The sequence below is a fragment of the Fenollaria massiliensis genome (assembly GCF_000312505.2).
GTDB classification, from domain to species: Bacteria; Bacillota; Clostridia; order Tissierellales; family Peptoniphilaceae; genus Fenollaria; species Fenollaria massiliensis.
In genome coordinates this window covers 76249-133919 of the sequence record NZ_HG326225.1, presented here as the reverse complement: position 1 = coordinate 133919, position 57671 = coordinate 76249, and the positions used below count along the sequence as shown (strand labels likewise).

The 57671-nt window shown below is 34.9% G+C and carries 64 protein-coding genes and 1 other annotated feature (1 of these 65 running past the window's edge); of the genes, 57 read left to right on the top strand and 7 right to left on the bottom strand.

Features of this window, described 5'->3' with window-relative positions; genetic code table 11:
- The 20 genes from BN30_RS02460 to BN30_RS02365 form a co-directional block, all read left to right on the top strand.
- A protein-coding gene (locus BN30_RS02460) for a PEP/pyruvate-binding domain-containing protein (RefSeq protein WP_019213938.1) crosses the window boundary here: on the top strand, nt 1-1322 show its 3' portion. 1153 nt of this gene lie to the left of the window's left edge; 1322 of the gene's 2475 nt are visible here — the last part of the coding sequence; its start codon lies beyond the left edge, outside the window; the stop codon is at nt 1320-1322.
- Nucleotide 1323: 1 nt separating this feature from the next.
- Nucleotides 1324-1875, top strand: a complete 552-nt coding sequence (locus BN30_RS10480) for an MATE family efflux transporter (RefSeq protein WP_341348919.1) — start codon at nt 1324-1326, stop codon at nt 1873-1875.
- A 14-nt stretch (nt 1876-1889) separates the two neighbouring features.
- Nucleotides 1890-2702 (top strand): MATE family efflux transporter, encoded by an 813-nt coding sequence (locus BN30_RS10475; RefSeq protein WP_341348918.1) that lies wholly within the window; start codon nt 1890-1892, stop codon nt 2700-2702.
- Between the two features lie 609 nt (nt 2703-3311).
- Complete coding sequence (locus BN30_RS10470; protein WP_019213936.1) at nt 3312-3566, top strand: recombinase family protein; 255 nt, start codon at nt 3312-3314, stop codon at nt 3564-3566.
- A 35-nt stretch (nt 3567-3601) separates the two neighbouring features.
- A complete protein-coding gene (locus tag BN30_RS10465) occupies nt 3602-3814 on the top strand; it encodes a recombinase family protein (protein ID WP_341348917.1) in 213 nt (70 codons plus the stop codon).
- Between the two features lie 2 nt (nt 3815-3816).
- Entirely contained in the window at nt 3817-4080 is a 264-nt protein-coding gene (locus tag BN30_RS10460; protein ID WP_019213934.1) for a recombinase family protein, read from the top strand.
- A gap of 304 nt (nt 4081-4384) precedes the next feature.
- Nucleotides 4385-4630 carry a hypothetical protein gene (locus BN30_RS10455; protein WP_019213933.1) on the top strand — a complete coding sequence of 82 codons (246 nt, stop codon included), beginning with the start codon at nt 4385-4387 and terminating at the stop codon, nt 4628-4630.
- A gap of 14 nt (nt 4631-4644) precedes the next feature.
- The gene (locus tag BN30_RS02425; protein WP_019213932.1) at nt 4645-5415 is read left to right on the top strand and encodes an EFR1 family ferrodoxin; all 771 of its coding nucleotides are present in this window, start codon (nt 4645-4647) and stop codon (nt 5413-5415) included.
- 179 nt (nt 5416-5594) lie between these two features.
- Nucleotides 5595-7007 carry a cysteine--tRNA ligase gene (gene cysS / locus BN30_RS02420; RefSeq protein ID WP_019213931.1) on the top strand — a complete coding sequence of 471 codons (1413 nt, stop codon included), beginning with the start codon at nt 5595-5597 and terminating at the stop codon, nt 7005-7007.
- The gene (locus BN30_RS02415) at nt 6992-7408 is read left to right on the top strand and encodes a Mini-ribonuclease 3 (RefSeq protein ID WP_019213930.1); all 417 of its coding nucleotides are present in this window, start codon (nt 6992-6994) and stop codon (nt 7406-7408) included. Before cysS ends, BN30_RS02415 begins: the two co-directional genes overlap by 16 nt.
- Nucleotide 7409: 1 nt before the next feature.
- The gene (gene rlmB / locus BN30_RS02410) at nt 7410-8156 is read left to right on the top strand and encodes a 23S rRNA (guanosine(2251)-2'-O)-methyltransferase RlmB (RefSeq protein ID WP_019213929.1); all 747 of its coding nucleotides are present in this window, start codon (nt 7410-7412) and stop codon (nt 8154-8156) included.
- Nucleotides 8137-8655 carry an NYN domain-containing protein gene (locus BN30_RS02405; protein WP_019213928.1) on the top strand — a complete coding sequence of 173 codons (519 nt, stop codon included), beginning with the start codon at nt 8137-8139 and terminating at the stop codon, nt 8653-8655. The genes rlmB and BN30_RS02405 overlap by 20 nt, the downstream gene beginning before the upstream one ends.
- Before the next feature lie 225 nt (nt 8656-8880).
- A complete protein-coding gene (gene rpmG, locus BN30_RS02400; RefSeq protein ID WP_019213927.1) occupies nt 8881-9030 on the top strand; it encodes a 50S ribosomal protein L33 in 150 nt (49 codons plus the stop codon).
- A gap of 18 nt (nt 9031-9048) precedes the next feature.
- Nucleotides 9049-9240, top strand: a complete 192-nt coding sequence (secE, locus tag BN30_RS02395; protein WP_019213926.1) for a preprotein translocase subunit SecE — start codon at nt 9049-9051, stop codon at nt 9238-9240.
- Nucleotides 9241-9242: 2 nt separating this feature from the next.
- Entirely contained in the window at nt 9243-9839 is a 597-nt protein-coding gene (nusG, locus tag BN30_RS02390) for a transcription termination/antitermination protein NusG (protein ID WP_019213925.1), read from the top strand.
- A gap of 62 nt (nt 9840-9901) precedes the next feature.
- Entirely contained in the window at nt 9902-10327 is a 426-nt protein-coding gene (gene rplK, locus BN30_RS02385; protein ID WP_019213924.1) for a 50S ribosomal protein L11, read from the top strand.
- 53 nt (nt 10328-10380) lie between these two features.
- Entirely contained in the window at nt 10381-11079 is a 699-nt protein-coding gene (rplA, locus tag BN30_RS02380) for a 50S ribosomal protein L1 (protein ID WP_019213923.1), read from the top strand.
- Between the two features lie 67 nt (nt 11080-11146).
- Nucleotides 11147-11261: a sequence feature (ribosomal protein L10 leader region), on the top strand.
- A gap of 57 nt (nt 11262-11318) precedes the next feature.
- Entirely contained in the window at nt 11319-11852 is a 534-nt protein-coding gene (rplJ, locus tag BN30_RS02375) for a 50S ribosomal protein L10 (RefSeq protein WP_019213922.1), read from the top strand.
- Nucleotides 11853-11876: 24 nt separating this feature from the next.
- Nucleotides 11877-12257 carry a 50S ribosomal protein L7/L12 gene (rplL, locus tag BN30_RS02370; RefSeq protein WP_019213921.1) on the top strand — a complete coding sequence of 127 codons (381 nt, stop codon included), beginning with the start codon at nt 11877-11879 and terminating at the stop codon, nt 12255-12257.
- Nucleotides 12258-12321: 64 nt separating this feature from the next.
- Nucleotides 12322-12807, top strand: coding sequence for a GNAT family N-acetyltransferase (locus BN30_RS02365; RefSeq protein ID WP_019213920.1), 486 nt, complete (start codon nt 12322-12324; stop codon nt 12805-12807).
- A 38-nt stretch (nt 12808-12845) separates the two neighbouring features.
- Here the strand turns inward: BN30_RS02365 and BN30_RS02360 are convergent, their stop codons facing one another.
- The 5 genes from BN30_RS02360 to BN30_RS02340 all read right to left on the bottom strand — a co-directional run bounded on the left by BN30_RS02360 (nt 12846) and on the right by BN30_RS02340 (nt 18894).
- Nucleotides 12846-13652, bottom strand: a complete 807-nt coding sequence (locus tag BN30_RS02360) for a C39 family peptidase (RefSeq protein WP_019213919.1) — start codon at nt 13650-13652, stop codon at nt 12846-12848.
- Between the two features lie 132 nt (nt 13653-13784).
- Complete coding sequence (locus BN30_RS02355; protein ID WP_019213918.1) at nt 13785-14675, bottom strand: S-layer homology domain-containing protein; 891 nt, start codon at nt 14673-14675, stop codon at nt 13785-13787.
- Between the two features lie 78 nt (nt 14676-14753).
- Nucleotides 14754-16502, bottom strand: a complete 1749-nt coding sequence (locus tag BN30_RS02350) for an ABC transporter ATP-binding protein (RefSeq protein WP_019213917.1) — start codon at nt 16500-16502, stop codon at nt 14754-14756.
- Nucleotides 16495-18042, bottom strand: coding sequence for a murein biosynthesis integral membrane protein MurJ (gene murJ / locus BN30_RS02345; protein WP_019213916.1), 1548 nt, complete (start codon nt 18040-18042; stop codon nt 16495-16497). The genes BN30_RS02350 and murJ overlap by 8 nt, the downstream gene beginning before the upstream one ends.
- 63 nt (nt 18043-18105) lie before the next feature.
- On the bottom strand, nt 18106-18894 hold the full coding sequence (locus BN30_RS02340; protein WP_019213915.1) for a Cof-type HAD-IIB family hydrolase: 789 nt from the start codon (nt 18892-18894) through the stop codon (nt 18106-18108).
- A 200-nt stretch (nt 18895-19094) separates the two neighbouring features.
- Here BN30_RS02340 and BN30_RS02335 point away from each other — a divergent pair, with 200 nt between their 5' ends.
- From BN30_RS02335 to BN30_RS02275, 13 genes are all read left to right on the top strand, one after another.
- Complete coding sequence (locus BN30_RS02335; protein WP_019213914.1) at nt 19095-20546, top strand: YfcC family protein; 1452 nt, start codon at nt 19095-19097, stop codon at nt 20544-20546.
- A 159-nt stretch (nt 20547-20705) separates the two neighbouring features.
- Nucleotides 20706-21608: a UDP-N-acetylmuramate dehydrogenase gene (gene murB, locus BN30_RS02330; RefSeq protein ID WP_019213913.1), complete on the top strand. Its 903-nt coding sequence runs from the start codon at nt 20706-20708 to the stop codon at nt 21606-21608.
- On the top strand, nt 21601-22377 hold the full coding sequence (locus BN30_RS02325; protein ID WP_019213912.1) for a PHP domain-containing protein: 777 nt from the start codon (nt 21601-21603) through the stop codon (nt 22375-22377). The genes murB and BN30_RS02325 overlap by 8 nt, the downstream gene beginning before the upstream one ends.
- A gap of 9 nt (nt 22378-22386) precedes the next feature.
- Nucleotides 22387-23256 carry an RNase adapter RapZ gene (gene rapZ / locus BN30_RS02320; RefSeq protein WP_019213911.1) on the top strand — a complete coding sequence of 290 codons (870 nt, stop codon included), beginning with the start codon at nt 22387-22389 and terminating at the stop codon, nt 23254-23256.
- A complete protein-coding gene (locus BN30_RS02315) occupies nt 23249-24253 on the top strand; it encodes a gluconeogenesis factor YvcK family protein (RefSeq protein WP_019213910.1) in 1005 nt (334 codons plus the stop codon). Before rapZ ends, BN30_RS02315 begins: the two co-directional genes overlap by 8 nt.
- Nucleotides 24243-25025 (top strand): shikimate dehydrogenase family protein, encoded by a 783-nt coding sequence (locus BN30_RS02310; protein ID WP_019213909.1) that lies wholly within the window; start codon nt 24243-24245, stop codon nt 25023-25025. The genes BN30_RS02315 and BN30_RS02310 overlap by 11 nt, the downstream gene beginning before the upstream one ends.
- A complete protein-coding gene (gene aroF, locus BN30_RS08760) occupies nt 25015-25833 on the top strand; it encodes a 3-deoxy-7-phosphoheptulonate synthase (protein ID WP_019213908.1) in 819 nt (272 codons plus the stop codon). The genes BN30_RS02310 and aroF overlap by 11 nt, the downstream gene beginning before the upstream one ends.
- Entirely contained in the window at nt 25826-26833 is a 1008-nt protein-coding gene (locus tag BN30_RS02300) for a 3-dehydroquinate synthase (protein ID WP_019213907.1), read from the top strand. Before aroF ends, BN30_RS02300 begins: the two co-directional genes overlap by 8 nt.
- Nucleotides 26805-28040, top strand: a complete 1236-nt coding sequence (locus BN30_RS02295; RefSeq protein WP_019213906.1) for a 3-phosphoshikimate 1-carboxyvinyltransferase — start codon at nt 26805-26807, stop codon at nt 28038-28040. The genes BN30_RS02300 and BN30_RS02295 overlap by 29 nt, the downstream gene beginning before the upstream one ends.
- Nucleotides 28018-29064, top strand: a complete 1047-nt coding sequence (aroC, locus tag BN30_RS02290) for a chorismate synthase (RefSeq protein ID WP_019213905.1) — start codon at nt 28018-28020, stop codon at nt 29062-29064. The genes BN30_RS02295 and aroC overlap by 23 nt, the downstream gene beginning before the upstream one ends.
- Complete coding sequence (locus BN30_RS02285; protein ID WP_019213904.1) at nt 29061-29567, top strand: shikimate kinase; 507 nt, start codon at nt 29061-29063, stop codon at nt 29565-29567. Before aroC ends, BN30_RS02285 begins: the two co-directional genes overlap by 4 nt.
- Complete coding sequence (aroQ, locus tag BN30_RS02280) at nt 29564-29998, top strand: type II 3-dehydroquinate dehydratase (RefSeq protein WP_019213903.1); 435 nt, start codon at nt 29564-29566, stop codon at nt 29996-29998. Before BN30_RS02285 ends, aroQ begins: the two co-directional genes overlap by 4 nt.
- A 2-nt stretch (nt 29999-30000) precedes the next feature.
- A complete protein-coding gene (locus tag BN30_RS02275) occupies nt 30001-31047 on the top strand; it encodes a M42 family metallopeptidase (RefSeq protein ID WP_019213902.1) in 1047 nt (348 codons plus the stop codon).
- A 61-nt stretch (nt 31048-31108) separates the two neighbouring features.
- Here the strand turns inward: BN30_RS02275 and BN30_RS02270 are convergent, their stop codons facing one another.
- On the bottom strand, nt 31109-33166 hold the full coding sequence (locus BN30_RS02270) for a YcdB/YcdC domain-containing protein (RefSeq protein WP_019213901.1): 2058 nt from the start codon (nt 33164-33166) through the stop codon (nt 31109-31111).
- A 144-nt stretch (nt 33167-33310) separates the two neighbouring features.
- Between BN30_RS02270 and guaA the strand changes: the two genes are divergently transcribed.
- The 3 genes from guaA (at nt 33311) to BN30_RS02250 (ending at nt 35867) form a co-directional block, all read left to right on the top strand.
- Complete coding sequence (gene guaA / locus BN30_RS02265) at nt 33311-34846, top strand: glutamine-hydrolyzing GMP synthase (protein WP_019213900.1); 1536 nt, start codon at nt 33311-33313, stop codon at nt 34844-34846.
- A gap of 381 nt (nt 34847-35227) precedes the next feature.
- Nucleotides 35228-35434: a helix-turn-helix transcriptional regulator gene (locus BN30_RS02255; RefSeq protein WP_019213898.1), complete on the top strand. Its 207-nt coding sequence runs from the start codon at nt 35228-35230 to the stop codon at nt 35432-35434.
- On the top strand, nt 35427-35867 hold the full coding sequence (locus BN30_RS02250) for a hypothetical protein (protein ID WP_019213897.1): 441 nt from the start codon (nt 35427-35429) through the stop codon (nt 35865-35867). The genes BN30_RS02255 and BN30_RS02250 overlap by 8 nt, the downstream gene beginning before the upstream one ends.
- 48 nt (nt 35868-35915) lie before the next feature.
- Here the strand turns inward: BN30_RS02250 and BN30_RS02245 are convergent, their stop codons facing one another.
- Nucleotides 35916-36347, bottom strand: coding sequence for a helix-turn-helix domain-containing protein (locus BN30_RS02245; protein ID WP_019213896.1), 432 nt, complete (start codon nt 36345-36347; stop codon nt 35916-35918).
- A 269-nt stretch (nt 36348-36616) separates the two neighbouring features.
- Between BN30_RS02245 and BN30_RS02240 the strand changes: the two genes are divergently transcribed.
- The 21 genes from BN30_RS02240 (at nt 36617) to BN30_RS02140 (ending at nt 57301) form a co-directional block, all read left to right on the top strand.
- Nucleotides 36617-36811, top strand: a complete 195-nt coding sequence (locus tag BN30_RS02240) for a hypothetical protein (protein WP_019213895.1) — start codon at nt 36617-36619, stop codon at nt 36809-36811.
- 1 nt (nt 36812) lies between these two features.
- Nucleotides 36813-37934 (top strand): site-specific integrase, encoded by a 1122-nt coding sequence (locus BN30_RS02235; protein ID WP_019213894.1) that lies wholly within the window; start codon nt 36813-36815, stop codon nt 37932-37934.
- The gene (locus BN30_RS02230; RefSeq protein ID WP_019213893.1) at nt 37927-38295 is read left to right on the top strand and encodes a plasmid mobilization protein; all 369 of its coding nucleotides are present in this window, start codon (nt 37927-37929) and stop codon (nt 38293-38295) included. Before BN30_RS02235 ends, BN30_RS02230 begins: the two co-directional genes overlap by 8 nt.
- Before the next feature lie 269 nt (nt 38296-38564).
- The gene (locus BN30_RS02220) at nt 38565-39974 is read left to right on the top strand and encodes a VapE domain-containing protein (protein ID WP_019213891.1); all 1410 of its coding nucleotides are present in this window, start codon (nt 38565-38567) and stop codon (nt 39972-39974) included.
- 365 nt (nt 39975-40339) lie between these two features.
- A complete protein-coding gene (locus tag BN30_RS02215; protein ID WP_019213890.1) occupies nt 40340-40702 on the top strand; it encodes a plasmid mobilization protein in 363 nt (120 codons plus the stop codon).
- A 412-nt stretch (nt 40703-41114) separates the two neighbouring features.
- Nucleotides 41115-41246: a hypothetical protein gene (locus tag BN30_RS10375; protein WP_019213889.1), complete on the top strand. Its 132-nt coding sequence runs from the start codon at nt 41115-41117 to the stop codon at nt 41244-41246.
- A gap of 589 nt (nt 41247-41835) precedes the next feature.
- The gene (locus tag BN30_RS02205) at nt 41836-42249 is read left to right on the top strand and encodes a hypothetical protein (protein ID WP_019213888.1); all 414 of its coding nucleotides are present in this window, start codon (nt 41836-41838) and stop codon (nt 42247-42249) included.
- Nucleotides 42250-42627: 378 nt separating this feature from the next.
- Entirely contained in the window at nt 42628-43239 is a 612-nt protein-coding gene (locus BN30_RS02200; protein ID WP_019213887.1) for a hypothetical protein, read from the top strand.
- Between the two features lie 25 nt (nt 43240-43264).
- On the top strand, nt 43265-45304 hold the full coding sequence (locus BN30_RS02195; protein WP_019213886.1) for an HsdM family class I SAM-dependent methyltransferase: 2040 nt from the start codon (nt 43265-43267) through the stop codon (nt 45302-45304).
- The gene (locus BN30_RS10535) at nt 45289-45549 is read left to right on the top strand and encodes a restriction endonuclease subunit S (RefSeq protein WP_084691357.1); all 261 of its coding nucleotides are present in this window, start codon (nt 45289-45291) and stop codon (nt 45547-45549) included. The genes BN30_RS02195 and BN30_RS10535 overlap by 16 nt, the downstream gene beginning before the upstream one ends.
- A gap of 339 nt (nt 45550-45888) precedes the next feature.
- Nucleotides 45889-46203, top strand: a complete 315-nt coding sequence (locus tag BN30_RS02190) for a YdcP family protein (protein WP_000420682.1) — start codon at nt 45889-45891, stop codon at nt 46201-46203.
- An 18-nt stretch (nt 46204-46221) separates the two neighbouring features.
- Complete coding sequence (locus BN30_RS02185; protein WP_001234286.1) at nt 46222-46605, top strand: YdcP family protein; 384 nt, start codon at nt 46222-46224, stop codon at nt 46603-46605.
- 28 nt (nt 46606-46633) lie between these two features.
- Nucleotides 46634-48019: an FtsK/SpoIIIE domain-containing protein gene (locus tag BN30_RS02180; RefSeq protein ID WP_000813488.1), complete on the top strand. Its 1386-nt coding sequence runs from the start codon at nt 46634-46636 to the stop codon at nt 48017-48019.
- A gap of 192 nt (nt 48020-48211) precedes the next feature.
- Nucleotides 48212-49402, top strand: a complete 1191-nt coding sequence (gene mobT, locus BN30_RS02175) for a MobT family relaxase (RefSeq protein WP_191619837.1) — start codon at nt 48212-48214, stop codon at nt 49400-49402.
- 42 nt (nt 49403-49444) lie between these two features.
- Nucleotides 49445-49666: a hypothetical protein gene (locus BN30_RS02170; RefSeq protein ID WP_001009056.1), complete on the top strand. Its 222-nt coding sequence runs from the start codon at nt 49445-49447 to the stop codon at nt 49664-49666.
- 116 nt (nt 49667-49782) lie between these two features.
- Nucleotides 49783-50280, top strand: coding sequence for an antirestriction protein ArdA (locus BN30_RS02165; protein WP_000342539.1), 498 nt, complete (start codon nt 49783-49785; stop codon nt 50278-50280).
- A gap of 88 nt (nt 50281-50368) precedes the next feature.
- Nucleotides 50369-50689 (top strand): conjugal transfer protein, encoded by a 321-nt coding sequence (locus BN30_RS02160; protein ID WP_425604046.1) that lies wholly within the window; start codon nt 50369-50371, stop codon nt 50687-50689.
- Nucleotides 50690-50743: 54 nt separating this feature from the next.
- Entirely contained in the window at nt 50744-53191 is a 2448-nt protein-coding gene (tcpF, locus tag BN30_RS02155) for a conjugal transfer ATPase TcpF (RefSeq protein ID WP_000331160.1), read from the top strand.
- A 14-nt stretch (nt 53192-53205) separates the two neighbouring features.
- Nucleotides 53206-55371 carry a CD3337/EF1877 family mobilome membrane protein gene (locus tag BN30_RS02150; protein WP_430516984.1) on the top strand — a complete coding sequence of 722 codons (2166 nt, stop codon included), beginning with the start codon at nt 53206-53208 and terminating at the stop codon, nt 55369-55371.
- Complete coding sequence (locus tag BN30_RS02145; RefSeq protein ID WP_019213885.1) at nt 55368-56369, top strand: bifunctional lytic transglycosylase/C40 family peptidase; 1002 nt, start codon at nt 55368-55370, stop codon at nt 56367-56369. Before BN30_RS02150 ends, BN30_RS02145 begins: the two co-directional genes overlap by 4 nt.
- A complete protein-coding gene (locus BN30_RS02140) occupies nt 56366-57301 on the top strand; it encodes a conjugal transfer protein (protein ID WP_001224320.1) in 936 nt (311 codons plus the stop codon). Before BN30_RS02145 ends, BN30_RS02140 begins: the two co-directional genes overlap by 4 nt.
- The last annotated feature ends 370 nt before the right edge of the window (nt 57302-57671 follow it).

Genomic DNA, 57671 nt, shown 5'->3' with positions numbered 1-57671 from the left:
ATGATGGTATACAAACTTTTTCTGATGACGGAAAGCGAATTGGAAAGAATATTTTTAAATTTTTTAATATTTTAAAGAACATGAAGGATTTTGAGTTCTGTTATAAGAAGTGCAAAGATTTTATGAATATATATGAAGTTGAAATAGAAGAAATCAAGCACTTAAATTTTGAAAATATGACATTAACGGAGTGTGGAAATTTCTTAGAAGAAAGTTATGTTCTTTTGCAAAAGCTTGCTTATGATAGATTCAAATATGCATTATTTCCATCAGTTTTAAATAGCAAGAAATTTACCAAAATAATAAAAAAAGTAAATAGCAATTATTCATCATTTGATTTTTATTGGGACTTAGATAATAAAACATCAGTGGTTACAAATGATGTCTATAAAATGGCTCGTGAGATAAGAAAAAATGAAGCTTTAAAAAAAGCAATAATTTCCGGAGATAATTTTAAGGAATTATATAAAAAGTATAATGATTTTAAGAATATATCAGATGAGTTTATGAAAGATAATGGCTTTAAATCTGATTATAACTGTTATTGTTTATCTGCAAAAACATTTCTTGAGGATCCTGATAGGCTTATAAATATATTACGACCTATATTAAATGAAAATAGTAATGGAAGTAACGATGTAAAGGATTTTTCTAAGCTTATGGAGAGCGTAAAGGAAATCTATGGTAGAAAGTATCAGGATGTAGAAAAACAGATAAAATATTTTAGATATTTTCATGTGGTTCGTGAAGAAAGTCAATATTTGTGGGAAACACTATTTTATTATGTGAGGAAGTGTGTTAGAAGAATTAACTTTATACTCTTGGGTGATGAAAACATAGAAACTGGAGTGGCTAATCTTTTTCATAAAGAATTGTTGGAAGTAATTAACAGAGGTAATTTAAATGAATCAGATAAGGAAAAAATAAATAGGAGAAACGAAAAATTTCCTTTAGCAGTAAAAGTTTGGGAAGCTTCAAAGTTATTGATTTTTAAAACAGATGGTGATGTCTTAAAAGGAGTAAGCGGAAGCACTGGCATTGCAGTTGGAAAGGTGTGTCTAATAAATAGTCCCAAAGAATTTTATAAAATGAAAAAAGGAGATATATTAGTTTGTCATCTTACAGATCCTGAATGGACTCCATTATTTAAGCTGGCAAGTGCTGTTGTGGCAGATACAGGTTCTGCTTTGAGCCATGCTGCAATTGTTGCAAGAGAATATAATATACCGGCAGTTCTTGGAGTTGGTTTTGCAACTACCAAATTCAAGGATGGAGATACCATACAAGTAGATGGTAATACCGGCGAGGTCAAAGGTTGCTGATATGAAATCAAAAAATCAAATAGATCAAAAAGAATTGAGAAGGCAAAAGATTTTAAGTGAACCACTTTTACCTTTGATAGTAAAAATGTCTGTTCCAACAATTGTTGGTATGCTAATTATGGTTATTTATAATTTGACAGACACATTTTTTGTCGGACTTTTAAATGATAAATCGATGACAGCCGCTATTGGTGTTGTTTTTAGCTTCGTGAGTATTATTCAGGCTATTGGTTTTTGGTTTGGATATGGTAGCGGTAATATTATGTCTAAAAAACTTGGAGAACAAGATGAAGAAGAGGCGACAATTATTTCTTCCATAGGAATGGCATTTTCTATTATAAGTGGATTTTTGATAGCTATAATGTCATGGATTTTTATATCAGACTTGACAAAGTTCATTGGTGGGAATGCTTCTGTTAACTTATTTGAATTTACTACTCAGTATTTAAAGGTGATTATAATAAGCGTTCCATTTAGTCTGTATTCTATTACTATTTATAATCAATTGAGGCTTTGTGGAAATGTAAAAGATGGAATGATAGGTTTACTTTAGGAATGTTCAGCAATATGGTTCTTGATCCTGTATTTATGTTTATATTCAAGTTCGGGTTTGTTGGAGCTGGAATTGCAACTTTGACAGGGCAAATAATTGCTTGTATTTCACTTACTATGTTGGCGAAAAGAAATGGCAATATTCCTGTTTCTTTGAAAAATGTCAAATGTAGTAAAGAACGCATATACCATATTCTTGTAGGAGGAATGCCTAACTTTTCAAGGCAAGCAATTACAAGTGTTTCCCTCATTTTATTGAATAGAGTTGCAGCAAGCTTTGGGGACAGTATTATTGCAGCATTAACCGTAAGTTCAAGAACAGTTGCCATAGCTTATATGATTATGATTGGATGGGGGCAAGGGTTTCAACCTATTTGTGCAATGAATTATGGTGCAAAAAAATATGGCAGAGTTAGATCAGCATTTAATTTGACAGTTGTTGTTGGAACTATATTTTTGATTATATCAGCAGTGGTGCTATATATTTTTTCGGAACATTTTATTATTGCAATGTCTAAAGATAGTGAAGTTATTTCTATAGGAGTGCAAATACTTAGAATGCAATGTATAACAATTCCATTGTTAGCCTATTATGCGATAAGTAGTATGTTAATGCAAAACATAGGTAAATATTTTTGGTCGTTGATAATTTCGATTTCAAGGCAAGGTATTTTCTACATACCTTTATTATATTTACTTACTAATTTATATGGGAAATTTGGGATATATTTGCTCCAACCCGTTTCTGACATATTGTCTTTTTTCTTAGCAATTATCGTTGTTAGAGGTATGAATACAATTAGTAGAAAAGAGCAAAAATGTGCCTAAGAAAGCAAGAAATTAAATAGTGGAGGTAATTGCTATGTATTATTTAGGGTCTGTTATACATATAGAAAAAAACAATAGACCTTTTTGATACTGGTAATTATCATAAAAAATCAAATTTAAAATATAGATAAAGAACAAATTCATTTCATTTTAGAGGATTTATGTTTAATAGCATAAGTCCTTATTTTTTATATTCAATTAATCAATAAAACTCAAAAATACTATAAAAAATAAAAATTCAGGTTACCAAAGAGGGCAAATTTCCCTTTATAAAGTGAGGAGTATTTTGTCATCTTTCTATAAAAATCAAAATACTTTGAAGTGTAAATATTTTTGAAGTTGCTTATTTGAGATTTATATATTTCAAATTTAGTCCATTTACCAAGGTAAAAAATTCATCTTACATAGGAGGTTAAAATGCAAGCAATAAAGATTTTAGTATGAGAGTTGCTATGTTATGTAGACTTTATGATCTTAAATTAATTAATGATAAGGAATATACAAGAATAAAAAATAGAATAGAAAATGATTATAAGAAAATAGATATAAAGTAATTAATCTTGTGATATAATAACACTATAGAAAGATATAAAATGGGAAGGAGGTAAAATGAATACTAAAGTAAAATTAATAAAGTCTTCAAATACAGGAGCAAGAAATAGAAATGCACTAGATTTAGAATTAAAACATGTTGCAGCATATTGTCGAGTTAGCACTAATAGTAAAGCCCAACTTGAATCATATAAATCGAAAGTTGATTATTATACAAATCTAATAAAAAATAATAAGAACTGGACTTTGGCTGGTATATATGCAGATGAAGCAACAACAGGAACAACTGCAACCAAAAAGCAGATTTCATGAGACTAATTAGCGATTGCCAAAATGGAGATATAGACATGATAATTACTAAATATATATCAAAATTTGCTAGAAACACATTAGATACTTTAAAGTATGTAAGACTATTAAAGGAAAACAATGTTAGTGTAGTATTTGAAGAAGAAAATATAGATACTTTGACAATGGATGGAGAGCTATTACTAACAATATTAAGTTCAGTAGCTCAACAAAAAGTAGAAAATACCTCAGCCCATGTAAAAAAGGACTAAAAATGAAAATGGAAAAGGGGGAGCTTATTGGTTTTCAAGGTTGTCTTGGATACGATTATGACTCTACAACAAAAAGTATCTCTATAAATGAAGAAGAAGCCAAAATTGTCAGATACATCTTTAAAAGATATTTAGAGGGCAATGGTGGCTCAGTCATTGGTAGGGAACTAGAAGAGCAAGGATATATAACCCCGAGAGGTAAAACAAAATGGTCTGATACTACAGTGTTGGAAATAATTAAAAATTGTAGAAGAAGAAATAAATGATGAATCTTTAGTCAAAGATTTGAAAAAGATAGAAAATTAATTAAATAGAATCAATAGTCAAGAAAGAAAGTTAGTTGATCTTCATTTAGAAGATAGTATAGATGAAAAAGTTTATGCTAAAAAGTATAAAAAACTTACAAAACAAAAAGAAGAATTACTTGATGAAAAGAAAACACCAGAGCTAACTATCAAAGATGAAAACTCTATTAAAGAAAGACTAAAGCAATTTAAAAAGATCTTAGAAAATAGAGAAATTATAGAGGAATTTAATAGAACAGTATTTGAAAGCATAGTTGATAAAGTCGTGGTGGGTAGAATTGACAAAGACGGAACAGTCCATCCATATGACCTGACATTCTACTTCAAAACAGGAAATAAAGATAGTCAAAATTCTAATAATTTCAAAGATAAAAGAAAAAATGCCAAAGATAATGATATTGATAAATTGTGCTCTCGCAAGATTGACGAGGATAGAAAATTATGTTCCCAAGCAAAAGACAATGCATGTGGAAGCTATAGCGTTATTAGTAAGAGAGTAAATGTTTTATAAAGATAGGAGCAGATATGATACTATATTTTTCAGGAACAGGTAACAGTGAATACATAGCGAAGAAATTGGCTGAGGACCTAGTTGACGAAGTGCTTGATCTATTCACTTACATAAAGAATGGCAAGTCTGAGACTTTTCACTCAGAAAAGCCCTTCGTCTTAGTTGCGCCAACATATAGCTGGCGCGTACCAAGATTTTTGTCGGAGTATTTATTGGGTTGCTCTTTTACTGGATCGAAAGAGATCTATGTAATTTTAAACTATGGCGACTCCTGCGGCAATGCAGAGAAATACATTAGAGCAAACACGAAAAAGCTTGGATTAAATTTCAAAGGCCTTTATGGGATAAAGATGCCAGAAAATTATTTGATGCTATTCAATTTAGATTCAGATGAGCACAATAGAAAGCTTATCGATGAAGCAAATGATAAAATTACTAAAGCGGCTGCTATTATCAAAGATGGTAAGAATTTCCCAGAAGTAAATAGCGGCCTTGCTGGTAAACTAGAGTCAAGTCTTGTCAATAAAATTTTCTTTAAGTTTATAGTGAGCGACAAAAAATTTTATTATGCAGATAAGTGCATCAAGTGCGGTATATGCGCCAAGAATTGCGTTTTAAATAACATTACTTACAAGGACGGCTACCCAGTTTGGAACGGCAATTGTACGCACTGCGCATCATGCATCGCGAAGTGCCCGACAGGCGCGATTGAGTATGGCAAAAAGACTGTTGGCAAGGAGAGATATCTTTTATCTAGAGTATATAAAGAAAAAATTAATAATTAAATAAAATTAATTCGAGAGCTGTGATTTATTTCGCAGCTCTTTTTATATGCAAAAACAATTTCATATAAATAAAAAATTCATTAAAAGCACTTATCTTAAAGAACTTCGCACGCTTAAATCCATTGACTAAAAGGCATATATATGATAAAATAACTATATTAATATATAAGGAGGCAATTATGATTAAATTACACAACACATTATCAGGATTAGTAGAAGAATTCAAACCGATAAATGATACTAAGGTGAATTTTTATTGTTGTGGTCCTACTGTTTATAATGACATACATGTAGGCAATGCCAGACCTTTAGTTGTATTTGATACAGTTAGAAGATTTTTGATATTCATGGGCTACGACGTAAAGTATGTTTTTAACTTCACTGACGTAGACGATAAGATAATTAATAAAGCGAATGAAAGCGGTATCACTTCAAATGAAGTGGCTGAAAAATATATCGAGCGATTCAAAGATGTTGCTACTAAACTTGGCATTTATGATTATGACAATATCAATCCAAGAGCGACTGAACACATGGATGAGATTATAGATTTTATAAAAGGACTTATTGAGAAGGGCGCTGCTTATGAGTCGGATGGCGATGTTTATTTCGACACTACTAAGGCAAAAGACTACGGAAAACTTTCAAAGAAGAACATTGATGACCTTATCTCAGGTCTAAGAGTCGATATAAATGAAAAAAAGAAAAATCCACTAGATTTTGCTCTTTGGAAAAAGGCTAAACCAAATGAACCGCACTGGGCATCACCTTGGTCAGATGGTAGACCTGGCTGGCACATCGAGTGCTCGGCTATGAGTAGAGCAATCTTAGGAGATACGCTTGATATACACGCTGGCGGCAGCGACCTAGAGTTTCCTCATCATGAGAATGAAATTCAACAAAGTGAGGCTCTAACAGGAAAGCCATTCGCAAAATATTGGCTACACAATGGTATGGTCAATGTCGATGGCAAAAAGATGAGTAAATCATTAGGCAATTTCATTTTGCTTAAGGATTTGCTTGACGATTATGATAAGGATACAGTAAGATTCTTCATCTTGTCAACTCACTATAGAAAGCCTATGAACTTCACTAAAGAAGGCATGGATGGTGCAAAAAATTCTGTTAAGAGGATACACAATGCTCTTAAGAGGCTTGAAGCAATCAAAGATACAGGGAAAAAAGCTTCAGACGAGATCATCAAAGATGTTGATAAGGAAGTAGCTGGCTTTATCGCGGCTATGAGCGATGATTTCAACACAGCCGATGCACTAACATGCATTTTCAATATAGTTAAGGTAATTAATAAACTTGAAGATGATGATTATGAAAGCGCAAAATATATCGAAGATAAATTAAATGATTTATTAAAAGTTCTTGGACTTGATGATAGTGAAGCGGTGATGAAAGAAGATGAGTCAGATGCATCACTTGGAGAAGACGAAGACAAGATTAAAAAGATGATAGACGAGAGAAATGAAGCAAGAATGAATAAAGATTATGCCAAGGCTGATAAAATCAGAGATGATTTACTTGCTATGGGCATAAAGATTATAGATAGCAAAGACGGACAAAGATGGGAAAAGATTTAGATATAACTGAGCTTTTTGGCATTGAGTACAGCGACGCCGAAATAAATGAGATGAGCCCAATAAGGCTTGCCTACATCGGCGATGCTGTCTACGAGCTCTTTGTGCGCTACTACATCGCGAAAGAACCGTTAAAGGCATACGAGCTGCAAAAGCTATCGACAAAATATGTCAGCGCTTATGCGCAAAGAGATGCCTTTGAGAAAATCAAGGAGCATCTCACAGAAGACGAGCTTTATGTATTTAAAAGAGCCAGAAACCACAAGTCACATAAGGCACCAAAGAACACAGACAACAGTGCATATAAGGTGTCAACAGGCTTTGAAGCTCTTATTGCATATCTATTTTTGAAAAAGGAATACACTAGACTTTTTGAGCTAGTTAAATTATGTTTGGAGGATTAAATTGGAAGAACAATATATATACGGAAGAAATCCGGTTATGGAACTTTTGAAGAATGGCAGAGCCATCGACAAATTATATGTGCAAAAAGGAGAGCTAAAGGGCTCAATCGGCAGAATTTTAAGCCTTGCAAGTCAAAATGGTGTCATCGTACAAAGAGTTGAGAGAGAAAAACTTGATTCATTATCAAAAGGTGAGGTGCATCAAGGCGTTGTCGCGTTCACAGCAGGTTTTGAATACAAAAGTATTGAAGACGGATTTAAGCTAGCCGAAGAAAAAGGCGAAGATCCATTCTTTGTAATTTTAGATGGTATTGAAGATACTCACAACTTAGGCGCAATCATCAGAACAGCAGAGTGCGCTGGTGTTCACGCGGTTATCATACCAAAGAGAAGATCAGCTATGGTTAACGAAACAGTTTATAAAGCTTCAGCAGGAGCCGTTGATAACATGATAGTTGTGAGCGTTACTAACCTTAATCAAGAGATAAAAGAGCTTAAAGAAAGAAACGTATGGATATACGGACTTGACATGGATGGCCAAAAATACACAAAGGCAAACCTATTAGGACCAGTAGCTCTAGTAGTTGGCTCAGAAGGCAAGGGCTTATCAGAACTAGTTAAGAAAAACTGTGATGCTATAATTAGTCTACCAATGTTTGGCAAGACAAACTCATTAAACGCATCAAATGCAGCAGCCATTGCCATGTATGAAATTTTAAGACAAAAGGATGAAAAAGAAAAAGCTTAGGCATATACTCTTTGTTGATGGATACAACGTCATCAATTCATGGGAGCATTTGAGAGAAAGAAAGGAAGAGTCGCTAGAGGCCGCTCGTGATGAGCTAGAGAATATCTTAGAAGAGTACATGCGCTACAATAAAGAACGCATCGTACTTGTATACGATGGACACCTCATCAAAGGCAATCAAGGCGAAAAGAAAATAATAAAGGGTCTTGAGATAGTTTTCACCAAAGAAAATATCACAGCCGACTCATATATCGAAAGAGAAGTGGCCAATATGCCTTATGGCTATAAGATAAGAGTCGCTACAAGTGACCTTGCAGAGCAAAGCCTTATCTTTCAAAGAGGCGCCTCTAGACTTAGCTCAAGAGAGCTCGCTATAGAGATAGAAAATTCTAAACGAACACAAAAAAGAATTTCCAAAAAAAATAATATGATAAATAACATGAAATTATCTGGCATCGACGAAGCAGAACTTGAAAAATTAAAGGATTTAAATTTATAAAATAAATAAAAAATAATAATATATATAAAAAATATTTCAAAATATTATAAAAAACCTAAATTATAAATCATTATATATAATTTAGTATATATAATAGGAAAGAAAATAAATTTTATATAAAAATAATTTAAAAAACGACTTGACAAATTGGTAAAATTAAGATAATATATATAGGTAGTTGTATAATACTTTTTAGAGTATTATATGAGTAGGAGGTGTTTATAAATGAGAGAAAAGGTCGTATTAGCTTGTACAGAATGCAATCAAAGAAATTACACAACAAAGAAGAATAAGAAGAACACTACTGAAAGAATTGAGCTTCAAAAGTACTGCAAGTTCTGCAAGAAGCACACAGCACATAAGGAAACAAAATAATTTTTAGGAGTTGATAGCATGGAAAACAAAGGTAAAGCAGGCAATTTCTTCAAAGGCGTAAAAGCTGAAATGAGAAAAGTAATTTGGCCTAGCAAAAAAGACTTAGTTAATTACACATTAGTTGTAATTGGAATTAGTGTGGCTGTAGCTGCATTAGTATACCTTATCGACGTGGGAATCGGCGCTGTAGTTAAACAATTTATTAAATAGCAATGAGCGATTTAGATTTAAATGAAAACAAGGCTAATTCTATCGATTTATCAGATAGAGAAGCAGACGCCAAATGGTATGTAATCCATACGTATTCAGGATATGAAAATAAGGTAAAAGCTACAATTGAAAAGATGATAGTTAATCGTGGCACAGCTGACGGTATTTTTAAAGTAGAAGTGCCCACAGAAGAATACGTAGAAAAAAAGGATGGCGCCAAAAAAATCAAATCTAGAAAGATATTCCCAAGCTACGTGCTAGTCAAGATGATTATCAACGATAAATCATGGTATCTAGTAAGAAATACCAGAGGAGTAACAGGTTTTGTTGGACCACAATCAAAACCAATACCATTAACAGAAAAAGAACTTTATAACCTAGGCGTTCATACAAAATCCATTGTAGACGATACAAGAAAAGATGTAAACTACAAGCACGGAGACCACCTAGCCGTTACAGACGGACCATTCAAGGGATTCGAAGCTATAGTTGATTCAGTCAATGAAGACTCAGGAACAATAAAGTGTTCTGTTAATATGTTCGGTAGGGACACACTTGTAGAGTTTGAATACTATCAAGTAAGCCCTATCACAAAATAGCTATTATCATTAAAGATAATATATAAAAGTGCATTAAGCACAAAAATCGAGGAGGTGCGAATATGGCAAAAAAAGTTAGCGCAATTGTCAAACTTCAAATACCGGCTGGAAAAGCTACACCTGCACCACCGGTAGGAACTGCACTTGGACCACACGGCGTAAATATTATGCAATTTACAAAGGAGTTCAATGCTAAGACTCAAGATAAAGTAGGTCTAATCATACCAGTTGTTTTAACAGTATATCAAGACAGATCATTTACTTTTATCACAAAGACACCACCAGCTCCAGTATTGATCAAAAAAGCTCTTAACATTCAAAGCGGTTCAGGCGAACCAAACAAGAAGAAAGTAGCAAAACTTACAAAAGATCAAGTTAAGGAGATCGCAGAAATGAAGATGCCAGACTTAAATGCAGCAAGTGTAGAAGCAGCTATGAGCATGGTTGCTGGAACTGCAAGAAGTATGGGCGTTGAAGTAGAAGAGTAATTCTACTTATTAGGTGGGAGAAAATTTCGTTATTACCACAAGGAGGTTAGAAAATGGCAAAAAGAGGTAAAAAATACCAAGACAGTTTAAAAGAATTCGATAGACAAGAATACTTCGAGTCAAAAGATGCCATCGGCCTAGTAGTAAAACTAGCAAAGGCAAAATTTGACGAAACTGTTGAATTACACTGCAGATTAGGTGTTGACTCAAGATATGCAGACCAACAAGTTAGAGGCGCAGTAGTACTACCACACGGTACAGGTAAAACTAAAAAAGTTTTAGTTATCGCAAAAGCAGACAAACAAGAAGAAGCTAAACAAGCAGGCGCAGACTATGTTGGAGCAGAAGACATGGTAGAAAAGATTCAAAAAGAAAACTGGTTTGACTTCGACGTAATCGTTGCAACACCAGATACAATGGGACTTATCGGTAGATTAGGTAAGGTTCTAGGACCAAAAGGTTTAATGCCAAACCCTAAGTCAGGAACAGTTACATTTGAACTAGAAAAAGCAATCAAAGACATCAAAGCCGGTAAAGTTGAATATCGTTTAGACAAAGCAAACATCATTCACTGCCCAATCGGTAAAGTATCATTCGGCCAAGAAAAGCTAGAAGAAAACTTTAACGCAATCATGTCAGCTATAATCAAAGCAAAACCAGCTGCAGCAAAAGGAAAGTATTTAAGATCTGTTACACTTACATCGACTATGGGTCCTGGAGTAAGAGTAAATAGCTCAAAAATTACTGAATAAAATACTTAATAAAGTATTGACAACTCAGAAAGTTTTTGATATAATAAACTAGTTAACAGAATTTAATTTAATAGGAATATATAAACCGTAGACAGTAGGTGCGTTAAGCTTAATTTCCTACCGAGGATAGATAGCCAGTATCAACCCCCTTATGTCTATAAGAGGGTTTTTTATTGATATATATTAAACGGGATTAGCAAAAAAGCTAAAGTTCCTATTTTTCCAGCGGAGGTGAAATAGTGAAAGAACATGTTTTAGAACAAAAGAAACAAGTTGTTCAAGAAATTAAAGAAAAACTTGAAAAATCAGAATCCATAGTTCTTATGGACTATCAAGGATTAAACGTTGCAGACGTTACTGATCTTAGAAAACAATGCAGAGAAAACAATGTTGAGTACAAAGTTTACAAAAACACAATGCTTAGATTTGCCTTACACGAATTTGGTGTAGAAGGCTTAGATGAGTACTTAGAGGGAACAAATGCAGTAGCATTTGCATATGAAGACCCAAGCTCAGCAGCAAAAGTAGCATACAAGTTTGCTAAAGGAAACGACAAACTTGAAATCAAAGTTGGTTTAGTATCAAAAGATATATTCGACGTAAACCAATTAAAACAATTATCAGAACTACCATCGAAGGAAGTTCTTATCGCACAAGTACTTGGCGGCTTAAACGGACCTATCCAAGGCTTTGCAAATGTATTAAATGGAACTATGAAGGGCTTAGTTGTAGCTCTTAACCAAATTGCTGAACAAAAAGCAAAAGAAGCATAAATAAAAATTTTGGAGGTATTTATAATGTCAGAAAAAGTTACAAATTTAATTGAAGAAGTAAAATCACTTACAGTTTTAGAATTATCAGAACTAGTTAAAGCACTAGAAGAAGAATTTGGCGTATCAGCAGCAGCTCCAGTAGCAGTTGCAGCAGCTCCAGCAGCAGGCGGAGCAGCACCAGCAGCAGAAGAAAAATCAGAATTCGACGTAGTTCTTGAAGACGCTGGCGCAGAAAAGATCAAAGTTATCAAAGTAGTTAGAGAAATCACAGGCCTAGGCTTAAAGGATGCTAAAGACTTAGTAGACGGAGCTCCTAAGACAATCAAAGAAGCAGCACCAAAGGCAGAAGCTGACGAAATGAAGAAGAAACTAGAAGAAGTTGGAGCAAAGATTACATTAAAGTAATTTAATCAAAAACTTATATTAAAAGCAGCCATGAGGCTGCTTTTTTGTACATAGAGGTGTTTTAATGATTAGAAGAGCAAATAAGGAAGATATTAAATTTATCATGCGCATATATGAGGCGGCGAAGAAAAAGATGCGCGCCGATGGCAACTTGCATCAGTGGAGTGATAAGTACCCTGACGAAGAAACTCTTTTGAATGACATCACAAGGAATGAATTATATATAGCTTATGATTACGAAGGCATATATGGAGTTTTTATGCTAAGCTATTCGGGCGAAGGGACTTATAAGGAGATTCAAGGTGCGTGGCTCAATGACGAACCTTATGCTGTTATTCATAGAATTGCAAGTTTTGGAAAGGGGAAAAATTTACTCATGGACGCTATAGATTTTGCTTTTGAAAAAACGAATAACATTCGCATAGATACTCATGAAGATAACAATATTATGCGCACTCTTCTAAAAAAATTAGGCTTTATTTATACGGGTATCATTCATCTAAAGAATGGTGACGAGAGAAGGGCGTATCAATTAATAAAAAGTGAATAAAAATAAAATACCTTATCGTGCTTGATAAGGTATTTTTATTAATAAGATGTAATATACATTGCCTTGGCTAAGTAAGGAGAAATTTCATCAAAATAGTACCAACCGGAGCTTCTGTAATCGTTTTCTCCGCCGTTGGGGTTTGAGATATATATTTTGCCATCATCTGTTGCAGCTAAGAGAACCATGTAGTGAGACTTGCTTGTGAAGCGATTTTCTTCTGGTTTATTCCATAGGCAAATAATTATCGGCCTATTGGTCTTAAGATGATTTATTATGCTCTCTTCTGATAAAGATTTTGAATCAAAATAAAAGTCTGTGTTGTCTATGCCGTAGCTTTTTAGTTCTTTTGAAAGATTGGCGTAATCAAGGCGCGGGTAGTACTTTGTTCTTAGGTTTTCTGGATTTATTTCTGAGCCGTAGCCTGATAAAACTATGGACATGGCGGTGATGCCGCAGCCGTAGTCTTCCATGTTTCCGTTCCAATATTCGTTATCTTTCCATGGCTCTAAATTTTGTTTATACTCTATATATGTTTTTTTATTAGCATCGACTGTTGTGAACTTTGTGAAATATCCTTCGCCAGAAATTTTTTCTTGACCGATACCGTCATAATTTTCATTGGTATCCATCTTGATAGTTGTATATGGACTAGGAATTATAAGTCTAGCAATGGAGCTTCTCTCTACGAAAGAGTAAATTCTTCCATAGACTCTTCTAAATATATTCCTTCCAAAAAATATGCAAATTAGTAAAATTATTATAAGGAAGAATGTTTTTCTTCTTTTTCTTTTGTGTTTCCTTTTTTTATTTATATAAGAGCTATTTTTTATTCTTTCATTATACATAAGATCATCCTCACTTAAGACCATTATAATAGATAAATCTTAATTTTTTCTTAATTAAATCTTAAGAATTTCTTAAATTTACGTAAAGGGTATAAGAAAAGCACTTCACCAATGATGAAGTGCTTAATTTTATTATCTAGTATTAATTTCAAGATCGTTTGCTTCATTACCCACTACTTTGATATCGAATGGTCCATCGCCTGTTTCTTCTGCATTTAGTGCAAGTGTCACTGTTTTGTATGCAATGACTTGTAGTGTGATTGTTGTTGGCCCTGGCGCTACGACTTGTGGGTAGATGATTATGTCTTTATTGTTTTTAAGAAGTACTTTTTCTACTCCGACTGTGTATCCTGGATTAGGAAATGCCATGGTGAATGTGATTAAAATTTGATCGGCTACTTTTTTATAATAGATCGAATCGCCGTTATTACTTAGGCCTTCTGAAATGTTTTGCACATCAAAGGATAGGTTCTTGGCGTTCTTTTCGCCTTCATTATCTTTAAAAATTTCGTATATTCTTTGCACAACTAAAACTCCTTCAACTTGTGATAATTTCTTTTGTGGAGCATATTTTTTGTCTTTGTTGCCATAAACAATACCTTTATTAAGAAGATATTTTAGTTTTTCTTTTCTAATCTTGTCCATCTTTTCTATATCTGTGAAATCAAAGACTTTTTCTTCGTTGCGCGCAAATTTTATGTTTTTCACCCCGTCAAATATATAATCAATCATCGATTCTCTTGTTAGATAGTCGGAGTTAGCAAATATATTGACTTTGAAATCACCGTACTCGTTTGATAGCTTTTCAAGTGCTTTTGCAAAAACTTTTGCGGGTAGTGGTGCGTTTGGATTAAATTTTGCAAAATTATTTTCAGAAAGCTCTGTAAAATATTTCGTCATAAAATCTTCTTCAATCTTTTTTTCTGCCCAGTGACCTTTTAATTTATCTACACTCATCGCCATGACTGTGTTTGATAAGAGCATACAGATCATGAGTAGGGCGCTTATTATTCTTTTTTTCATATATTTTCCTCCTTTACTATGATTACTGTATTTATTATATCATAGAAAAGTCATAATATAGGTTACAAATGTATTAAATTACTTTAGATCAAGAAGCGAGCCGGTATAAAGCTTGTAGTAAAGACCTTCCTTTGACATAAGTTCGTCGTGTGTGCCGCTTTCTTTTATGCCGTCATCTGTAAGAACTATAATTTTCTTAGCATTTTTGATAGTTGTCAATCTATGGGCAATTGTTAGTGTTGTTCTGCCTTGTGAAAGTTTTTCAAGTGATTCTTGTATAAGTCTTTCACTTGTGTTGTCAAGGGCTGATGTTGCCTCATCAAGTATAAGAACTTTTGGATTTTTCAAAAATACTCTCGCTATGGCAATTCTTTGCTTTTGTCCGCCAGATAGTTTTACGCCACGCTCGCCAACATAAGTATTGAAGCCGTCTTTAAGCTCCATTATGAAATCATAAGCTCCAGCAAGTTTAGCGGCACTTATAACTTCTTCTTTACTTGCGTCAATCTTGCCGTACTTGATATTCTCAAGTATGGTACCGCTAAATAGATAAACCTCTTGTTGAACGGAGCCGATATTTTGTCTTAAAGACTTTAGTGTGAAATCTTTAATATTCTTGCCATCGATAAGTATCTCGCCTTTAGTAACATCGTAGAAACGAGGTATTAGGTTAACTAGAGTAGTTTTACCTGAACCCGATGGGCCAACTATAGCAACTGAGTCGCCTTCATTAACACTTAGATTAATATTAGAAAGAACTTTGTTTTTATCGTCAGGGTAGGCGAAGCTCACGTCTTTAAACTCGATATGGCCCTTAACATCTTTTAGCTCGATGGCATCTTCTTTGTCAAATATATCGACATCTGTATCCATAATCTCTATAAAACGCTCGATACCAGTCATGCCCGCATTGAAATTCTCCATAAAATCGACGATTCTTTTTATTGTTGTAAGTAAGCTTGAGGCGAATAAAACGTAGGCAATCATGTCACCGGCAGAAATTTTGCCTGCCTTTATCAAGAAGCCACCGATACCTATAATCATAGTATACATGATGGCATCGAAAATTCTGTTTACTGTGCCGAAACCTGCCATGTATGTGTATCTTTTCTTTTTGATCTCAAGGAATTTATCGTTATCTTTTTCAAATTTCTCTACTTCGACATCTTCATTCGCAAAGGATTTGACTACTTTTGAGCCAAGCAGCGAATCTTCAAGACCTGAGTTTAAATCACCTATGTGGTCTCTTTGCTCTTTAAAGGCGCGGCGCATCTTGCGATTGTATGAGCTTGATGCATATATCATTATAGGTATCATGGTAAACATCAAGACTGTTAGTAAAACATTGATCCTTACTAAAATTGCGAATGATACGACTATCTTAAATGCTGCGATTAAGAACTCTTCTGGGCAATGATGAGCAAATTCAGTTACATCGAAGAGGTCATTAGTGATTCTCGCCATAATCTGTCCGACTTTAGTATTATTATAAAAACTATCGGATAAGTGCTGCAAATGGCTGAAGGCATCGCTACGCATGTCTTTTTCAATGTAGGCGCCCATGATGTGACCAACTTTAGTCATATAAAATTGAGCAATTATTTCAACGATACGTAAAGTGAAATACACGCCGACTACTTTTAAGATGTATTGATTTGTTAAAAGTGCCATGTCCCTAGAAGCAGTATTAGTTATACTTCTTAATAATAAAGGAAAGACTAGTTCACACACTGTAGTTAATACAGCGCAGAACAAGTCTAGGAACAATACTTTTCTATATTTTTTAAAGTAGGGCAAAAATCTTTTTAGTAATTCTTTGTTATTCATTAGTCCTCCTTCTAAAATTTAGTACAGCGTCTAAGGCATGAACCTTTAGCGCCTTAAGTGATATAACATAGATGACTAGAGAGATTACTCCTGATATAGCCATCATTAAAAATTTGATTATTTTTTTCTCGCCTAAAATTTTTACACCAAGTGTAAATAGTAAATACATAGAAAGTGCCATGATGATGGAGGCTGCTAGTATTTTTATAAGTGAGATGAGATTGTCTTTGATCTCGATATCTGGATAAACTTTTTTTAAAGAAATATATAGTGTCACCGCAGAAACCAAGGATGAGATCGATGTAGCAAGGGCAAGGCCTTTGTGTTGCATGAATCTAACTAAGATGATGTCGAAGCCGACGTTGACAGCAACAGCTATAAGTCCATTGATCATCGGGATTTTAGTTTTTTGCATAGAATAAAATACTTTTTCAAATATCATTCTTAGAGATGCAAAGAAAAGTCCTAGGATATAGAACGTTAGTGCACCTGAAGTCATTAGTGTGGCTGTTTCGTTAAACATATTCCTTTGGAAAAGTATCTCAACTATTGGGTAGCTTAAAAAAACTATGGCGAAGGTAGCTGGAAGCGTGATAAGTGCGACTGTATCAACACTTTCGCTAATTATGCTTCTAATCTCTTGACTTTCGTTTCTAATCATGGATGAAGAAAGTTTTGGGAAAATTACAGTTGTTAGCGCCATTACAAAGACAGATATTATCATAAGATATATTTTTGATGAATAGTTTAGTACCGAGATCGATCCACTAACTAGCTCTGAAGCAAGCGTTTTATCTACAACTAAGTTGATTTGATATGCGCTTGAGCCTATAAGTATAGGAAGGATTAGTTTAAACATCTTTGTTACATATGGATCTTTAAAATCAAGATCGGGCGTAAATCTGTATCTTTTGTGCTTAACAGCAGGTAATTGAATTAAAAATTGCATTGACGCCGCTATAACGCTGATAAACATCAAAAGGTCAATGTTGCCTCTTCTTGCGAAAGACATCAAAAATATGATATAGATTAAATTATATGGTATACCCATGATGGCATAAGGGCCAAAAACATTTTCTGATTGCAAAAAGCTTGAGAAAATGTATGTAATTGATAAGAATAAAATTATTGGTATACCAATTTTCATTAGATAGGCTGTGTAGGCAAGTGTCTCGCCTGTAAAGCCTTTAGCGATAGCCTTTGTGATTAAAGGAGCGAAGATATAGGCTAAAACGCACAAAACGATGGCGATAAGGCCGATGATGTTCATGATTTTGTTCATGAATTTTATTTTACCGCGCTTGCCTTCTTTTTCTTCAACTTCTGAAAATATTGGCACAAGAGTAGTGTTTAAGCCACTACCAAGTGCTCCAATCAAAAATATAACTGCAGTTGTAGCAGCAGTATACATATCAGTCTCGAGATTGGCGCCATATTTCGACGCTATCATGGTTTCTCTGAAGAAGCCCATGATCTTGCTAATCAGCGTAAACACCGATATCATCGCGAGTGATTTAATAACAGTTTTTTTATTTGACATATATAAACCTCATTTTTTTAAATTCTTGTTAAATTTTATCACAAAGCATATAAAAAATCAAGTTTATAAGATGTAGTTTTCAATAAAATAAGCCGCTCCTGACTCATCGCAGTCCTTAGTAATATATGTCGCAGCATTTTTAATAACTGGCATTGCATTTGCCATGGCAACGGATACGCCAGTACCCTTAATCATCTCAAGATCATTTTCACTGTCACCAAAACTGATGGTATCTTTTATATCAATACCAAGTTTTTCTATTATTTTATTTATTCCTTTTAGCTTAGAAGTTTTTTTGCTATTGATATCTGCAAAATCATCGTTCCATCTCTTAAAGACAGAATTGTTCATGTATGGCACTAAATTTTCTTCGTCAAAAGCTCTAGTAGTATATGAGTTCATTTGAAAAACTTTAGATAAATCCAAATCATCGAGCGAAGCAATTTTAGGTATAGGCACTTCAACGTGGTCATGAACAGCGTGAACCTTGTCATCAGCCATGTTAAGCACAACACCTTCGCGAGTAAAAAGCGATAGGGCAAAGTTAAGCCTTTTTGATGCATCTACAATGAAGCGAACGTCATCTTCATCCATAAAATGCTCAGAAATAATTTCATCACCAATCACATTAAGATTACCGTTCATGCCTACAAAGCCATCGACCTTAAGAGTATTGTCTAAAACCTTCATTATATTATTCTTGTCACGGCCAGATGAGATAAAGACAAGTACGCCATTTTCTCTAAGTTTATTAATAGCTTTGATATCTCTATCACTAATCTTATGAGTAGTGAAGCTGACTATCGTTCCATCCATATCAAAGAAAGCCGCTTTTATATTATTTAATTTCATTTTGCACCTCCGAATAAATATTATACCCAAAAATATGAATTAATATATAAATAATATATCAATGGCTATGCTTAAAAAAGCGGGGACTTAGTTAGACAATGATAAATTTATCACTATAGGCAAAAAAAGTGTTGCATAAGTACTGGAGATGTAGTATAATTATTATAAGGATAGTAAACAATCATTAAGGAGGTAAAATGATGGAAAAAACAAAAAAGAAACGTTCATTAAGTGCTTATAGTATTCTTATCCTAATTATACTATTTGTTGCAATCTTATCATGGATTTTTAATGGAGCACAATTTGCCCCTGTAATTCCTAAGGGAGCTGAAGAAGCTGTTACTGAAGTATCAGCAGCAGGATTACCAGAAATAGCAATGAGTTTTTACAACGGCTTTGTTGACGCCATAGACATAGCAATCTTCGTATTAGTTATCGGCGGTTTCCTAGCAGTTGTTAACAAAACAGGAGCTCTTGAAGCTGGTATCCACAGATTAGTTAAGAACATGAAGGGTAGAGAAATGGCTCTTATCGCTGTACTAATGATCCTATTCTCAATCGGTGGATCAACTTACGGTATGGCAGAAGAAACTGTTGCCCTATATCCTTTAATCATCACTGCGATGGTAGCTGCAGGCTTTGATACACTAGTTGCTGTAGCAACTGTTCTTCTTGGAGCAGGTGCCGGCGTACTTGGTTCAACTGTTAACCCATTCGCTACAGGTGTAGCTATGGACGCACTTAACGGTGCAGGAGTTGAATGTAACAAAGGTACTGTTATATTACTAGGTGCTATTCTTTGGGCAGTAGCTTTAGGTACTGCAATGTACTTCGTATTAAAATACGCTAGCAAAGTACACAAAGACAAAGGATCAACAATACTATCACTTCAAGAAAGAGAAGTTATGGACAAAGAGTTCAAAACTACAAAGACTGATGATGAGTTAGTATTCACAGGAAGACACAAATTTATCCTTGTTGTATTCGCAATTACTTTTATTATTATGATTATTTCTTTAATACCTTGGCCAGATTTTGGCGTAACAGCATTTGAAGGCTGGTCAGCAGTATTAACTGGCACACCACTTGGTGAATGGTACTTCCCAGAAATTTCAGTATTATTCTTCCTAGTATCAATCATTATTGGTTGGATTGGAAGACTATCTGAAAAAGAAATTGTTAACGCATTCGTAGCTGGAGCTGCAGACATATTGTCAGTAGTTTTAGTTATCGTTGTAGCAAGAGCTGCATCAGTACTAATGGCTCAAACTCACATTGATGCTCTTATACTAGATAGATCAGCAACAGCATTATCAGGTCTACCAGTATTCTTATTCGTACCATTTGCATACATCGTTTACATTGCACTATCATTCTTCATCCCATCAACATCAGGTCTTGCAACACTATCTATCCCAGTTATGGGCGGATTAGCTGCTAAACTTGGTTATTCACCAGAAGTTATGATATTAATATTCTGCGCTGCAGAAGGTGTTGTAAACTATGTAACACCAACATCAGGCGTTGTTATGGGCGCAATACAAATTTCTAAGATGGAATTAGGTACTTGGTATAAATGGGTTAAGAAACCTCTTATATTCACAGTAATATTCTCAATAATTGTATTAACTGTAGCAATGATGATTTTCTAAAATTGTTTACTATCAGAGAAGTCCCTTAGGGGACTTCTTTTTTTGTATTTTATAATAATTTATTTATAAATATTGGTCAAAGTGTAAAAAACTTTGACCATTTTTATATAGATATAGAAAATATTCTTCACTTATGGTATAATTATATTGGAGGAATGTATGAAGAAAATACTCGAAGAATTAAAAAAATTAAATATAAAAAATATTTTAGAAGACGAAAGTTTATCTAAGTACACTACTTTTAAGATAGGTGGACCTGCCAAAATTTTGATTGAAGCGGTGAGCGATGAAGAAATTTTGAAAATTATCAAACTTTTTGACGAGAAGAATGAAAATTATCTTATCATTGGCAATGGCAGTAATCTTCTTATTAGTGATAAAGTTTTTGAAAGACCAGTTATAGTTCTTGATAAAAATTTTGCAAAGATTGAGAGAATAGATGAAGTGACTTTATATGCTGAATCTGGTGCATCACTAAAGGGTCTAGCAAACAAGGCACTTGATTTAGGGCTTGGTGGTCTTGAAGCTATCTCAGGAATACCTGGCACTGTAGGGGGAGCGGTCTATATGAACGCCGGTGCTTATGGAAGTGAGATAAAAGATGTAGTGACTAAGGTAAGATGCATTAAAGATGAGAAGATAGTTGAATTAGACGCGAGCGAAGCAAATTTTGCTCACAGAAGAAGCATTTTTCAAGAAAAAGGCTACGTAATATTAGGCGCTTATTTTAAATTAGAGAAAAAAGCGAGAGAAGAGATAGAGGCTGAGCAAAAAGATTACACGCAAAGAAGAGTTGACAAGCAGCCGCTTGAGTATCCGTCTGCTGGATCCGTATTTAAAAGACCCGAAGGGCATTACGCATCGAAACTTATTGAAGACGCTGGACTAAAAGGACTCTCTGTCGGCGGTGCCATGGTTAGCAAAAAGCACTCTGGCTTTATTATTAACACTGGCGGAGCAAGTTTTGACGACGTAGTCACACTTATTGAAAAAGTAAAAGCTATAGTAAAAGAAAAGTTCGCTGTCGATCTTGAAGAGGAGATAAGGATTATAAATGAATAAAATTAGATTATATGGCGATTATCATACGCATACGATATTCTCGTCAGGAACTAAGGGCAATCTTGGCAGACACGCTACACAAACTCCTGAGGAGAGCGCAAAAAAAGCGTATCTGATGGGCCTTAAGGAGCTAGCAATTACTGATCATGGCCTTGCTCATTATATGTTTGGTATAAAGAGAAGCAATTTGCCAGTTCTTAGAGCGAGGATTGACAAGTTAAACGAGGAATATAATGACAAGGGACTAAAGATACTTATGGGTGTCGAAGCGAATTTGCTTGATTTTAACGGCACTGTAGATCTTGACGCAGACATAATGAATTATCTAGACATAGTTCTTATGGGCTTTCATTATGGAATAAAAACGAAAAATTTTAAGGAGCAGATGAAATTATCGATACTGCCTCAAATTTCAAAACCGTTCAAGAAATGGCACGAAGAGGTGACAGAGAGGGTTACAGACTCATACATCAAGGCGATAGAGAAGTACCCAATAAAGATAATTACTCATCCGGGTGACAAGATAGATGTAAACATTGTTAGACTCGCCAAGGCATGTAAAGAACATGGAGTGGCACTAGAAATAAATTCATCGCACAAGAATCTTTCGGTTGAAGATTTGATTAAGATTAAGGATATAGATGTCGATCTATATTTAGGATCAGACGCTCACAGACTAGAGCGTGTAGGCGATGTAAAAGAAGCATTAAGAAGAGCTGACGAAGCTCAAATTGATATTAAGAGAATTAAGAATATTTATATAGAATAGGAGGATATTATGGACATATATGTAGTAACAGGCATGAGTGGTGCCGGAAAAAGTTCTTTATTGAATTTCATGGAAGATAATGGATTTTACTGCATTGACAATATGCCTCCTGTTTTATTGCCAAAATTTTTCGAGCTAATTGATAATGACAATGAAGACATAAACAAGGTTGCCTTTGGTATGGACATAAGAGGCAAGGAATTTTTTAATGATATGCTAACTGTTATCGATGGGCTTGAAAAAAAGAATTTAGATTTTAAATTAATATTTTTAGACGCTAGAGATAGTGAGCTAATTAAGCGCTTCAACGAAAGAAGAAGGCCGCATCCATTAAGCAAGGATGGCTCCTTAAAAGATGGTATACAAAAGGAAAGAGAGACGCTTAAGGAGCTTAAGGACAAGTCTGACTACATCATAGATACAAGCTCTATGAAGAGCAGCGACTTAAAAGATAAGCTTTATGAAATACTTTCAAATACCATTACAAGAAAGAAACTTACCATAGTCGTGGAAAGCTTTGGTTTTAAGTACGGAATTTTGGAGGAGGCAGATCTTGTCTTTGATGTGAGATTCTTACCAAATCCATATTATCTTGAAGATTTAAGGCCGTTGTCAGGACTTAATAAAGAAATAAAGGAATTTTTAGAAAAATATGACGCAACAGAAGAATTTTTCCAAAAACTTATAGATATGCTTGATTTTTTATTACCAAATTATATAAAGGAAGGAAAAAATCAATTAACCATAGGCATGGGATGCACAGGTGGTAGACACAGAAGCGTTTACATGGCTGAAAGGCTTTATGAATATTTAAAGGAAAAGAAAAATTTAACTGTTTTGAAAAATAGAGACATGGATAAAGAGGCGCGCAATGTTTAGTTATAGAAGCCTAAACCCTAGGATAGTGACTATAGGCGGAGGAACAGGCTTATCGACGCTACTAAAGGGTATAAAAAATTATTCTTCAGAGATAACTGCGCTTGTGACTATGGCTGACGATGGTGGCGGAAGCGGCATTTTAAGAAGAAGCTTCGGCATGCTGCCACCAGGCGATGTGCGTAACTGTCTTTTAGCACTTTCTGATATAGAGCCTGAGATGAATACACTTCTTTCACATCGTTTTGAGAAGGGCGAGTTAAAGGGCCAATCCTTTGGCAATTTATTTTTGCTTGCCATGAATGAAATATACGGCTCCTTTGAAGAAGCTGTCAAGATGGCCTCAAGCATACTAAGAGTCAAGGGAACTGTTATGCCCATCACCGTAAACGATGTCAATATCGAGGCGACTTATGACGACAAGAGCAAGGCCTTTGGCGAGAGCATATTGCCAGCCGAGGCGATAAAAGACAATAAAAAGATTAAAAGAGTTGAGCTTTGTCCGAAGGATGTTGAGCCGCTTGATGGCGTAATCACAGCCATTAACAAGGCGGATATCATACTTATAGGACCAGGTAGCTTATATACATCGGTTATACCAAATTTGCTCGTGAAAGGCGTTAAAGAAGCGATTCTTTCTTCATCAGCAAAAAAGATTTATGTGCAAAACGTAATGACTCAGCACGGAGAGACTGATGAGATGTCTGTAAAAGATCACATCGAGGCGATTTTTGAACACTCAGATAAAATTTTTGACTCGATTATTATAAATAATAAGGTTTTAAGCGAAGAGCTTAAGAAAAAATATCAAGAAAAATATCAAGAGCAAATATTTTTGACAGATGAAGACAAGAAATTTTTAAAAGAAGAGGCGATTGATTATATCGATGGCGATTGCTTGGATGATGGCGACTATGCTAGACACGACAGCGAAAAGCTTGCGAATATGATCATCGATTACTATATAAAGACTAGAAGGGTAAAGACTTATGAGAAATAAATTATTCGTGATAGGTAGTCCGATTGAGCAGTCAAAGTCACCTGAAGTGATGAAAGACTTTATTAATAGAGATGGACTTGAACTTACTTACGAAAAAAAAGAAATAAATAAAGATGGACTTGAAAGCTTTGTAAATGAAGCAAAGACTGGTGAAGTGCTTGGTTTTAACATAACTACACCGCTTAAGGAAGAAATTCTTAAATATGCTGATGAAGTGAGTGAAGCGGTTAAAATTTTAGGCGCAGCTAATACGGCAAGCCTTGCAAATGGCAAGATAAGCCTTCACAATACTGATTACATCGGCTTTATGAAGGACATCACAAGCCTAATACCAAAATATGAGAGATATTCTTACGCTGTTTTAGGTACTGGTGGAGCGGCTCGCAGCATTATTTATGCTCTTCTTAAGCTAAACATCTTTCAAATAACTGTTTATACGCGCGATGAGGTTGAGGCGCATTATAAATTAAAGAATTTTGAAGACGATATAGAGATATATCCTTACGGCTACGGCATGGATCAAGATGTAATCATTAACGCGACTGGACTTGGCATGGCAGGAAAGCTTGATGAGAGTCCATTGTCAAAAGAAGACTTTGAGATGAGCAGAGCTGGCTTTGCTTATGATTTAACATATAATCCAGAAGAGACAAAATTTTTGAAACTTGCTAAAGAAGCAGGCCTCATCACTATGAATGGCTGGGGCATGTTCCTGGGCCAAGCAGAAGAATCCTTTAAAATTTGGACTGGAGCTGATAGAAATGAACTTTGAACAAGAAAAATCATCAAAAACATATAAAGAAAAAACAATTATTAATATAGGCAGCGAAAAGATTGGTGATGGCTTTACACTTATTGCCGGTCCTTGCGCGTGTGAATCTTATGAGTCACTTCTTGATGAGGTAAAATTTTTATCATCTCGCGGAATAAAATTTATAAGAGCAGGCGCATTCAAGCCGAGAACATCACCATATAGCTTCCAAGGCTTAGGACGCGAAGCACTTGAATATTTTAAAGAAATAAAAAAGGCTTATGACGTGAAATTTGTTTCTGAGCTGATGGATTTGCGTGAGCTTGATTATTTTATGGACTCAGTTGACATAATTCAAGTTGGCGCAAGAAATATGCAAAACTTTTCACTACTCACAGAGCTTGGCAAAATAAATAAACCAGTATTATTGAAAAGAGGCTTTGCAAATAAAATAAAAGAATTTATTGCGGCGGCTGAATATATTTTGAAGGGCGGCAATGAAGACGTTATTTTATGCGAAAGAGGTATAAGGACTTTCGAGACAGCTACTAGAAATACGCTTGATATCTCGAGTGTGCCTATAATTAAGAAATATACAAATCTACCAATCATAGTCGATCCATCACATGCAGGTGGCATTGACTACTTAGTTAAGCCGCTAAGTCTCGCGAGTGCAGCTGTTGGCGCAGACGGGATCATTGTCGAAGTAAACGACAAGAAAAGAGAGGCACTTTCAGATGGCGAGCAAGCCATAAATTATGCTGAGTTTGATGAGTTATTATTAGATTTAAAGAAAATACTTAAGGCGATGGGCAAATCTTATGAATAAAGATGAACTTTCTTATGAAATAAAAATTATTCACAAGGCGAATGAAATTATTTTAGATAAAAAATTTACGAAGCATCTTGTATTAACAGATAGAAATCTTTATAGAGAGCAAAGAGCTTTTATCGATGAGATAGTGAAGAAATATGATGCCTTTCTATATGTGATAGATGCAGGTGAAGAGTCAAAGAGCCTTAGCGTTTTAGAAAATCTCTTAGAGTACGCAGCTGATAAACTTGATAGGCACTCACTTATAATCAATGTTGGCGGCGGCGTAGTAACGGACATAGGCGGCTTTGCAGCGTCGATTCTTTATAGAGGCATAAAGCACGTAAACGTTGCAACAAGCTTACTTGCTATGACAGACGCAGCCATCGGATCAAAGACTGGAATTGATTTTTGTGATAAGAAAAATATTTTAGGAACTTTTTATGATCCATACAAAGTTTTTATAGCCATAGATGCACTCAAGACGCTTCCTAAAGATGAGTATATATCAGGTTTTGCAGAAGTAATTAAGCATGCGCTTATCTGTGATGGCGAATTATATGATTTAATCAAAAATGATGCAAATATTGAAGAAATTTTAGAAAAATCCATTTGGGCGAAAGTTCATTTTGTTTGTGAAGACAAAAATGAGAAGGGTGCTCGCATGTCGCTAAATTTTGGCCACACCTTTGGTCACGTGATTGAAGCAGCAAGCGGATTTGCTCTATCACATGGCCATAGCGTTGCCATTGGGATGAAGATTGCGCTTGAGCTTGGCAAAATTTTAAATATTACAGATGAAGAAACTTATATGAGGAGTTTTGAATTAATTCATAAATATTATCCAATCGAAGAAATAAATTATGAGATAAAATCACTTAAAAGTGATAAAAAGATGATGGGTGACGAAATAAACTTTGTTTTTTTGAAAAATAAAGATGCACTTATACAAAAAATGGACGAGAGAAAGGTAGTAGAGCTTTATAATGAGCATATTAAGAATAAAAAATTCTAAATTAAAGGGTGAAGTTTATGTAAATCACTCAAAAAGTTACTTGCACAGATATATCTTTGCAAGTTCTTTTGCTGGCGAAAATACCATAATCAAAGGATTTGACTTATCTGACGACATTAAGGACACTATGCTTAGTCTAATAAGTTTTGCTGATTTTGATCTTTTGGATAATGGTGACGTCCTTGTCAAGCCGCGTGAAAATAAAAAAAGTCCAGATAGAATCCGCATCGAAGCCTCTGGTACAACACTTCGCTTTATGCTGTTAAATATTTTGGATGGCAATTTACACGAGATATACATGGGCGATAAGCTTTATGAAAGACCAAATGATACTATTTTTAAAATTTTTAATGACAATGGTATAAAATTTCATAGAAATGATAAAAATAAATCCATCACCATAAAAGGCGACTTGGTCAAAGATGAATATATAATTACGGAAGACATCTCAAGCCAATTCGTCTCAGCGCTATTATTTAAGCTTGCGCGCATGAATTTTGATTCACGCATAATTCTTGACTGTGATATATCTTCACGCTCATACATTGACATGAGTATCAAGTGTCTTAAAGATTTTGGTATTGAAATTGATACAAGTGAAAATGAATTTAAAATAAAAGGCGGACAAGAATTTAAATCAGCTGGTGAATATGTGATTGAAAGAGATTATTCAAACGCAGCTAATTACTACGCAGCAAATTATTTGGGCTCTGATATAAATATCATGGACATGGATGAGTCAAGCATACAAGGCGATAAAAAGGGGATCGATATCTTATCTAAATATGATCAGACGCAAAATCTTAGCTTTGATATGAAGGACTCGCCAGACATAGTGCCAATACTTGCTATGGCGGCACTATTTAGAAAGCATAAAACTACATTCACTTCTATAAATAGATTGATTTTTAAGGAATCAAACAGGGTTCAAGCAATTATCAATGAACTTAAAAAGATTGGAGCGAAAATTATTTTCACAAATGACAGCTTAATCGTGAATCCGCTTGAGGACATCATCATGTATACCAATATGTTTGATGCATATAATGACCACAGGATAGCCATGATGATAGCGATGCTTGCGACAAAGCTTGATCAAGATATATTCTTAAGTGGCTACGAGTGCGTGAATAAGTCATATCCGAAATTTTTCGAGGATTATATAAGTTTGGGAGGCGAGGTCAATGTCATCGACAATTGGAAATAGAATAAGGCTCACTCTTTCAGGTGAATCGCATGGAAAATTTATGATGGCGACGCTTGATGGCTTAGCTAGCGGCATAGAAGTCGATAGAGACTACATTGATAAAATCCTTTTAGAGAGAAGACCAAAATCAATTGCTTCGAGTGCGCGAAGAGAGGCTGATGAATATGAGATCATATCCGGTGTTTTTAATGGTTTCACAACAGGAGCCGCACTTACCATACTTATGAAAAATTCTGACGTAGACAGCTCTTCGTATGAAAAAATAAAAGATTTAGCAAGGCCGTCGCAGGCTGATTATCCTGCCTTTATTAAGTACAAGGGCTTTAATGACTATCGCGGCTCGGGCATATTCTCAGCTCGTTTAACAGCGCCAGTTTGTGCGGCTGCTGCAATTGTTTTAAAAGAGCTAGAAAAGAAAGGAATTACTTTTGAAACGCATTTAAAAAGAGTGGGTAAAATCATTGACGAAGCGCGCGGCGAAGAATTTTTATCAAAAACATATCACATGTATAAGTACAGTGACGACGAGATTGAAAAATATTTAGACGATATAAAAAATGAAAACGATAGCGTTGGAACAGAGGCCGAATTAATTATAAAAGGCGTCAAGGCAGGCCTTGGCGAGCCGCCATTTGCTCCGCTTGATGGGGAGCTAGCAAGATACATGTATTTGATACCATCTGTCAAGTCAGTCTCCTTTGGAGATGGATATGATTTTGCTCAAAGCCTTGGCAGCGAAGTGGCTGACGAGATGAGAGTAGAAGACGATAAAGTAAAATTTTTTAAAAATACTAACGGAGGCATAATTGGCGGCATATCAAATGGTACTGACATTGCCTTGAATCTTGTTTTTAAGCCAATCGCTTCGATATCTCGTGAGTTTAAGACCATAAACATGAAGACTATGGAAAACGCTGAGATAAAGATAAGTGGCAGGCATGACGCTTCAGTCGTTCCACGCGTTTACCCAATTATGAAGTGCTACGCAGCTCTTGCCATCTACGATATGCTGGTGAGCGCATGAATATAATTATCATAGGCATGCCAAACAGTGGAAAGACGACCATCGCCTACGAACTTGCTCGCAAAATTGGCTACAAGGCCATTGACATAGATAGACTGATAGAAAAAGAGGCTGGGATGAGCATAAATGAAATTTTTCGAAAATTTGGCGAGGAAGATTTTAGGCACAGAGAGACACTTGCTTGCGAAAGAGTAGCTAGGCTCGATAAAAGAGTTATAGCGACTGGCGGCGGAACAGTTATGCGCGAGGAAAATATGAATTTTTTAAAAAATCGCGGCTATGTCATTTATCTAAAAAGGCCGCTTGAGTTTTTGAAAACAAATCTTGATACATCGAGAAGACCCTTACTAAGAGCTGAGGGAGATCCGATGACGAAGCTTTATAATCAAAGAGCGCCTTTATTCGAAAAGTATTGTGACATGACGATGAAAACAGACAAATCAGTTTTTTTGATGTGTAAAGAAATAAAAAGGCGTTTAAAAGTACAAGGAGTGATTAAATGAAAAAAATAATTGTAATCAACGGACCGAATATTAATATACTTGGCAAGAGAGAGCTTGAAATTTATGGCAATTTATCTTATAATGATTTAGTAAATGAATTAAAGTCTTATGCGAAGGATAAAGGAGCTAATTTAGATGAGTTTCAATCAAATTCTGAAGGAGCCATCATTGATAAGCTTCAAGAACTAATTGATGGAGAATATGATGCTGTTATCATCAATCCAGCTGCTTACTCGCATTACAGCTATGCCATATATGATGCGCTAAAGGCTATAAAGATAAAAAAAGTCGAAGTGCACTTAACAAATATATTGGCACGCGATGAGTTTAGAAAAAATTCTGTCACAGCAGCAGCTTGTGATGGAGTTATCTCAGGCTTTGGCTTTGATTCATACAAATTAGCAATAGATTATTTATTAAGGGAGGAATAATAATGGACGTAAAATACGATTTAGACTACATGGTTGAATTTATGGTAAAGCTATTAAAAACACCATCACCAACAGGAGATACTATCAAGGCACTTAACTTAGTTGAAGAAGAACTTGCTAAATACGGCTTAAAGGCTCATAAAAATGCGAAGAACGGCTTCTATGTAACAGTTGAAGGCGAAGACGACGAAGAACAAGTGACTTTATCAGCTCACGTTGATACGCTTGGTTGCATGGTTAAAGACATAACAGGAAATGGTAGACTTAAACTTACTAAATTAGGCGGATATCCATGGAATGTAATTGAAGGCTGTGAATGTGTTATCTCAACTATTGATGATGGCGAATACACAGGCACTATACTTACTAATGTTTCTTCAACTCATGTTTATGGCGCAAAAGCTGACGAAACAAAGAGAGACGAAGACTCAATGGAAATTAGAATTGATGAAAAAGTTTCATCAAGAGAAGATGTTGAAAAGCTTGGTATCAATGTTGGTGACTACGTTTATCTATATCCAGGCACATGGGTTACACCATCAGGCTTTATTAAGTCAAGACACCTTGATGACAAGGCTTGCGTTGCAGTTCTTGTAGGACTTGTAAAATATTTAAAAGAAAATAATATTAAGCTAAAACACACAACAAACTTCTTTATCTCAAACTATGAAGAGCTTGGCCACGGATCAAGCGCTGGTCTACCTGAAAAAACAGTTGAGTTTATAGCTGTAGACATGGCAGCGCCAGGCACAGGACAAACATCATCAGAATTCAAGTGCACTGTTTGTGTAAAAGATTCTTCAGGACCTTATGATAAGATGATGAGCGAAAAACTTATAAAATTAGCTAGAAAGAATGATATTCCATACGCAATAGACATATATCCATACTACGGATCAGACGCATCAGCAGTTTTAAGAGCAGGCTGGAACGTAAGAGCCGCACTTATTGGACCAGGTGTTGACGCATCACATAGCTTTGAAAGAACACACAAAGAAGCAGTTGATGCAACATTTAGACTAGCACTAGCTTATTTATTAGAAGACTAATAATAGCTTATATATAAAAAATGCTTACAGCGATTGCTGTAAGCATTTTCTTTTTGCACTTTTATTTAAAAACGTAATTATAAACTATATTTATAAACTCATCTCTATTAACTTTTGCGTTCTTATCAATTGTCTTGCCACTAATATATCCTAAAGCATTCGCTAGGCTTAGATAAGCATTTTCTTCCTTTGTAAGCTTTACCTTTGTGTTAATATTTTTGAATATATCTTTGCCAACAAGCTCTTCCATACCTTTTAGCCTTATCATAAATTTTGCTAAATCCATATTTGTGATTTCTTTTTCTCTGCTTACTTCATTTGCTTTAATTACGCCTTCCCTTAGAGCCCTTTGGTAAGCATTGTCAATGATTTCGTCACTATCTCTTGAGCCAAATATATAAACAAAAGTTATAAAGTCTTTTTGCTTCAAGTTTTTCTCAGGCATTATCTCATCTTCGATATAAGCGTAGCCCATTTGTTTAAGAAGAATTGCCTTGTCTTTATATTTTGATTTGTCAATGTCAGAGTAATTTTTTAATTCTTCATTTGATTTTGCAAGCTTACCACTTATTGCATCAATCTCAATCTTAGTATTCTTTGGCATATAAGTTAAAACTACACTTGACTTAGCAGGATCAGATTTATCCCTTATATATTGATAAGCTTCTTCATAATTAATTTCTTTTTTAATTACATCATAAGCTTCATCAATAGATTTTTTAGCTTTTTCGTATTTTATCGGCTTTCTATACCAAGCTCTTGAGTACTCATTTATTTCTTTCGTATCCTTAGAAACGCCTATGCTTATAGAGTTTTCTGGAATGTAGTAGCCGTCCATCACTCTTACAAAGTAAACGGTATTATTTTCAGTTGCCATCAATTCTAAATTCTTTTCATCGATGTCAGATGCATTTTTCTTGATATAATCCAATGCAATTTTCTTTAATTCATCAGAGCTTAAATCTTTTTTGTTATTATCACCACTATCAAAATTATTATATACAGAAAATCTTAAAAGAGTTAAATCCTTCGCATCGAAAGAGATGTTATAGTAAGTCTTTTTCTCATCTTTGCCACTTTCCATATTGATGTTATAAACGTAGTCCTTAGAGATATAGTCTTGATTTAAATTAGATAAAGTCACTTTTGCTTTGCTAGCGTCTTTCACAAAAGTTTTTGCCTTTTTAACAGCTTCGTCCTTAGTCTTTATGCCCTTAATCTTATCTATGCCTTTAACTTCGTACTCGCTAAGGCCGTCCATAGCCCCTTCTGCAGCAGCATCCTTAGTCATGAAATTATTTAAAAAGACAGGGTAGTCGTAGCGCTCATATTTTTTATTAGTCGAATTAACAAAGTAATTTGCATTTAGCTCGTTGCTATATATAGTTTTAAAAGTAATTCTTGGATCCTTCTTTTCGTCAATTACAAATTTAATCATAGGCTTTATATATTTATTTTTTTTAAATATATTTATAGCCTCATCCATAGTTAAATTACTCTTAAGAGCATCAAATTCAGTTGTTTTTGAAAAATCAAAGCCATGATTATAGTTTAAGGAGTACCTTTGTACGCTCTTGTCAACGTAATTAATGGTGATGGATGCGCCGTCACCTATAACGCGTCTATCGCCTACATATCTATCAAAGTTAAAAATATATGCGTTATCGTCTATATAGTTTTGATAAGAGCTTTCATTTAGCTTAAGGCTCTTAGCGTTTACTGGGTCAATCTTTTTGATCGTGTCAATGGCATATTTTTTCAAAGCTTCATACGAGTAATTTGGTTTAAGCGTTTCATATTTTTTGTTCTCATATTTATTATAGTTAGTGATGTGCATGTCCTTTGATATGCTTACATTAAGATCACTTGAGCCATCCTTCTTCGACCATGATAAATTGTATATAGTGCCGTAATCGTTGTCACTTGAGCTATTTACCTCAAAATTATCATAGACATCTTTGATATTAAATATTTCTTTTGCTTTTAAAACTAATTTCTCCATCGTCTTGTCGTCCACCTTGTTTAGATTTTTTTCTTGAGCTAATGAATTTACTGGCAATGCGCACAAAAGCATAAACATAGCGAGCATCGCAGCAATAACATTTATCTTTTTAAGCATAATATCATCTCCTTTGTATATATTATACCACTTTAGCAGAGGTGGATAACAATTTTAACAAAATTGTAACTATTTTGATAAAGTCTTTAAAATTTATAGCTTTAAAAATAAACTTGTGATATAATTATTACAAGAGGTGATTAAATGAAACACGATTTAGTCTTAGTAATAGATTTCGGCGGACAGTATAAGCAATTAATCGCAAGACGCGTCAGAGAAAACAATATTTACTCAGAAATAATTCCTTATACTAAAAGCATCGAAGAAATAAAAGCGAAGGACCCTAAGGCAATTATCTTTACAGGCGGACCGAACTCAGCCTACCTTGATGATTCACCATCGATATCAAAGGAAATATTTGAACTAGGCATACCTATCTTAGGTATTTGTTATGGCGACCAATTAACAGCGCATTTATTAGGCGGCGAGGTAAAGAAGGGCTCTGAGAAGAATAGGGAATATGGCAAGACCATCTGCCACTATAAAGAGTCAAAATTATTTAAGGGCGTTGAAAGCGGTCAAGTTTGGATGAGTCACACTGACTACATATCCAAATTGCCAGAAGGCTTTAAGTGCATCGCATCAACTGACAATTGCCCTATCGCAGCGATGGAAAATGAAGAAAAAAAGATTTACGCAGTACAATTCCACCCAGAAGTAAAACACTCAATCGATGGCGACAAGATGATTAGAAACTTCCTTTATGACATAGCGGGTCTTAAGGGAGATTGGACGAGCGAAAATTTCATTGAAAATAAAGTTAAAGAGATTAGAGAAAAAGTTGGCGATAAAAAAGCACTACTAGCACTATCAGGCGGAGTTGACTCATCAGTAGCCGCAGTCCTTATGCACAAGGCAATAGGCGATAAACTTACATGTATCTTCGTTGACCATGGTCTACTTAGAAAAGATGAGGGTGACCAAGTCGAAGAGATATTTAAGAATAGGTTTAAGATCAACTTCATAAGAGTTAACGCTCAAAAGAGATACTTAGATAAATTAGCTGGCGTATCAGAACCAGAAAAGAAGAGAAAAATCATCGGCGAAGAATTTATCAGAGTTTTTGAAGAAGAAGCAAAGAAACTTGGTAAAATCGATTACCTTGTTCAAGGAACCATATATCCAGACGTAGTTGAATCAGGTACAAACGGTTCAGCAGTTATCAAGAGTCATCACAACGTAGGCGGTCTACCAGATGACATAGGTTTCGAAGGACTTATTGAGCCACTAAGAGAGTTATTCAAAGACGAAGTAAGAGCCATAGGACTTGAGCTTGGCCTAGATGAAGACCTTATCTATAGACATCCGTTCCCAGGACCAGGCCTTGCAATCAGAGTTATAGGTGAAATAACAGAGCAAAAACTAAACATACTTCGTGAAGCAGACGCCATCTATATAGACGAATTAAAGAAAAACGGCCTATATAGAAAGATTTGGCAAGCCTTTGCCGCACTACCAGACATCAAGACAGTTGGCGTTATGGGCGACGAAAGAACATACGACTACGTATGCGCCCTAAGAGCCGTAACAAGCACAGACGGTATGACAGCAGAATTTTATCCGATAGATATGGATATACTTGCGAAAATTTCGAATAGAATAATTAATGAAGTAAAAGGAATTAATAGAGTGGTGTATGATATTACTTCTAAGCCACCAGGAACAATCGAGTGGGAGTAATCGCAAAATTTTCTAAAATGGCTTGATTACAAGCTATATAGAGAATGAAAAATGGCTACTGGTACTCAAATGGTACTGGAAGTAAAAAAGAATAAATTGAATAATAGTTCCAAGTGGTTTACATTTGGACAAAAAATTGAGACTTTGAATTAGTTTGTGTATATAAACTCCTCCTGATTAGATAATCATAATCAGGAGGAATTTTTATGGCAAGAAAAAGACCAGAAATAAGACTAAACAAAATATCAAAAATTTATATTAAACCAACACCATAAATAAAATTTATCATCACAAAAAATGGAAAGTTTACTTGACATTTACTCTAAAAAGAATTATAATATATGTAAAGTTAACTTGTCATTTGATGGGAGGTAATTAAATGTGAAAAATAGACTTGAAGAAATTAGAAAAAGTCAAGGAATTACTCAAGAAGAACTGGCAAATATCCTTGAAGTGTCAAGGCAGACCATCGGTTCTCTAGAGAATGGAAGGTATAATCCTTCAATTATTTTAGCTTTTAAAATTGCTAAATTTTTTAAATTGACAATTGAAGATATTTTTATTTATGAGGAGGAAGAAAATGAATAGAAACAAAAGCATCTTAAAAGATTGGATTTTAGTATTTTTTGGAGTAGCACTGGTTTTAACGGGATTCTATCTTCACAAAAGCATCGATAGTGTAAATAAGACAGTCCTCGCTATTCCGTATTTATTTATCGGTATTGGATGTGGAGTTTTCGGACATTTCATGGGAAATATAATTAAATATTTCTCTACAAAAAATAACAAAGAGTTAATAAGACAGCTTGAAATTGATAAGAAGGACGAAAGAAACGTATTGATTGCAGAAAAATCAAAGGCAAAGGCCTACGACTTAATGACCTATCTCTTTGCAGCCATGCTTATTATGTTTTCATTGATGGGTGTTGATGAGTTACAAATAATAATACTAGTTGCAATCTATCTTTCTATACAAATATATGCAGTATTTTGGCATTCTAAATTTGAAAAAGAAATGTAAAAAAATTAGACCGTAGCTTCAAGCTGCGGTCTTTTTGCGTACATATTTTTATTTTAAAAATCTTGATTTTTTTGGATATGATAATTTCCATTCTTCAAACTCTTCATCTGTTATTTCATCATTATAATGTTTTTTCCTCATTTCATCCCATTCTATTAGAAAATTATTAAAATCAATATCATTGGATAACAGACTTGTTGTTTCTCCGCCTCCTGTTATAGGCCTAAATTTCATGTCATTTTCATAGTCAAAAATTATTTGCATTATTTCAAAAGGCGAGTTAGCTTCGTGGTCAATTAATGCTGATATATCACAATTAAGAGCTTCTGCAACTTTTCTTAGTTGTTCTTTGTTAGGAGATCTATTCCCTAACTCATAGTTTCTTATTGCTGCATCGGTTATGCCAGATTTAATGGCTAATTGATTTTGTGTTAAACCCCGTAATAGTCTAAGTTTTTTTAATTTTTTTCCAGAAATCATAATTACACCACCCAAATTATATTTTATAAATATATTTTATCATAATAAAAATAAAATAGCAACAAAAATGTTCTAATAATATTATTTGAAATATGAATAATATTTTCTAATAATTATTTAAAAAATACTATTGACAGAACATAAAAGAACTGATATAATATATTTAAACAGTTCGAATATGAACTAAAAAAGTAAGTTATTTAAATTAGTGCTCGTCCTAATTATCTTAGGAATGTAGAATCTTACAATAAAATTGAAAGGAGGACTATATGAACAGTATTTTTATGAATGCAAAAGAAGTACAAGAATTCCTAGATATTAGTAGAACAACAGCATATCAAATTATTAATGATATGAATCGAGATCTTATAGAACTAGGATATAGAGTACAAAGAGGAAAAGTTAATAGAAGATATTTTATGGAAAAATATTGTTATGGATCTAAAGAAGTAAAGGAGGCATAAAATGCCAGCGTTTAGAGATGAAAGCGGAAACAAAACTTGGTTTTGCAAATTTAATTACACAAATTGGAGGGGCGAAAAACTAGTAAAGAAAAAAAGGGGGTTTAAAACAAAAAAAGAAGCTAATAATTGGGAAAAAGAATTCTTAAATCAGTACGCTGATTCTATTGATATGACATTTAGAGAGTTTTTCGAGCTATATAAAAGAGATAAAAAGCCACGTGTTAAAGAAAATACATGGCGAACTAAGGAATACATTGTAGATAATAAAATAATGCCATATTTTGCAAATTTATCAATGAAAGATATAAATAAAGTAACAATTATACAGTGGCAAAATGAGTTAATGAAAATTAAAGATGACAGAGGTAATAAATATTCTAATACTTATCTTAGAACAATTCATGCTCAATTTAGTAGTATACTAAATCATGCTTGCAGATACTATAACTTAAAAACTAATGTTGCTAGAGATGTAGGATCAATAGGAGAAAAAGATTCAGGAGAAATGCTTTTTTGGACACAGGATGAGTATGAATTATTTGCTAATGTGATTAAAGATAAACCAGAATCATTTGTGGCTTTTGAGATATTGTATTGGTGTGGACTAAGATTAGGGGAACTTTTAGCTTTAACAGAAGAAAAATTTGATTTCGACACAAACTCTTTAACAATTAATGAGTCTTTGCAAAGAATTGATGGACAGAATATTATTACAGAACCTAAGACTAAGAAAAGCATAAGAACAATTGTTATGCCGGATTTTTTATCGGATGAAATTAAATCTTACTTGAAAGGGTTTTACAAATTAAAACCCAAAGATTTGATATTTAACTTTTCAAGAAGTTTTTTGCACCATGAAATGGATAGAGGTTCAAAAAAAGCAGACGTGAAAAGGATTAGAATACACGATTTGAGGCACTCTCATGTATCATTATTGATAGAGCTTGGTTTTTCTGCAACGGCAATAGCAAATAGAGTTGGGCATGAATCAATCGATATAACTTACCGATATGCACATTTATTCCCAAGCAAACAAAAAGAAATGGCTATTTCTTTAACACATCTTAGAGAGAAGACACAAAATAACTGGAATGAATTATTGGAGGATGATACCTATGTTTAGAAATAAGTATATGCAAAATTTAAAAGCTAAAAAGAAAGAAAAAGAGCCTAATATAAACAGAAAAAGAAATAAGATTTTAAATTTTAGAGTTTCAGAAGAAGAATATGATGTAATATGTAAAAAAATTGAACTTAGTGGGCTTAAAAAACAAGATTATTTTATCAGTATGCTATCTAATACCATGATTAATATTGTGCCTGACTATAGACTTGCTGATAGCATATCTAAAGAAATATTTCAATTAGCAAAAGTTATCAAAAAGTATGGGAAATTAGATGGAGAAGATAGCGACATTTTATTATATGTATTAGAAATTTATGAACAACTTAAAAAAGAAAAGAGCCTTTACTATAGCGAGTAAAGGCCCACACTCCTGTGAAGTGTTCTGTAGCAAGCTCATTATACCACAGGAGCTATATTTATACAAGCTAGGAGGTAAAAAAATGTTAAATAAGTGTAAATATTTGCTGGTGGAAATGAAAAAAAAGAAAAGGAAAGTAACTTGTAAAAAAGATGATGTAAATTATATTAAGTGTTTTAAAAATGTTATTAAGAATACTATAAAATTTATGAAATATACTCCTTGCGAATGCTCTAATTATAGGTTATTTAAAAAGTGGAGGTTTTATCATGAGTTATAGCAATTTAATATTTCCTGAAGCTGATAAAACATATTTAAATTCAGACCTTAAGATTAATGGAAATGGCACTGTAAATCAAAATGTAAATAATGTTATAACAACGATTTTAAATCCTAAATACTGTATTGAAAACAACATAATTGAAGGCAAAATTTTTCGTGATAGCTTTACAAAGGAGATTAAATTCCAAGGAAAAATTATAGGTGAAAAAAATATTAAACCAAATGAAATTCGTCTTTGGGATGATTCATTAAATAATAGGCTAGGCATTGAAATAGAAAAACAGTTTGGAATAAATTACAATTCTAATAAAATGTTAGAGGCAGTTAAATACGTTGCTAATAAGAATGAAATTAGTCCACCAGTACAGTATATTGAAAGTCTTGTTTGGAATGGAGATAAAAACGCCATAAGAAAATTGCTGCCAACTTATTTAGGGTCGGAGGATACAGACTTAAATAACTGGATTATGGAACATATGATTTTAGGTATAATAAAAAGAATATTTGAACCAGGATCTAAGTTTGATGAAATGATGGTACTTGTAGGTGGACAAGGTATAGGCAAATCTACATTCGCAAGATACCTTGCTCTAAAAGACGATTGGTTTTGCACTTTAGATACAATACAAGGAAAAGATTCTATAATGAATATGATGGGCAAAACAGTTGTAGAAATCGAAGAATTTGTTGCATTAAGAAATGCAAAATCTGCTAATGAGGCGAAATCTTTTTTATCAAAACTAAATGATAGAATTAGAATCCCTTATGAAAAATTTTCAAAAGATGTTCCAAGAACTTGTATATTTATAGGCACATTAAATGAAATAACTTTTCTTAATGATCATACAGGCGAGAGGAGATATCTTCCAGTTGCATGCAACAAAGATAAACGATTAAAACCAATTTATTTAGATAAAGATTTTCTAGGAGGAGCGTCCGAAGAAGATTATCTCAATACAATAAAAAAAGATTTTAGCCAGGCATTTGCGTTAGGGTATGAAATATATAAAAACAAATCTCACTCATGGACTTTGCCAGATGATTTTTTAAAAGACTTAAAAGAAGAACAAGAAAAATTTAAATACCTGAATCCAGATGTAGAAGAAATTCGATCTTTCTTAGAAGAATATAAAAGAAGTAGTGTAGAACCAAACATTACATGTTTTAAGGAATTACTTATGCAAGGATATCAAATTAAGTCAAAATCATTTTCAGAAATCATGTATAACTATTTTCCAGAATGGAATCCGATTCGTCTATCTAAAACTAAAAGAATATCGCCAAGTGGTGTATCAATCCCTGTAACTATGTATTATGAAAAGAAAATAAATTCTAATTTTGATTTTATAGAAATAGATAAAAAAAGCATACCTGAAGAATGGAAAAAAGATAATTAAAAAATAATAGGAGATTTAAATTTAAGTAAATTGTAATTTTGTAATTTGTAATTGTACTTTAAAAACTTTTCAAATAGAATTAATAAAAATAAAAGCTAGATAATATAAACATCTTAATAGGTAAAAAATAATTTATCAGATTTTAATAGTTTTAATTTTGCAAATTACAATTACAATTACATTTTCTGTTGAACAATTTATTGGTGTTTATTGTAAATATGTTAGTAGCAAGCACAGCAAGTGTCCGTACACTTGCGAAAAATTTGATTAAAAAACTTTCAAACTATGTTTATTTTTTAATAATTTTATGCATGTTAGGGAGAGCCCTAAGACCCCAATTAAGTAGGTAGTGAAAGGAGAATTTTATGAAAAACAGAGTTAGAAATGAACGATTAGAAATCAGATTGACAGAAAAAGAGCGAGACCTTTTTGAAGAGAAAATGAGAAAAGCTAAGTGCAAAACTATGAGCCATTTTATAAGAGAATGTGTTTTAGAAAAAGAAATTAATGTAGTTGATCTTAATCCGTTTAGAGATTTGCAATGGGAAATTTCTAAAGTGGGGAATAATATAAATCAGATTGCAAAAGTTGCAAATACAAACGCAGTTATTTATAAAAATGATGTAAAAAAGATGCAAGAAGATTTGAATAATTTATCAAAGAATTTATGTAAATTGTATTCACAGTTATTAAAAAACCCTAAGAAATTTGAAGGTAATAGTAAATAAATTTATAATGTAATATAAAAAGAGGTGGTAAGTTTAAATATAGAAATAAAAACTTTACCTATGCAATTAAAAGTATCAGCCTATGATTTTTTAAAGTTAAAGAAAATAAAGATGATATATTAGAAGCAATGAATTATGGAGAAATTTACGGTTCAATAAATTTTGCAGAAGTGATAGAAAAATATCCATCGAAACTGCTTGGGATTAAGAAGAAAATATTTAAGAATGGGAAAAGAAAAGCTTGGTTTTAAATTATAAAGCAAGTTTTATGCTCACTCTATTTTTAATCATATTTTAAGCGTAGCACGGCTTTTAAGAGTCTTTCCATATACTTAGCAGGCTAAGTATATAAAATCGAGATATGAGCGTTTTAGATAGCTTAAAATTAAAATGAGTAAAAAGGAGGTATGTTATGAATAAATTAGAGAGAATTCTTGACAAAATTGAGAAAGAAAATAAGAAAAAAGAGGATTCGGCTGAAAAAATTAAAGAGCTTAAGTTACAAGCTAAAGAACTTGAAAAAGAATTTGAAAGATTAAGCTAAATGTGCTATAATATATTCACAATTAACAGAGGATTGGGGGTTAATGTTTATCCTTTAGCTTAACCAGGAGCGTCGGAAATACCCGAGATAGCTAAAAACATCACCGTTACAATTTATCGGTGGACTCAAGGGCTAGTGAGGTTGTATTGCTAAAAAGCCAATAAAATTGACTAAGGAGTGATGAATCAGCATTACTCCTTTTTGATTTTTGCATTAGAAGTGTTTAGTTTATGTGAAACACAATTTTATTTGTTTGTTTGTAGTTGAAAGACTATCTTAGATGTGCTATAATATACTTACAATTAAAAGAGAATTGGGGGTTAATGTTTTATCCTTTAGCTTAACCGGGAGCGTCGGAAATACCCGAGATAGCGAAAAACATTACAGTTTAGATTTATCTGTAGACCCTAGCGTGGGAGATGGAGGTATCTTCGGAAACATGTTAAAAATCATATAGAGGAGCTATAATTATTTATAGTTCCTTTTTTATTTTGCTTAATAAGAAAAAAGAAGAAAAGGCTTGACAAATGTTAATAGTATATTGTACAATAGCACTAAAGTAAAAGAGAAGATATAGGAGGTATAGAAAATGAGCTTCGAGGAGAGTCTGAAAGAATACGAGGAGATTGGGATAGAGAGTCCGTTCGATCAATGCGAGGACACGGAGGAGATAGCGTACAAGATGAACGAGATAGTGGAGGACGAGCTACTAGCGGACGAGGAATTCCAAAAAAATCATGGAGTGAATTGGGCGATAATGAGGCTGGATTATCTGTCACTGGAACAAACGGACGAGAACTGGATGAAACTTCAAGAACTATATTGGGACAAGACCTTGATAGACCACTTGAAAGAGACGCAAGTGAGAGCAGAGAACTTCATCAAGACGGAAAAGCCGAGAATGATGAAAGCGTGGAAGATAGAGAGCGAGGACAGTCCTCAATATCCAGTGATGATGTCAGCACTGAGAGAGATGCTAATAAAGGAAATAATAGAAGAATAGATTTGGAGAAAGAAGCTAAAAGGCTTCTTTTTTTGTTGATCAAAACTTAAAAAACTTTCAAATCACGAATGAGGTTCTAGTTGAAAAACTAACTCCATCAGAAAGGCTCAAAAATAATATAGAGGCTATATCTACGTTAAATAAAATAAAATACTATCTGTGATATAGTAATCATCAAGAAGTGTAAAATATACATTTCTTGATGTGTACATCTTACATTTATAGAACTTTACAAATTAAATTTAAGGATAATGCGAAGTGCATAGAAAATTATTAATAACAATATAAAGCTAAATGTGATATAATGAAATAAATATATTTATAATAGTAATATAAAAATCAAGTTTTGATTTATTTTAAAATAAAGGAGTTGAGCAAATGTCAGTAGAGTGGGCAATGTTCTTTCTCACTTTAATAAACGTTGTTGCTTCTATAATTATATGCGTAGCTAATTTAAAATCGGCAAAGGCATCTATGAGACAAGTTAAAGAGATGAAAGTTCAGTTTGAAGAGAATACTAGACCATATATTGATGTTGAATTTGTGTTGATAAATAAGATATTTTTCGGGTTAAAATTCACAAATAATGGTAATAGAATTGCCAATAACATTAGTATAAATATATCAGATGAATTTATCAATGGATTAGAACCAGACTTTAAAAATCTTTTACAAAAAGAAAAAGGGAAAATATGCATTTTAGGAACACACCAAAGCTATTTATTATTTTTTGGAGCTAATAATTATATAAAGAAAGAACATAAAGAGCCTGCCAAAGGTGAAATAACTTATTGCTCAAATGGTAAAGTTTATAACAATAGTTTTAGTATAGATGTGCAAAATTATATGACTATATATACTGTAAATTCAATTGAAGATGATATAGTAAGTGCACTTAAAAAACAAAATGATCAATTAAAATCAATAAGTTGCTCTATTAACAATTTAGGTGTAAACATTAAAAAAATTATTGAAAAAGAATATCATTAATAAAAGTAAAACTGGAGGTATTAATATGGCGAAGTTACAATCCATTGAACCTAACATAGCTGATTTAGTAAATGGTTGGTTGAAGAGTTACGGTTTAGACTATAAACTAGAACAGGAAAGTTTGAATGATGAAATAGATAAAGCATTAAATGAGTATGCATCTAAAAGTGGAGGAGCTGGAGGAAATAGACCAGATGCTAAATTATTATTGCAAGATGAAGCCTTAAATTATTATCCTATTTTGATTGAATACAAGGGATATAAGGATAAATTAGTTAAACTAAATAAAGATGGAAATGTAGATAACACAACTAGCAAAAATGAACCAAACTATAAAAATATTAATTCTTATGCAGTTAACGGAGCTATTCATTATGCAAATGCAATACTACACTATACTTCTTATACAGATGTAATTTCTATAGGTGTTACTGGCTTCAAGAGATTAGATGGTTCAATAGAACATTCTATAGGGGTATATTATGTATCTAAAAATAATTTAGGCATAGGTCAAAAAGTTGATGATTACACAGATTTATCTTTCCTTAATAAAGATAACTTTAATGATTTTATAAAAAAGATTAATGAACTTAATTTATCTAATGATGAATTAGATAAATTAAGAGAGAAAAGAGAAAAAGAAATTGAGACATCTCTTACAAAGCTTAACAATGATATCTATAAAGAAGAAAAGGGCTTAAGTGAAAATGATAGGGTTTATCTAGTTTCTGCCTCTATTATGGCAACACTGGGCATAGCTGGAAAAGTTAGACCACTAGAAAAATCAGACCTTAAATCATCTACTGAAGAAGGAGATACAGATGGCGAAATTATCGTAAGAAAAATAGAAGCCTTCCTTAAAAATAAAAACTTAACAGAGAAAAAACAAAATCTTATTGTAAGAACACTAAAAAACACTTTATTATCAGAAAATATAAATAAACCATATAATGGAGAAAGTCAATTAAAGAGAATTTTTTGTAAAATTGTAGATGACTTAGGAATTTATTACAAAATTGGATTAACAACTGATTTTACAGGAAAGTTATTCAATGAAATGTATTCTTGGCTTGGTTTTAGCCAAGATAAATTAAATGATGTTGTTCTTACCCCATCCTATGTTGCACACCTGCTTGTTAAACTTGCAAGAGTTGACAAAGATTCTTATGTATGGGATTTTGCAACTGGTTCAGCAGGCCTATTAGTAGCAGCAATGAACGAAATGATGATTGATGCTAAAAACAAAATAAAATCGCCCCTAGAATTAGAGAGAAAAATCCTACAAATCAAGGCAGAACAATTGTTGGGTATAGAAATTTTGCCAAATATTTATATGCTTGCAATACTTAATATGATTCTTATGGGTGACGGTTCATCCAATATCATAAACCAAGACTCTCTTATAGATTTTGATGGGAGGTATGGCTTTGGCAAGGCTGATGAAGACTTTCCCGCTACAGCTTTTGTATTAAATCCACCTTATTCAGCTGATGGTTGTGGAATGATTTTTGTAAAAAAGGCCTTGTCTATGATGAATAAGGGATATGCTGCAATTATTATTCAAAGTTCTGCTGGAAGTGGAAAGGCTAAAGAATACAACAAAAAAATATTAGAAAACAATACACTAATAGCAAGTATAAGGATGCCTATTGATTTGTTTATGGGAAAATCAAGTGTACAGACCAATGTCTATGTGTTTAGGGTTGGAGAAGGTCATCAAAAAGATGATATAGTAAGGTTTATTGATTTTTCTAATGACGGATATACAAGGAGCAACAGGAAAAAAGCATCAAACAACCTAAGAGATACTGATAGAGCAAAGGAAAGATACCAAGAAGTGGTAGACCTAGTTAGGTTTGGCAAGTCAAAATTAAATATTTTTACTGAAGATGAATACTACGAAAGCAACATTGACCCAGAAAATGGAGCGGATTGGAATCAATCAGCACCAATTGATAAAAGGCCTACACTTGATGATTTTAAAAAAACAGTAGCAGACTTTCTGGTTTGGGAAGTATCAGCTGTTATGAAAAATGAAAGTGAGGCTCCATTCTTAAAAAAATAGATGCCTCACTAAACGAGAAACTCCAAAATGTTGAGTGGGGCGAATTTAGAGTTGGAGACTTATTTAATATTGAAAAAACATCAAGCTTTAATTCTGATAAATTAGTAGATGGTAAAGAATATGATTATATAACAAGAACATCCTACAATCAGGGAGTATTACAAACGACAGGATTTATAAATGAAGAGAATATCAATTTAGCTGGTAATTGGAGCTTGGGATTGTTACAAATGGACTTTTTTTAATTTAAAAATAGCATAAAAATCTAGTTATCCGCATAAAAACTGGACTTATCACACTTTATCAAGGTCAAAACCACTCAATTTACTACTAATTTACTACTTATGAATGAGCTTTGATACGACGATTTATCCTTGAAAAGTGAAGATATAAAGATACTTCCAATAAAATTTGAATATTTAATAGGTAGACACTTCAAAAAATGAGGTGTCTATTTTTTTACCCGATTTTGAAAGGAAGTGAACTTATGAAAACAAAAAATCAAGAATCAAAAGGTCGTTCCCCACTCTTTAAGACCATCAAACATTCATTCAGCCAATAAAAAAGAAAGGATAGGTAAAAATATGGAACTTAAATTTGTGATTCCCAACATGGAAAAAACATTCGGCAATTTAGAATTTGCTGGCGAGGATAAAGTCGTTCAGCGAAGAATCAACGGACGGCTAACTGTCTTATCAAGAAGCTATAATCTCTATTCTGATGTTCAAAGAGCAGATGATATTGTGGTGGTGCTTCCTGCTGAAGCTGGCGAAAAACATTTCGGCTTTGAGGAACGTGTGAAGTTAGTCAATCCACGTATTACCGCAGAGGGCTACAAAATCGGCACTCGTGGTTTTACAAATTACCTTTTACATGCTGACGACATGATAAAAGAATAAAGAAAGAGAGGAAAAATGATGAGATTAGCAAATGGCATTGTATTAGATAAAGACACGACTTTTGGAGAATTGAAATTCTCTGCTCTACGTCGTGAAGTGAGAATCCAAAATGAAGACGGGTCGGTTTCAGATGAAATCAAGGAACGTACCTATGACTTAAAATCCAAAGGACAAGGACGCATGATTCAAGTAAGTATTCCTGCCAGCGTGCCTTTGAAAGAGTTTGATTATAACGCACGGGTGGAACTTATCAATCCCATTGCGGACACCGTTGCTACTGCCACCTATCAAGGAGCAGATGTTGACTGGTATATCAAGGCAGACGATATTGTGCTGACAAAGGATTCTAGTTCATTCAAAGCTCAACCACAAGCAAAGAAAGAACCGACACAAGACAAATAGTCGCTAGGTAGAAAGGAGACTTTTTCGCATGAAACAGCGTGGTAAAAGGATTCGCCCATCTGGTAAAGATTTAGTCTTTCATTTTACGATAGCGTCACTCCTGCCTGTTTTCCTGCTGGTTGTCGGACTGTTTCATGTGAAGACAATCCAGCAGATCAACTGGCAGGATTTTAACCTATCACAAGCAGATAAGATTGACATTCCCTATTTAATTATCAGTTTCAGTGTCGCAATTCTTATCTGCTTGCTGGTAGCGTTTGTATTCAAACGGGTTCGCTATGATACGGTTAAACAACTTTACCACCGTCAAAAACTGGCAAAGATGATACTTGAAAACAAGTGGTATGAATCTGAACAGGTCAAAACAGAGGGTTTCTTTAAAGATAGTGCTGGTCGTACAAAGGAAAAGATAACCTACTTCCCTAAAATGTATTATCGACTTAAAAATGGCTTGATACAGATACGGGTGGAAATCACGCTGGGAAAATATCAAGACCAACTCTTACACTTGGAAAAGAAATTAGAGAGTGGCTTGTACTGTGAGCTGACGGATAAAGAGTTAAAGGATTCCTATGTGGAATATACTTTGCTCTATGACACCATAGCCAGTCGTATTTCTATTGATGAAGTAGAAGCTAAAGATGGTAAACTTCGCTTAATGAAAAACGTATGGTGGGAATATGATAAGCTCCCTCATATGTTGATTGCTGGTGGTACAGGTGGCGGTAAAACTTACTTTATACTGACACTGATTGAAGCCTTGCTTCATACAGATTCAAAACTGTATATTCTTGACCCGAAAAATGCTGATCTTGCGGACTTAGGTTCTGTGATGGCAAATGTCTACTATAGAAAAGAAGACTTGCTTTCTTGCATTGAAACATTCTATGAAGAAATGATGAAACGTAGTGAGGAAATGAAGCAGATGAAGAACTATAAGACTGGCAAAAATTATGCTTACTTAGGTCTCCCGGCACACTTCTTAATCTTTGATGAATACGTCGCTTTCATGGAAATGCTGGGAACAAAAGAAAACACCGCAGTTATGAATAAGCTGAAACAGATTGTCATGTTAGGTCGTCAAGCTGGCTTCTTTCTAATACTGGCTTGTCAACGTCCAGACGCAAAATATTTAGGCGACGGAATCCGTGATCAGTTTAATTTCAGAGTGGCTTTAGGTCGTATGTCTGAAATGGGCTATGGCATGATGTTTGGCAGTGACGTACAAAAGGATTTCTTCTTAAAGCGAATCAAAGGTCGTGGCTATGTTGATGTAGGAACAAGTGTCATATCAGAGTTTTATACTCCCCTTGTACCAAAAGGATATGATTTCTTGGAGGAAATTAAAAAGTTATCCAACAGCAGACAGTCCACGCAGGCGACGTGCGAAGCGGAAGTCGCAGGTGTGGACTGATCTTGCTGGCTGGTGTGGCAATAGCCACGCCAGCACTTAACCCCCCGTATCTAACAGGGGGGTACAAATCGACAGGAAACAGTCAAAAAAACATTAGAAAATCCTTTGGTTACAAGGGATTTACAAAATTTCAGCGTATGTCAAATGGGCTTTAAAAGTTGACATACGCCTTTTTGATTGGAGGGATTTTTACTGAATGAACAAACTTGGTTACAGCATTTAAAAGAAAAACGCTTGGCTTATGGACTATCTCAAAACCGTTTAGCTGTTGCGACTGGTATTACAAGGCAGTATCTAAGCGATATTGAAACAGGAAAAGTCAAGCCATCAGAGGATTTACAGCAGTCCCTTTGGGAAGCTCTGGAACGCTTCAATCCCGACGCTCCCCTTGAAATGCTGTTTGATTATGTAAGAATTCGCTTTCCGACAACAGACGTACAGCAGGTGGTCGAAAACATCTTACAACTGAAACTGTCCTATTTTCTTCATGAGGACTATGGTTTCTATTCTTATTCAGAGCATTATGCTTTAGGCGACATATTCGTCCTTTGCTCCCATGAACTGGACAAAGGAGTTCTGGTGGAATTGAAAGGTCGTGGGTGCAGACAATTTGAAAGCTATCTTCTGGCACAACAAAGAAGCTGGTATGAGTTCTTTATGGACGTTTTGGTGGCTGGCGGTGTGATGAAACGCCTTGACCTTGCCATTAACGATAAGACAGGGATTTTAAATATCCCTGTACTCACTGAAAAGTGCCAACAGGAAGAATGTATCTCCGTCTTCCGCAGTTTTAAAAGCTATCGCAGTGGCGAACTGGTACGCAAAGAGGAAAAGGAATGTATGGGAAACACCCTCTATATCGGTTCATTACAAAGTGAAGTTTATTTCTGTATCTATGAAAAGGACTACGAGCAGTACAAGAAAAATGATATTCCCATTGAAGACGCAGAAGTAAAAAACCGTTTTGAGATTCGATTGAAAAATGAGCGTGCCTATTATGCAGTCCGTGATTTACTCGTCTATGACAATCCAGAGCATACCGCCTTTAAAATTATCAATCGGTATATCCGTTTTGTAGATAAAGACGATTCCAAACCTCGTTCTGATTGGAAACTGAATGAAGAATGGGCTTGGTTTATTGGGAACAATCGTGAACGATTAAAACTAACCACAAAACCAGAGCCTTACTCCTTCCAAAGGACGCTGAACTGGCTATCTCATCAAGTTGCCCCGACCTTAAAGGTTGCGATTAAACTTGATGAAATCAACCAGACGCAGGTTGTAAAAGACATTCTCGACCATGCGAAACTGACAGACCGACACAAGCAGATTTTGAAGCAACAGTCAGTAAAAGAACAGGACGTGATAACAACAAAAAAATAACTCAAATACAAATTCATTGAATATAGAGAGGAGAACATTTTTATGAATTTTGGACAAAACCTTTATAACTGGTTTCTATCAAACGCTCAATCACTGGTGCTTTTAGCAATCGTTGTGATTGGCTTGTATCTTGGCTTCAAGCGTGAGTTTAGCAAACTGATTGGCTTTTTAATTATTGCGATTATTGCGGTTGGCTTAGTCTTCAACGCTGCTGGAGTAAAAGACATTTTACTAGAGCTATTCAATCGCATTATTGGTGCTTAAATAAAACCGTTCTTTTGTGGAATATAAGTGGTTTTCTTATGTTCCGCAAAGGAATGGTACACCAAACGAAGTGCGGTAGGGATTTTTGAATCTCTACAAAGAAAGGACGTGAATATATGGACGATATGCAAGTCTATATTGCGAATTTAGGCAAATACAATGAGGGCGAATTGGTCGGTGCGTGGTTTACCTTTCCCATTGACTTTGAGGAAGTCAAAGAGAAAATCGGCTTGAATGATGAATATGAGGAATACGCCATTCATGACTACGAGTTACCCTTTACGGTTGACGAATACACTTCCATTGGCGAACTCAATCGACTATGGGAAATGGTATCGGAATTACCCGAAGAATTACAATCGGAGCTATCTGCTCTGCTCACTCATTTTTCAAGCATTGAAGAACTAAGCGAACATCAAGAGGATATTATCATTCATTCCGATTGTGATGATATGTATGACGTGGCACGCTACTACATTGAAGAAACGGGTGCTTTAGGCGAAGTACCAGCTAGTCTTCAAAACTATATTGATTATCAAGCCTATGGTCGGGATTTAGACCTTTCAGGAACGTTTATCTCAACCAATCATGGGATTTTTGAAATCGTCTATTAAATCTGTCGGTACATTACTACTGGCAGATTTTCTATTTTACGGGGTGGCTCAATCAGCTACCCCTATTTTTTATGAAAGGATTGATTACATGAAGAAAATACGAAGCTATACCAGTATCTGGTCTGTGGAAAAGGTACTGTATTCTATCAATGATTTTAGACTTCCGTTTCCCATAACCTTTACGCAAATGACATGGTTTGTCGTGTCACTCTTTGCAGTGATGATACTTGGCAACTTGCCCCCTCTTTCCATGATAGAGGGAGCATTTCTCAAATACTTTGGGATTCCTGTGGCTTTCACATGGTTTATGTCTACAAAAACTTTTGATGGTAAAAAGCCTTATGGATTTTTGAAGTCTGTCATTGCTTATGCACTGCGACCAAAGCTGACCTATGCAGGAAAAAAGTAACGCTTGGCAGAAACCAGCCACAAGAAGCCATTACAGCAGTTAGGAGTGAATTTTATGGCATATCCAATTAAATACATTGAAAACAATCTCGTCTGGAATAAAGACGGGGAATGTTATGCTTACTATGAGCTTGTTCCTTACAATTACTCATTTCTAAGTCCAGAACAGAAAATACAAGTGCATGATTCTTTCAGACAGCTTATCGCACAAAATCGTGATGGCAAAATTCATGCTTTACAAATCAGTACAGAATCCAGCATACGTTCTGCACAAGAGCGTTCCAAAAATGAAGTCACTGGCAAGCTCAAAGCGGTTGCCTATGACAAAATCGACCAACAGACAGACGCTTTAATATCCATGATTGGCGAAAATCAAGTGAACTACCGTTTCTTTATCGGCTTTAAGTTGCTTCTCAACGATCAGGAGTTTTCTATGAAAAGTCTTACCGTTGAAGCAAAAAATGCTTTGTCTGATTTTGTCTATGATGTGAACCATAAGCTGATGGGCGATTTTGTTAGTATGAGTAATGATGAAATCCTGCGTTTTCAGAAGATGGAAAAGCTCTTAGAAAATAAAATCTCTCGTCGTTTCAAAATCCGCAGGTTAGATAAGGACGACTTCGGCTATCTGATTGAACACCTTTACGGACAGACAGGCACTGCCTATGAAGAGTATGAGTACCATCTATCAAAGAAAAAGCTGGATAATGAAACGCTGATTAAATACTATGACTTGATTAAGCCTACTCGCTGTTTGGTGGAAGAAAAACAGCGATATTTGAAAATCCAGCAGGAAGATGAAACCGTCTATGTAGCTTACTTTACCATTAACAGCATTGTCGGAGAACTGGACTTCCCGTCCTCTGAAATCTTCTACTACCAGCAACAGCAATTTACATTCCCGATTGATACGTCAATGAATGTGGAAATTGTAGCGAATCGTAAAGCCCTATCTACTGTCCGCAATAAAAAGAAAGAACTGAAAGACTTGGATAACCACGCTTGGCAAAGTGATAATGAAACCAGCTCCAATGTGGCGGAAGCTCTGGAAAGTGTGAATGAGCTGGAAACCAATTTAGACCAAAGCAAGGAATCTATGTACAAGCTGTCTTATGTGGTAAGGGTATCAGCAAATGATCTTGACGAACTCAAACGTCGTTGTAATGAAGTGAAAGATTTTTATGACGATTTAAGCGTAAAACTGGTACGACCATTTGGGGATATGCTCGGCTTACATGAAGAATTTTTACCTGCCAGCAAGCGTTATATGAATGATTATATTCAATACGTGACCTCTGATTTCCTCGCTGGTTTAGGTTTTGGTGCTACTCAAATGCTGGGGGAAAATGAGGGGATTTATGTTGGCTACAGCTTAGATACTGGACGCAATGTCTATCTGAAACCTGCTCTTGCCAGTCAAGGGGTTAAGGGTTCAGTAACCAATGCGTTAGCGTCGGCTTTTGTTGGTTCGCTGGGTGGTGGTAAATCCTTTGCGAATAACCTTATCGTCTATTATGCGGTGCTTTATGGGGCACAAGCAGTGATTGTAGACCCAAAAGCAGAACGTGGCAGATGGAAAGAAACCTTGCCAGAGATTTCCCATGAAATCAATATCGTCACTCTGACTTCTGATGAGAAAAACAAAGGCTTACTTGACCCTTATGTGATTATGAAAAATCCCAAAGATTCTGAATCACTGGCTATTGATATTCTGACATTCCTTACGGGGATTTCCTCTCGTGATGGGGAACGCTTCCCAATCCTTAGAAAAGCCATTCGTGCAGTAACCAATAGTGAAGTACGAGGGTTGATGAAAGTGATTGAGGAATTACGGGTTGAGAATACGCCACTAAGTACCAGTATAGCCGACCATATCGAAAGTTTTACAGACTATGACTTTGCACATTTATTATTCAGTAATGGTTATGTGGAGCAGTCTATCAGCTTAGAAAAACAACTGAACATTATACAGGTTGCGGACTTGGTACTTCCCGACAAGGAAACTTCCTTTGAGGAATATACCACTATGGAGCTTTTATCCGTTGCTATGCTGATTGTCATTAGTACCTTTGCTTTAGACTTTATCCATACAGACCGAAGCATTTTCAAGATTGTAGATTTAGACGAAGCATGGAGCTTTTTACAGGTAGCACAAGGAAAAACACTATCTATGAAGCTGGTTCGGGCTGGTCGTGCTATGAACGCTGGGGTATATTTCGTGACCCAAAATACAGACGACCTCTTAGATGAAAAACTGAAAAATAACCTCGGCTTAAAATTTGCATTTCGTTCCACTGACCTTAACGAGATTAAAAAGACCTTAGCCTTTTTTGGTGTAGACCCAGAGGACGAAAACAATCAGAAGCGATTGCGTGATTTGGAAAACGGGCAATGCCTTATCAGTGATTTATATGGTCGTGTCGGTGTGATACAGTTCCACCCTGTATTTGAAGAACTGCTCCATGCCTTTGATACCAGACCACCTGTGCGAAAAGAGGTGTAAATGTGAAACCATCAATAGTAAACAGAATAAAATCAAACTGGACGCTGAAACGTCTAGGTAAAGTGGCAATGACAGTGGCTTTCACACTTGTGATTGCCATTTTTCTTTTAGCCATGCTGGGAACGGTGGTTCAAGCTGCGGGCTTGGTAGATGATACGGTCAATGTGGCAAATGAATACAGCCGATACCCACTTGAAAACTATCAACTGGATTTTTATGTGGATAATAGCTGGGGCTGGCTTCCGTGGAACTGGTCGGACGGGATTGGAAAACAGGTCATGTATGGACTATATGCCATTACCAATTTTATTTGGACAATCAGTTTGTATGTTTCCAATGCGACAGGTTACTTAGTACAGGAAGCCTATTCCTTAGACTTCATTTCCGCTACAGCAGATTCCATTGGTAAGAATATGCAGACCTTAGCTGGTGTGAGTGCAAACGGATTTTCAACAGAGGGTTTCTATGTTGGATTCCTCTTACTCTTGATTTTGGTTCTTGGGGTTTATGTTGCCTATACGGGACTGATAAAGAGAGAAACCACAAAGGCAATTCATGCCATTATGAATTTTGTGCTGGTGTTTATCCTATCGGCTTCCTTTATTGCCTACGCTCCCGACTACATTAAAAAAATCAATGACTTTTCATCAGACATCAGTAATGCCAGTTTATCACTTGGCACGAAGATTGTCATGCCCCATTCCGATAGTCAAGGCAAGGACAGCGTGGACTTAATCAGAGATAGCCTGTTTTCCATACAGGTTCAGCAACCGTGGCTACTGCTTCAATACAACAGTTCAGACATTGAAAGTATCGGTATTGACCGTGTGGAAAGCCTGCTCTCCACCAGCCCAGATTCCAACAATGGCGAAGACAGAGAAAAAATTGTTGCGGAAGAAATTGAAGACAGAAGCAATACCAATCTAACCATTACAAAGACCATTAACCGTTTAGGTACAGTCTTCTTCCTATTTGTCTTCAATATTGGGATTTCCATATTTGTATTCCTATTAACAGGAATCATGATTTTCTCGCAGGTACTTTTTATCATCTATGCTATGTTTCTGCCTGTGAGCTTTATTTTAAGCATGATTCCATCATTTGATGGTATGTCAAAACGAGCCATAACAAAGCTCTTTAATACCATTTTGACACGAGCTGGAATCACATTGATTATTACGACAGCATTTAGTATTTCAACCATGCTCTATACCTTATCGGCTGGTTATCCGTTCTTTTTGATTGCTTTTCTACAGATTGTGACCTTTGCAGGAATCTACTTCAAGCTGGGCGATTTAATGAGTATGTTTTCTCTACAGAGTAACGATTCTCAAAGTGTGGGAAGTCGTGTGATGAGAAAACCTCGTATGCTTATGCACGCTCACATGCACCGTCTACAGCGGAAACTTGGACGTTCCATGACTACTCTAGGGGCTGGGTCTGCCATTGTTACAGGTAAAAAAGGACAGTCGGGTTCGGGGAGTTCTGCAAGGACACAAGCAGATCACTCCCGACCAGACGGAAAGGAAAAATCAACACTTGGAAAACGTATCGGTCAAACCATCGGTACAGTAGCTGATACCAAAGACAGAATGGTAGACACTGCTAGTGGTTTGAAAGAACAGGTTAAAGATTTGCCGACCAATGCAAGATATGCAGTATATCAAGGAAAATCCAAAGTAAAAGAGAATGTCCGTGATTTAACCAGTAGTATTTCTCAAACCAAAGCGGACAGAGCCAGTGGACGCAAGGAACAGCAGGAACAAAGGCGAAAAACCATTGCGAAGCGTCGCTCTGAAATGGAACAGGTCAAACAGAAAAAACAGCCTGCTTCTTCTGTTCATGAAAGACCGACTACAAGACAAGAACAATATCATGATGAACAGACCTCAAAACAGTCTAATATTCAGACTTCATATAAGGAATCTCAACAAGCCAAACAAGAGCGTCCAGCAGTTAAGTCCGATTTTTCAAGTCCAAAAGTGGAACGCCAAGGCAATACCGTTCAAGAAAAAACCGTTCAAAAGCCAGCAACTTCAACCACTACAGCAGATAGAACTTCACAACGTCCAATCACAAAAGAACGTCCGTCTACTGTTCAAAGAGTACCACTACAAAATACAAGAAGTAGACCACCAATCAAAACCGCCACCATTAAGAAAGTCGGTAAGAAACCATGAAGTTGAAAACTTTAGTGATTGGTGGTTCTGGATTATTCTTGATGGTCTTCTCACTGCTTCTGTTTGTTGCCATTTTATTTTCAGATGAACAGGACAGCGGAATTTCCAATATTCATTATGGAGGTGTGAATGTTTCCGCAGAAGTGCTGGCTCATAAGCCTATGGTAGAAAAATATGCCAAAGAATATGGCGTTGAAGAATATGTCAACATACTTCTTGCGATTATACAGGTGGAATCGGGCGGTACTGCGGAAGATGTTATGCAGTCCTCGGAATCCCTCGGTCTTCCACCTAATTCATTGAGTACAGAAGAATCCATTAAGCAAGTTGTGAAGTATTTCAGTGAATTATTAGCCAGTAGCGAAAGGCTCAGTGTAGATTTAGAATCGGTTATCCAGTCCTACAATTATGGTGGTGGTTTCTTAGGGTATGTGGCTAATCGTGGAAATAAATATACCTTTGAACTGGCTCAAAGTTTCTCAAAAGAGTATTCAGGTGGCGAAAAAGTGTCTTACCCCAATCCCATAGCCATACCTATCAATGGGGGCTGGCGATACAACTATGGCAATATGTTTTATGTGCAACTGGTAACGCAGTATCTTGTCACAACAGAGTTTGATGATGATACGGTACAAGCCATCATGGACGAAGCACTGAAATATGAGGGCTGGCGATACGTTTACGGTGGAGCTTCCCCGACTACTTCTTTTGATTGTAGCGGACTGACACAATGGACGTATGGAAAAGCTGGAATTAACTTACCACGAACCGCACAACAGCAATATGATGTGACCCAGCATATCCCACTATCGGAAGCACAAGCTGGCGATTTGGTTTTCTTTCATTCTACCTATAACGCTGGCTCTTATATTACTCATGTTGGGATATACCTTGGCAATAACCGTATGTTTCATGCAGGCGACCCAATCGGTTATGCCGACTTAACAAGCCCCTACTGGCAACAGCATTTAGTGGGAGCAGGACGAATCAAACAATGAGAAAGGAAGATTTAATGATGAAATTTAGAAAAAATCAGAATAAAGAAAAACAGATACCAAAGGAAAAGAAACCTCGTGTCTACTATAAGGTCAATCCTCATAAAAAGGTTGTGATTGCCTTGTGGGTACTTTTAGGGCTTAGTTTCAGCTTTGCGATATTCAAGCACTTTACAGCTATAGATACTCATACTATTCACGAAACAACTATCATAGAAAAGGAATACGTTGATACTCATCATGTAGAAAATTTTGTAGAGAACTTTGCGAAAGTCTACTATTCATGGGAGCAATCCGATAAGTCCATTGATAATCGAATGGAAAGTCTAAAAGGCTATCTGACAGATGAACTTCAAGCTCTCAATGTTGATACAGTACGCAAAGATATTCCTGTATCGTCTTCTGTAAGAGGATTTCAGATATGGACGGTAGAGCCAACTGGCGACAATGAGTTTAATGTAACCTACAGTGTAGACCAGCTCATTACAGAGGGAGAAAATACAAAGACCGTCCACTCTGCTTATATAGTGAGTGTCTATGTAGATGGTTCTGGAAATATGGTACTGGTTAAGAATCCGACCATTACCAACATACCTAAGAAATCAAGTTATAAACCAAAAGCCATTGAAAGTGAGGGGACGGTTGATTCCATTACAACCAATGAAATCAATGAGTTTTTAACGACGTTCTTCAAGCTCTATCCTACAGCGACAGCCAGTGAACTTTCCTACTATGTGAATGACGGGATATTAAAACCAATCGGAAAAGAGTACATCTTTCAAGAACTGGTAAATCCTATTCACAATCGTAAGGATAATCAAGTCACGGTATCGCTGACAGTGGAGTATATCGACCAGCAGACCAAAGCAACGCAGGTATCTCAATTTGATTTGGTACTTGAAAAGAACGGGAGTAATTGGAAGATTATAGAATAACAAATATTGGTACATTATTACAGCTATTTTGTAATCACGTACTCTCTTTGATAAAAAATTGGAGATTCCTTGACAAATATGCTCTTACGTGCTATTATTTAAGTATCTATTTAAAAGGAGTTAATAAATATGCGGCAAGGTATTCTTAAATAAACTGTCAATTTGATAGTGGGAACAAATAATTGGATGTCCTTTTTTAGGAGGGCTTAGTTTTTTGTACCCAGTTTAAGAATACCTTTATCATGTGATTCTAAAGTATCCAGAGAATATCTGTATGCTTTGTATACCTATGGTTATGCATAAAAATCCCACGTGAGTAAAGTAATTAATTACTACTACGGTAGTTTTAGTTTAGTTCCGTTTTCGGGTT

What these genes read in the sequence shown, in the direction of transcription:
- murB (WP_019213913.1), top strand. Translation starts at nt 20,706, where the DNA reads ATGAAGAAAATACTCGAAGAATTAAAAAAATTAAATATAAAAAATATT.
- BN30_RS10475 (WP_341348918.1), top strand. Translation starts at nt 1,890, where the DNA reads ATGGTTCTTGATCCTGTATTTATGTTTATATTCAAGTTCGGGTTTGTT.
- BN30_RS02275 (WP_019213902.1), top strand. Translation starts at nt 30,001, where the DNA reads ATGGACGTAAAATACGATTTAGACTACATGGTTGAATTTATGGTAAAG.
- BN30_RS02355 (WP_019213918.1), bottom strand. Translation starts at nt 14,675, where the DNA reads ATGAAAAAAAGAATAATAAGCGCCCTACTCATGATCTGTATGCTCTTA.
- BN30_RS02170 (WP_001009056.1), top strand. Translation starts at nt 49,445, where the DNA reads ATGAATTTTGGACAAAACCTTTATAACTGGTTTCTATCAAACGCTCAA.
- rpmG (WP_019213927.1), top strand. Translation starts at nt 8,881, where the DNA reads ATGAGAGAAAAGGTCGTATTAGCTTGTACAGAATGCAATCAAAGAAAT.
- BN30_RS02145 (WP_019213885.1), top strand. Translation starts at nt 55,368, where the DNA reads ATGAAGTTGAAAACTTTAGTGATTGGTGGTTCTGGATTATTCTTGATG.
- BN30_RS02325 (WP_019213912.1), top strand. Translation starts at nt 21,601, where the DNA reads ATGAATAAAATTAGATTATATGGCGATTATCATACGCATACGATATTC.
- BN30_RS02235 (WP_019213894.1), top strand. Translation starts at nt 36,813, where the DNA reads ATGCCAGCGTTTAGAGATGAAAGCGGAAACAAAACTTGGTTTTGCAAA.
- BN30_RS02200 (WP_019213887.1), top strand. Translation starts at nt 42,628, where the DNA reads ATGTCAGTAGAGTGGGCAATGTTCTTTCTCACTTTAATAAACGTTGTT.
- aroF (WP_019213908.1), top strand. Translation starts at nt 25,015, where the DNA reads ATGAACTTTGAACAAGAAAAATCATCAAAAACATATAAAGAAAAAACA.
- BN30_RS10465 (WP_341348917.1), top strand. Translation starts at nt 3,602, where the DNA reads ATGATAATTACTAAATATATATCAAAATTTGCTAGAAACACATTAGAT.
- BN30_RS10470 (WP_019213936.1), top strand. Translation starts at nt 3,312, where the DNA reads ATGAATACTAAAGTAAAATTAATAAAGTCTTCAAATACAGGAGCAAGA.
- BN30_RS02205 (WP_019213888.1), top strand. Translation starts at nt 41,836, where the DNA reads ATGAGCTTCGAGGAGAGTCTGAAAGAATACGAGGAGATTGGGATAGAG.
- guaA (WP_019213900.1), top strand. Translation starts at nt 33,311, where the DNA reads ATGAAACACGATTTAGTCTTAGTAATAGATTTCGGCGGACAGTATAAG.
- rapZ (WP_019213911.1), top strand. Translation starts at nt 22,387, where the DNA reads ATGGACATATATGTAGTAACAGGCATGAGTGGTGCCGGAAAAAGTTCT.
- secE (WP_019213926.1), top strand. Translation starts at nt 9,049, where the DNA reads ATGGAAAACAAAGGTAAAGCAGGCAATTTCTTCAAAGGCGTAAAAGCT.
- BN30_RS02415 (WP_019213930.1), top strand. Translation starts at nt 6,992, where the DNA reads ATGGGAAAAGATTTAGATATAACTGAGCTTTTTGGCATTGAGTACAGC.
- cysS (WP_019213931.1), top strand. Translation starts at nt 5,595, where the DNA reads ATGATTAAATTACACAACACATTATCAGGATTAGTAGAAGAATTCAAA.
- BN30_RS02165 (WP_000342539.1), top strand. Translation starts at nt 49,783, where the DNA reads ATGGACGATATGCAAGTCTATATTGCGAATTTAGGCAAATACAATGAG.
- rplL (WP_019213921.1), top strand. Translation starts at nt 11,877, where the DNA reads ATGTCAGAAAAAGTTACAAATTTAATTGAAGAAGTAAAATCACTTACA.
- BN30_RS10460 (WP_019213934.1), top strand. Translation starts at nt 3,817, where the DNA reads ATGAAAATGGAAAAGGGGGAGCTTATTGGTTTTCAAGGTTGTCTTGGA.
- BN30_RS02350 (WP_019213917.1), bottom strand. Translation starts at nt 16,502, where the DNA reads ATGAATAACAAAGAATTACTAAAAAGATTTTTGCCCTACTTTAAAAAA.
- BN30_RS02180 (WP_000813488.1), top strand. Translation starts at nt 46,634, where the DNA reads ATGAAACAGCGTGGTAAAAGGATTCGCCCATCTGGTAAAGATTTAGTC.
- BN30_RS02185 (WP_001234286.1), top strand. Translation starts at nt 46,222, where the DNA reads ATGAGATTAGCAAATGGCATTGTATTAGATAAAGACACGACTTTTGGA.
- BN30_RS02300 (WP_019213907.1), top strand. Translation starts at nt 25,826, where the DNA reads ATGAATAAAGATGAACTTTCTTATGAAATAAAAATTATTCACAAGGCG.
- BN30_RS02425 (WP_019213932.1), top strand. Translation starts at nt 4,645, where the DNA reads ATGATACTATATTTTTCAGGAACAGGTAACAGTGAATACATAGCGAAG.
- BN30_RS02140 (WP_001224320.1), top strand. Translation starts at nt 56,366, where the DNA reads ATGAGAAAGGAAGATTTAATGATGAAATTTAGAAAAAATCAGAATAAA.
- BN30_RS02365 (WP_019213920.1), top strand. Translation starts at nt 12,322, where the DNA reads ATGATTAGAAGAGCAAATAAGGAAGATATTAAATTTATCATGCGCATA.
- tcpF (WP_000331160.1), top strand. Translation starts at nt 50,744, where the DNA reads ATGGCATATCCAATTAAATACATTGAAAACAATCTCGTCTGGAATAAA.
- BN30_RS02295 (WP_019213906.1), top strand. Translation starts at nt 26,805, where the DNA reads ATGAGCATATTAAGAATAAAAAATTCTAAATTAAAGGGTGAAGTTTAT.
- BN30_RS02190 (WP_000420682.1), top strand. Translation starts at nt 45,889, where the DNA reads ATGGAACTTAAATTTGTGATTCCCAACATGGAAAAAACATTCGGCAAT.
- BN30_RS02315 (WP_019213910.1), top strand. Translation starts at nt 23,249, where the DNA reads ATGTTTAGTTATAGAAGCCTAAACCCTAGGATAGTGACTATAGGCGGA.
- BN30_RS10480 (WP_341348919.1), top strand. Translation starts at nt 1,324, where the DNA reads ATGAAATCAAAAAATCAAATAGATCAAAAAGAATTGAGAAGGCAAAAG.
- BN30_RS02250 (WP_019213897.1), top strand. Translation starts at nt 35,427, where the DNA reads ATGAATAGAAACAAAAGCATCTTAAAAGATTGGATTTTAGTATTTTTT.
- BN30_RS02335 (WP_019213914.1), top strand. Translation starts at nt 19,095, where the DNA reads ATGGAAAAAACAAAAAAGAAACGTTCATTAAGTGCTTATAGTATTCTT.
- BN30_RS02215 (WP_019213890.1), top strand. Translation starts at nt 40,340, where the DNA reads ATGAAAAACAGAGTTAGAAATGAACGATTAGAAATCAGATTGACAGAA.
- BN30_RS02310 (WP_019213909.1), top strand. Translation starts at nt 24,243, where the DNA reads ATGAGAAATAAATTATTCGTGATAGGTAGTCCGATTGAGCAGTCAAAG.
- BN30_RS02285 (WP_019213904.1), top strand. Translation starts at nt 29,061, where the DNA reads ATGAATATAATTATCATAGGCATGCCAAACAGTGGAAAGACGACCATC.
- rplA (WP_019213923.1), top strand. Translation starts at nt 10,381, where the DNA reads ATGGCAAAAAGAGGTAAAAAATACCAAGACAGTTTAAAAGAATTCGAT.
- rplK (WP_019213924.1), top strand. Translation starts at nt 9,902, where the DNA reads ATGGCAAAAAAAGTTAGCGCAATTGTCAAACTTCAAATACCGGCTGGA.
- BN30_RS02240 (WP_019213895.1), top strand. Translation starts at nt 36,617, where the DNA reads ATGAACAGTATTTTTATGAATGCAAAAGAAGTACAAGAATTCCTAGAT.
- aroC (WP_019213905.1), top strand. Translation starts at nt 28,018, where the DNA reads ATGTCATCGACAATTGGAAATAGAATAAGGCTCACTCTTTCAGGTGAA.
- BN30_RS02230 (WP_019213893.1), top strand. Translation starts at nt 37,927, where the DNA reads ATGTTTAGAAATAAGTATATGCAAAATTTAAAAGCTAAAAAGAAAGAA.
- BN30_RS02340 (WP_019213915.1), bottom strand. Translation starts at nt 18,894, where the DNA reads ATGAAATTAAATAATATAAAAGCGGCTTTCTTTGATATGGATGGAACG.
- BN30_RS02245 (WP_019213896.1), bottom strand. Translation starts at nt 36,347, where the DNA reads ATGATTTCTGGAAAAAAATTAAAAAAACTTAGACTATTACGGGGTTTA.
- BN30_RS02270 (WP_019213901.1), bottom strand. Translation starts at nt 33,166, where the DNA reads ATGCTTAAAAAGATAAATGTTATTGCTGCGATGCTCGCTATGTTTATG.
- BN30_RS02220 (WP_019213891.1), top strand. Translation starts at nt 38,565, where the DNA reads ATGAGTTATAGCAATTTAATATTTCCTGAAGCTGATAAAACATATTTA.
- BN30_RS02360 (WP_019213919.1), bottom strand. Translation starts at nt 13,652, where the DNA reads ATGTATAATGAAAGAATAAAAAATAGCTCTTATATAAATAAAAAAAGG.
- BN30_RS10375 (WP_019213889.1), top strand. Translation starts at nt 41,115, where the DNA reads ATGAATAAATTAGAGAGAATTCTTGACAAAATTGAGAAAGAAAATAAG.
- BN30_RS02160 (WP_425604046.1), top strand. Translation starts at nt 50,369, where the DNA reads ATGAAGAAAATACGAAGCTATACCAGTATCTGGTCTGTGGAAAAGGTA.
- BN30_RS02195 (WP_019213886.1), top strand. Translation starts at nt 43,265, where the DNA reads ATGGCGAAGTTACAATCCATTGAACCTAACATAGCTGATTTAGTAAAT.
- murJ (WP_019213916.1), bottom strand. Translation starts at nt 18,042, where the DNA reads ATGTCAAATAAAAAAACTGTTATTAAATCACTCGCGATGATATCGGTG.
- aroQ (WP_019213903.1), top strand. Translation starts at nt 29,564, where the DNA reads ATGAAAAAAATAATTGTAATCAACGGACCGAATATTAATATACTTGGC.
- nusG (WP_019213925.1), top strand. Translation starts at nt 9,243, where the DNA reads ATGAGCGATTTAGATTTAAATGAAAACAAGGCTAATTCTATCGATTTA.
- BN30_RS02405 (WP_019213928.1), top strand. Translation starts at nt 8,137, where the DNA reads ATGAAAAAGAAAAAGCTTAGGCATATACTCTTTGTTGATGGATACAAC.